Genomic DNA, 57,005 nt, shown 5'->3' with positions numbered 1-57,005 from the left:
ACCCCGGTCTATGAGGGGTTCGACCCTGGCGACGAGCCGTTGGACGAGATCATCGACGAGAAGACCGCGCGGGAGTCGAGCGAGGAGCAGGCGGTGCGGCTGCTCCGGGAGACCTTCGGCGCCGAGAAGATCAACGAAGTCGACGCCCGCTAGCCCCGCCCCCGGCTCGTCGATCTTGCAGTTTCGGTTGTCGGAATGGGCAGAATGCCCTCCTATGTCCGCGCAGAAAGTGCAAGATCGCGCAGGGGAGGGGGTTCGGCCAGGAGGACTCCGAGGCAGCAGGCCCAGAGGGGGAAGGGTAGGACGGCTATTCGTTCCATGCCGCCTACCCCGATTCCCAGGCCCTGCTGGGCGGCGAACAACGTCGTCCCGGCCAGTGCGACGAGCCCCGCGGTGAGGGTGAGCCGTCGGTACCGGCCGAGCGTCGTGCCGCCCGGGGCGAAGCCGGCGAGAACCAGACCGACGTTGCCCAGGCCCATGATCAGGAATGCGCCGAGGACGTGCAGGTTCTCGTCGACGTCGGCCGGGTAGCCGGCCGCGAGGGCGTAGCCGCCGGTGGCCAGCAACAGGAGGGTCTGGGCCGAGCGCACCACTGGGCCGCGGCCAAGGATCCGGCAGGTCAGCAGGAGCCCGACGGCGAGCAGTACGGCGGTGGCAAGGGTCGCGGTGTTCATCAGTGGGTGCCACGGCGAGCAGACGTAGCGGGGGCGGGTGGTGTCCCAGTTGCCGCAGTGGACGTTGCCGAGGTCGCTGATGTTGTGGGTGGCCCAGCTGTAGGTCGGCTCGCGCCAGCGCAGCCCGGTGACCAGACTGGCGACGAGAAAGACGGGCGCGGCCGCCAGCCAGCACAGCGCGCCGACCCGGCCGGTACGGGTGAGGTTCATACCCCGAGCAGACCAGTGCGACGGCTCTGGGTGCACTACCACCAGATGGCCGGTTCGGGGTAGGGGTAGCCGTACCCGCAGCGCCCGGCGTGGGCGGACGCTCCGGGCGGGGCGAGGTCGGTCCCAGCGGATAGGCTGAGCGGCGGTCGAGCAGACGAGTGCGAGAAGGAGCCATCCCGTGCGCCCAGGTGGACAGCCGAACATGCAGCAGATGCTGAAGCAGGCGCAGAAGATGCAGCAGCAGATCGCCGCCGCGCAGGCCGAGCTGGCCGAGGCCGAGCTGACCGGCACCGCCGGTGGCGGGTTGGTCACCGCGACCGTCTCCGGTTCCGGTGAGCTGAAGGCCATCAAGATCGACCCGAAGGCCGTCGACCCGGAGGACGTGGAGACGCTGGAGGATCTGGTCATCGCGGCCGTGCACAACGCCGCCGAGGCGGCCCGGGAGTTGACCGAGCGCAAGATGGGCCCGGTCGCCGGCGGCATGGGCGGCCTCGGCCTGCCCGGTTTCTGAGCCGGCAGATGTACGAAGGTGCCATCCAGGATCTGATCGACGAGCTGGGTCGGCTGCCGGGCGTGGGTCCGAAGAGCGCTCAGCGGATCGCGTTCCACGTTCTCTCGGCGGATCCGGCCGACGTCAACCGGCTGGCCGGCGCGCTGCGCAAGGTCAAGGAGCTGGTCCGGTTCTGCACCACCTGCTACAACGTGGCCGAGTCCGAGCAGTGCCGGATCTGCCGCGACCCGCGCCGCACCGACGAGGTGCTGTGCGTGGTGGAGGAGCCCAAGGACGTGGTGGCCATCGAGCGGACGGGTGAGTTCCGCGGTCGCTACCACGTGTTGGGCGGTGCGATCAATCCGCTGGAGGGGATCGGTCCGGACAATCTGCGCATCCGGGAGCTGATGATCCGACTCGGTGGCGGCGGGGTGCGGGAGCTGATCCTGGCCACGGACCCGAACACCGAGGGCGAGGCGACAGCGACCTACCTGGCGTTGATGGTGAAGCCGATGGGCGTCTCGGTGACCCGGCTGGCCAGCGGGTTGCCGGTCGGCGGCGATCTGGAGTACGCCGACGAGATCACCCTCGGTCGCGCCTTCGAGGGGCGTCGCGCGGTCTGACCCTGACGTACGACCGGTGGCCGGCACCCGGGTGGGTGCCGGCCACCGCTGTGTCCCTGCCCGGAAATGATCTGACACCTGTGCCCTCATCGGGGCTGTTCGACGTAACAGTTTGGCATCGCGGGTGCTGATTGATCGGTTTTGGCTGCCGTTTGCCTACGAATCGAATGTCAAGCGGCGGTTGAGGCACGATCCGATACCAACAGTCCACCCGGCGGTTTCCGGCTGGTCGTATCGGGAGCTATGGTCACCGCCATCGGTGACCCCTGTCACCACGTTGTCCGTACCCCCAAGGACGAGGTGAAGCACACATGCGTGCACCCAGGCCGAAGGTCGCGATCGCGGCCGTCGCGGTCGCGGCCCTCGCGGTAGCAGGCTGCGCCGAGAGCAACCGCGACGACAAATCCGGTGGAAGCAAGAAGGACACCCTCGTCTTCGGCGTCGCCGGAGACCCGAAGGTGCTCGACCCGAGCTTCGCCAGCGACGGTGAGTCGCTGCGTGTGGCGCGTCAGGTCTTCGAGACCCTGGTCCGACCGGAGGAGGGTGGCACGAAGGTCACCCCCGGCCTGGCCGAGTCCTGGACCCCGGACGCCGCCGGCACCACCTGGACCTTCAAGCTCCGCTCGGGCGTGAAGTTCCACGACGGCACCGACTTCAACGCCGAGGCCGTCTGCGTCAACTTCAACCGCTGGTACAACGCCAAGGGCCTCATGCAGAGCCCGGACGTCACCGCGTACTGGCAGGACGTCATGGGCGGCTTCGCCAACAACGAGAACGCGGACCTCCCGCCGAGCCTCTTCAAGTCGTGCACCGCCAAGGACGCGACCACTGTGGACCTCTCGTTCACCCGGGTCTCCAGCAAGATCCCGGCCGCGCTGATGCTCCCCTCGTTCTCCATCCACAGCCCGAAGGCGCTGCAGGAGTTCGACGCCAGCAACGTCGCGGGCACCGCCGAGGACATCAAGTACCCGGCGTACGCGACGGAGCACCCGACCGGCACCGGCCCGTTCAAGTTCAAGGCCTGGGACGTCGCCAACAAGACGCTGACCCTGGAGCGCAACGAGGACTACTCGGGCCCCAAGGCCAAGCTGAAGACCCTCATCTTCAAGACGATCTCGGACGAGAACGCCCGCAAGCAGGCGCTGCGCTCCGGCGACATCCAGGGCTACGACCTGGTCGGCCCGGCCGACGTCGAGCCGCTGAAGTCCGAGGGCTTCAACATGCTCACCCGCCCGGCGTTCAACGTGCTCTACCTGGCGATCAACCAGAAGGGCAACCCGAAGCTCGCCGACCTCCGGGTCCGGCAGGCCATCGCGTACGCCCTCAACCGGGAGCAGCTCGTCACCTCCAAGCTGCCGCCGGGCGCCAAGGTCGCCGACAACTTCATGCCGGACACCGTCGAGGGCTGGAACGGTGACGTCACGAAGTACACCTACGACCCGGCCAAGGCGAAGGCGCTGCTGGCCGAGGCCGGCGCGTCGAACCTGACGCTGAAGTTCCACTACCCGACCGAGGTCACCCGGCCGTACATGCCGAACCCGAAGGACATCTTCGAGTTGCTCTCGGCGGATCTGAAGGCCGTCGGCATCACCGTCGAGGCCATCCCGCTGAAGTGGAGCCCGGACTACCTGAACGCCACCACCTCGGGTAGCAAGCACGACATCCACTTCCTGGGCTGGACCGGTGACTACGGCGACGCCTACAACTTCATCGGCACCTTCTTCGACCGGCCGAAGGACGAGTGGGGCTTCAACAACAAGGCCCTGTTCGACCAGTTCAAGGACGCGGACACCACCGCCGACATCGCGGCCCGGACCGAGAAGTACAAGGCCCTGAACAAGTCCGTGATGGACTTCCTGCCCGGTGTGCCGATCTCGCACTCGCCGCCGGCGATCGTGTTCGGCAAGGACGTGACCGGCGTCAAGGCGAGCCCGCTCACCGACGAGCGGTTCTCCACCGCCGAGTTCAAGTAAGTCCTGATCTGACGCAGCAAGGAACGCGGGCGGGCGCTGTCGCACAGCGCCCGCCCGCAACCCTCCGCACCCCTTCGAGGCCGCCGTGTTCCGGTTCATCGTCAGGCGCCTGCTTCAGCTGATACCCACGCTGTTCGGGCTCTCCCTCCTGCTCTTCATCTGGCTCCGCCGTCTCCCCGGCGGCCCCGAGACCGCCATCCTCGGCGAGCGCGGCACCCCCGAGATGCGGGCCGCGATCCGTCGCAACATGGGGCTCGACGAGCCCATCCTGGTGCAGTACGGCCGTTTCGTACGGCGGATGATCAAGCTCGACCTGGGCACCTCGACCTCCACCAAGCGGGCGGTCACCACGGAGTTCATCGAGCGCTTCCCCGGCACCGTCGAGCTGACCATCACCGCGATGATCATCGCGATCGGTGTCGGCATCCCGCTGGGATACCTGGCCGCCCGTCGTCGTGGCCGCTTCCTGGACCACGCGTCAGTGGGCGGCTCGCTGATCGGCATCTGCATCCCGGTCTTCTTCCTGGGCTACGTGCTCAAAGCGATCTTCTCGGAGAACCTGCACTGGTTCCCGTCCAGCGGTCGGCAGGACCCGACGCTCGGGGCGACCCGGGTGACCAACTTCTTCGTCCTCGACGGGTTGATGACCCGGGAGTGGGACGCCGCAGCCGACGCCCTCTGGCATCTGGTGCTGCCCGCCATCGCGCTGGCCAGCATCCCGCTGGCGATCATCGTCCGGATCACTCGGGCGAGCGTGCTCGAGGTGCTCAACGAGGACTTCGTACGCACCGCCGAGGCGAAGGGCCTGACCGAGCAGACGGTCCGTCGCCGGCACGTCCTGCGCAACGCCATGCTGCCGGTGGCCACCTCGATCGGTCTGCTCGCCGGTGGCCTGCTCTCCGGCGCGGTGCTGACCGAGACCGTCTTCGCCTTCAGTGGCATCGGAGCGTTCGTCGCCGAGGCCATCGGCCAACGCGACTATCCGGTGCTGATGGGCTTCATCCTGATCATCGCGGTGGTGTACGTGCTGGTGAACCTCCTGGTTGATCTCTCCTACAGCTTCATCGACCCGAGGGTGAGGGTGCGATGACCCTCAGCCCGGGCAAGAAGCGCGAAAAGATCGACCGGCTCTCCGAACTGGCCGCCCGCGACGACGAGCGGGGTGTCAGCCTCTGGCAGGAGGCGTTCCGCCGACTCCGGAGCAACCCGGCGGCGATCGTCGGCGCGGTCATCCTGGCGATCTTCGTGTTGGTCGCGGTGCTCGGCCCGTTCCTCGTGCCGTACGCGCCGACGGACACGATCGGTATCCGGGAAGGGCTGATCAAGCCGGGTGTCATCCCCGGCCCCGACGGCGACCACTGGTTCGGCTACGACCACCAGGGCCGTGACGAGTTCAGCCGGATGATCGTGGGTGCCCGGCAGACCCTGCTGGTCGGCGTGGTCTCCACCCTGATCGGTCTGGCGATCGGCGCGCTGATCGGTGGCATCTCCGGCGCCGCGGCCGGTCTCGGTGGCCGGTGGGGGCGGTGGGTCGACACCACCCTGATGCGCTTCATCGACATGCTGCTGGCGATGCCGAGCCTGCTGCTGGCGGTGAGCATCGCCGCCCTGCTCGGGGCCAGCCTGACCACTGTGATGATCGCTGTCGGTGTGGTCTCGGTGCCGGTGTTCGCCCGGCTGCTGCGCGGCTCGATGATCTCGCAGGCCAACAGCGACTACGTGCTGGCGGCGACCTCGCTCGGCGTCAAGAAGTCGAAGATCGCGCTGACCCACGTGGTGCCCAACTCGCTCGCCCCGGTGATCGTGCAGGCCACCCTGACCCTGGCCACCGCGATCATCGAGGCTGCGGCGCTCTCCTTCCTCGGTCTGGGCAACCCGGACACCGCCGTACCGGAGTGGGGCGTCATGCTCGCCGACGCGCAGCAGTACCTCGGCATCCGGCCGTCGCTGGCGATCTACCCGGCGGTCGCGATCATCATCACCGCGCTCGGCTTCACCCTGCTCGGTGAGGCGATGCGTGAGGCCCTCGACCCGAAGCTGCGGAAGTAGGCCCGGTATGTGTGAAGCGCGAGGAGTGAGCTTGCGAGCCCCGCAGTCGCGAACGGAGGGCCGGTAATGGCACTGCTCGAAGTTGAAGATCTCTCCGTCACGTTCGCCCGCCGCGGTCAGCGGGCCGTGCACGCCGTCGACGGCGTGTCCTTCTCGGTCGACGCCGGTGAGGTGGTCGGCCTGGTCGGTGAGTCCGGCTGCGGCAAGAGCGTCACCTCGCTCGCGATCATGGGTCTGTTGCCCAAGCAGCCGGGCCTGCGGGTCGGAGGCAAGGCCGTCTTCGACGGCACCGACCTGCTCCAGCTCGACGACCGGTCGCGGCGGGACATCCGGGGTCGGGACATCGCGATGATCTTCCAGGATCCGCTCTCCTCGTTGAACCCGGTGATCCCGATCGGGTTGCAGGTGACCGAGGTGCTCACCCGGCACCGGGGGATGAAGGGCGAGACCGCGGCGAAGGAGGCGGCGGCGCTGCTCGACCGGGTCGGCATCCCCGACCCGAAGCGGCGGCTGAAGGAGTACCCGCACCAGCTCTCCGGTGGGATGCGCCAGCGTGCGCTCATCGCGATGGCGGTGGCCTGCCAGCCGCGGCTGCTGATCGCCGACGAGCCGACCACCGCGCTCGACGTCACCATCCAGGCCCAGATCCTGGAGCTGCTCAAGGAACTGGTCCGGGACTCCGGCACCGCGCTGTTGATGATCACGCACGATCTGGGCGTGGTGGCCGGTATGTGCGACACCGTCAACGTGCTCTACGGCGGCCGGGTGGTGGAGACGGCCCGCCGTCGTCCGCTGTTCCGTCAGCCGCGCCACCCGTACACGGTGGGTCTGCTCGGTTCGGTGCCGCGTCTGGACGCCGGGCGGGGCGAGAAGCTCAACCCGATCCCTGGTTCGGTCCGCGACCTGCTGCCCTGGCCGGACGGTTGCGCCTTCGCCCCGCGCTGCGCCCGCCGCACCGACGAGTGCGTGGGTGAGCCGCCGGAGCTGGTGCACGCGCACGACGGACGTAGCTACCGGTGCGTCAACCCGGAGCCGGTGCCGGGCACGGTGCCCGCCCCGCGCGAGGAGGAATCAGCGTGAGCGAGCGTAGCGAGCGAACCATCAGGCACAGCAGCGTGGCGTCTCGGGCCGGCGCGGAGCGAAGCGGAGTGCTGGCGTGAGCGAGCGTAGCGAGAACGACGTCCTCGTCGAGGTGCGCGACCTGAAGGTGCACTTCCCGATCAAGCGGGGAGTCCTCTTCGACCGGGTGGTCGGCCAGGTGAAGGCTGTCGACGGGGTCGACCTGAGCATCGCGCGGGGCAAGACGTACGGCCTGGTGGGTGAGTCCGGTTGCGGCAAGTCCACGTTGGGTCGGGCGCTGCTCCAGCTCACCCCGCCAACCGCCGGTGAGGTCAGCTTCGACGGTGTCGAATTGACCACGCTGCCGGCCGGCAAGCTGCGCGGCATGCGTCGCCGGATGCAGATGATCTTCCAGGATCCGATGTCCAGTCTCGACCCGCGGCAGAACGTCGAGTCGATCCTGACCGAGGGCCTGCAGACCCACGGGATCGGCACCGACCGCACCGACCGTCGACGGATCATCGGCGAGACGCTGGACGCGGTCGGGCTGCCACGCTGGGCGTTGTCCCGCTACCCGCACGAGTTCTCCGGCGGGCAGCGGCAGCGCATCGGCATCGCCCGCGCGCTGGTCCTCGGGCCGGAGCTGATCGTCGCCGACGAGCCGGTCTCGGCGCTCGACGTGTCGATCCAGGCCCAGGTGGTCAACCTGCTGGACGAACTCCAGGACAGCCTGGGGCTGACCTACCTGGTGATCGCGCACGACCTCGCCGTGGTCCGGCACATCTCCGACACGGTCGGCGTCATGTACCTGGGGGCGTTGGTCGAGGAGGCGCCGAGCGACCGGCTCTACAACGAGCCGCTGCACCCGTACACGCGGGCGCTGATGTCCGCGGTGCCGGTGCCGGACCCGGACGTGGAGGACCGCCGGGAGCGGATCCTGCTCGCCGGTGACCTGCCATCGCCGGCCAACCCGCCGTCCGGCTGCCGCTTCCACACGCGCTGCCCGTGGGCGCAGCCCACCCGCTGCGGCGACGAGCGACCGGTGTTGCGGGAGATCGGTGGCAGCCGGGTGGCGTGTCACTTCGCCGAGCAGATCGCCAGTGGCGAACTGCGCCCGCACGGGGTCAGCGCGCAGATCGTCCGGCCCGAGGGCGAGGGGGACGCGCCGGGCGTGGTCTCCGCGCCCACCGAGCCCGGTTCGTACGTCTGAGTCGCTGGACGCGGTGCCGGCGGTCGTCAGCCCTCGGGGCGGTTCAGCAGCCCCACCGCGACGCCGTGCACCGCGTCCAGCCCGGCCGGGTCGGCCAGTGTGACCGACGTGCCGGTCACCGCGTACCACTCGTCCGCGTCCTTGTACTGCACCCGCACTGTGACCTTGCCGTCCGCGTACTCGGTGCGCAGCGTCAGGTCACCGGTGACGACGCCGACCTCGTCGGTCATCACGCCGCCCGGGCCGGGCACGATGTCGGTGGTGCGGCTCTGCGGGCCGGCCGCGCCGCCGGAATCCGCGACCATGCCGGCACCTGGCACGGCGGCGGGAGTCTCGGCGGTGCCGTCGGCGGTCATGCCGGCGGCGGACGGGACGCCCTCCCCGGCGGCGGTCACGATTCGCTCCCCACTCAACAGCCCTCCAACATGTCGGTCAGTGCGGCCTTCTCGGCGGTGGTCACCGTCAGCCGCCAGTAGTGCTTGACCGTCACCCAGTCCTGGGCGTATTTGCACCAGTACGATCGGTTTGCCGGCTTCCACTGGGACGGGTCCTGGTCACCCTTTGCCCGGTTCGACGAGGCGGAAACCGCGAACAGTTGCGGACGGGTGGTGTCGTTGGCGAAGTCGCCGCGCTTCGCGTTGTCCCACTCGTCGGCACCCGAGCGCCACGCGTTGGCCAACGGCACCATGTGGTCGATGTCCACGTCGGAGGGATCCGAGAAGCTGCGACCGTCGTACACGCTCTCCCAGCGCCCACCGACCACGTTGCAGCCGGATAGCTTCACGTCCTTGCCGTCGCGCTGGAGGATGCTGTCCCGGATGTCGCAGTTCTTGCCGGTGTCCCGCCAGTGCGGGAAACGGTCCCGGCTGTAGCCCTTCATCGAGCCGGCGGTAGCGACGGTGAGCTCGCTCAACTGCTCCACGGCGTTGCCGCCGTCACTCGGCGGCGGTGTGGCCGGCTCATCCGGCGGGACGCAACCGGCCACGCCGAGCGCCAGCGCCGCGGCAAGCGCAGCCACCGCCGCTCGCGGTCCTGATCTGGTACGCACAGACGACACCTCTCCAGCTTGGGGGCTCCCGGCGATTGCGCACAGTACCCGGGAACGGTTTCGGCGTTTCGTGGCGTCTCCCACATGATGCAAGGCAGATTGGTGGGATGACCGCACCCGTGCCGGCGTCCGCCCTCCGGATGGGCACCACCGCCGGCCGGGGCACGCTGCTCGCCGCCGTACTCGCCTCTGGCATGGTCTTCCTCGACAGCACCGTCGTCAACGTGGCGCTGCCGAAGCTCGGGCAGGATCTCGGCGCGAACGTCGCCGATCTCCAGTGGACCATCAACGGCTATCTGCTGATGCTGGCGGCGTTCGTGCTGCTCGGCGGTGCGCTGGGGGACCGCTTCGGCCGGCGACGAATCTTCCTCATCGGCGTGGTCTGGTTCACCGCCGCCTCCGTGCTCTGCGGGCTCGCCCAGGACACCGGTTGGTTGATCGGAGCGCGGTTCCTCCAGGGTGCCGGCGGCGCGCTGCTCACGCCCGGGTCGCTGTCGGTGCTCCAGGCGAGCTTCCACCCCGACGACCGGGGCCGCGCGATCGGTGCCTGGGCCGGGCTGTCCGGCGTGTCCACCGCGCTGGGCCCGTTCATCGGCGGCTGGCTCATCGACGCGCTCTCCTGGCGCTGGATCTTCTTCCTCAACCTGCCGATCGCCGTGCTGGTGCTGCTGGCCGCACTGCGCTGGGTGCCGGAGAGCCGGGACGAGAGCGCCTCCCGGACCGAGGGACGGGACCAGACCCGACGTCGGTTCGACGTCGCCGGAGCCCTCCTCGGAGCGCTCGCGCTCGCCGGCGTCACCTACGCCCTGATCGACGCGCCAGCTCGCGGGTTCGACTCCGCAGAGGTGCTGATCGCGGCAGCGGTCGGTGTGCTCGCCGCGGTGGCCTTCGTGCTGCTGGAGCGGCGGCGTGGCGACGCCGCGATGCTGCCCACCGGGCTGTTCAGCAGCCGACTCTTCTCGGTGCTGAACCTCTTCACGGTGGTCGTCTACGCGGCGCTCGGCGGCTTCACCTTCTTCTTCGCCGTCTACCTGCAGAACGTGGTCGAGTGGTCGGCCTTCCGCACCGGCATCGCGTTGCTGCCGATGACGCTGCTGCTGTTGGTCGGGTCGGCGCGGGCCGGCGCGCTGTCGGCGCGGATCGGCCCGCGCCTGCCACTCGCCGTCGGACCGGTGATCGCCGCAGTCGGTCTACTGCTGCTGCGCGGCGTCGGACCGGGCGCGTCGTACTGGCGCGACGTGCTGCCCGGCGTGCTGCTCTTCGGCATCGGGCTGACCCTGGTGGTGGCACCGCTGACCGCGTCGGTGCTGGCCGCCGTGCAGGACCGGTTCTCCGGGGTCGCCAGCGGCTTCAACAACGCCGCGTCCCGTGCCGGCGGCCTGCTCGCGGTGGCGGCGCTGCCGCTGCTGGTCGGTCTCTCCGGCGGCGGCTACGAGCAGAAGGCCGACCTGACCGACGCGTACCGCGCGGCGTTGGCCTGGTGCGCGGGGCTGCTGCTGGCCGGCGCGGTGCTGGCCCTCGTGCTGGTCCACCGACCGCCCCGGGAAGCCCCGCCGTCGCAGCCCTGCCACTCGCTGCCCGCCGCCACGCCCCCGAGGTAGCGAACCACCTCGGGGACGCGACGCCTGGGATCAGCGACGTGCGCGGTTGACGGCGCTGGTGACCGCCTTGATCGACGCGGTGACGATGTTGGCGTCGGTGCCGACACCCCAGACCGTCTTCCCGTCCACCTCACACTCCACGTACGCGGCCGCCTGCGCGTCACCGCCGGAGGAGAGCGCGTGCTCGTGGTAGTCGAGCACCCGTACGCCCACGTCGACCGACTGCAGCGCGTTGACGTACGCGTCGATCGGGCCGTTGCCGACTGCGGCGAGGGACCGCTGCTCGCCGCCCACCCCGACCCGGGCCTCGATCTCGACCTTGCCGTCCGCCGTGCCGATCGTGTAGCCGGCCAGCCGGACCGCCGGGTCGGGCTGGTGGTCGAGCAGGTAGTGCGTCGCGAAGATCTCCCACATGGCGGCCGGGTCGACCTCGCCGCCGTCGTGATCGGTGACCTGCTGCACCACCCCGGAGAACTCGATCTGGAGCCGGCGCGGCAGGTCCAGCTGGTGCTCGCTCTTCATGATGTACGCGACGCCGCCCTTGCCGGACTGCGAGTTGACCCGGATCACCGCCTCGTAGGTGCGGCCCAGGTCCTTCGGGTCGATCGGCAGGTACGGCACCGCCCAGGTGTGCTCGTCCACCGGCACGCCGGCCGCCTTCGCGTCGGCGGCGAGGGCGTCGAAGCCCTTCTTGATGGCGTCCTGGTGGGAGCCGGAGAAGGCGGTGTAGACCAGGTCGCCCGCGTACGGGTGGCGCTCGTGCACCGGCAGCTGGTTGCAGTACTCGACCGCTCGCCGGATCTCGTCGATGTTCGAGAAGTCGATCATCGGGTCGATGCCCTGGGAGAAGATGTTCAGCCCCAGGGTCACCAGGTCGACGTTGCCGGTGCGCTCACCGTTGCCGAACAGGCAGCCCTCGATCCGGTCCGCGCCGGCCAACAGGCCCAGCTCGGCGGCGGCCACGCCGGTGCCCCGGTCGTTGTGCGGGTGCAGGCTCAGCACCACGCTGTCGCGGCGCGGCAGGTGCCGGTGCATCCACTCGATCGAGTCGGCGTACACGTTGGGGGTGGCCATCTCGACGGTCGCCGGCAGGTTGATGATCAGCGGCCGGTCGGGGGTCGGGTCGATCACGTCGATCACCCGGGAGCAGACCTCCAGCGCGTACTCCAGCTCGGTGCCCGTGTACGACTCCGGCGAGTACTCGTAGAAGATCTCGGTGTCCGGGGTGTGGATCTCCGCGTACTTCTGGCAGAGCCGCGCGCCGGTGGTGGCGATGTCGGCGATGCCGTCCTTGTCCAGGCCGAAGACCACCCGCCGTTGCAGGGTGGAGGTCGAGTTGTAGAAGTGCACGATGGCCCGCTTGGCGCCGCGCAGGGACTCGAACGTCCGGTCGATCAGGTGCTCCCGGCACTGGGTGAGCACCTGGATGGTGACGTCCTCGGGGATCATGTCCTGTTCGATGAGCTGCCGGACGAAGTCGAAGTCGGTCTGGCTGGCCGACGGGAAACCGACCTCGATCTCCTTGTAGCCCATTTGGACCAGCAGCTGGAACATCCGGCGCTTGCGCTCCGGCGACATCGGGTCGATCAGGGCCTGGTTGCCGTCCCGGAGATCTACCGCGCACCAGCGCGGCGCGGCCTCGACGGTTCGGGTGGGCCAGGTGCGGTCCGGCAGGTCGACCCGGAACTGCTCCTGGTAGGGCTGGTAGCGGTGGTACGGCATCCGGCTGGGGCGTTGCCGGGCGAACGGATCGGATTCGGCGTCGGTGACAGGTTGAGCCATCTCAGAGTGCTCCCTGGAACATGTGGCGTCAGCAGATCGGAAGGTGTCGGCGGATGCCGGGCGACGATGCGCGGCGGTGCCGAGAGGAAACTCAGATGTGCTGGACGGCGCGATGCGACTCCGCGACGAGGTGCCGGCCGGTCAGGCCTCGTCGCGGCGGCTAAGGAGGAGCAGCGCCTGCCACATGACCAGGTCACCCTACGTGATGGAACGGGGGGTGGAAAGGCCGGTCCGGACTATGGGACCGAGGTCATCGCCGGCTCCGGGGCCTGGGAACCCAGCCTCGGGGTCCGCCCGGCCCAGGCCACCACGGGTACGATCGCCAGCCCGACCAGCACGAAGATCGCTGCGGCCGGTAACCATCCCCACCCGCCGGTGGTCACCCCGAGCGCGGTCAGTCCCGCCGGAGCGATCAGATACTGCACCTGGGAGCCGAGCCGGAACGCCCCCACGTACGCGCCGCGCTGGTCGGCCGGCGGCAGGGTGGCGGTGAGCCCCCAGGCGCCCGCCGACTCGATCAGCTCGGCCAGGATCAGCAGCGTCGCGGCGGCCACCAGCACCACCACGGTGAGCATGCCCCGGGTGAGCCCGGAGATCGGCAGAACCAGGCAGAACAGGGCGATCAGCAAAGCGCCCCGGCGAGACGCCCGTGCCGCGCCCGCGGCGGTGTCGGCGCCCCGGCTGGCGCGTACCTGGAGCAGCACGATCAGGACCGTGTTGAGCAGCACCAGAGCGGCGATCACGGTCTTCGGAGCGTCGGTGTGGGTGAGGATCCAGAGCGGCATCACCGTCAGGTAGAGCGTCTGGTGCGCGGTGAGCAACCCGGAGAGCAGGGACACCGCCATGAACGGACGGTCCCGCAGCACGGCGAGCCGGCTCATCGGCTCCGCCGCTCGGGCGACCTGCGGCAGCCGGGGCAGTCGCCGCACGAACAGGGCCGTCACCAGGAAGACCGTCGCGATGAACCAGACCATTCCCCGGTACGCCTCGATCGTGTCCACCGCCAGCACCACGCCGCTGAGCACCGCGCCGAGCCCGAAGCCGACGTTCAACAACGAGCGCTGGTAGGCCATCGCCGTGACCCGTTCGGCCGGGGCGAGTGCGTTTATCGAGTAGACCTGTATGGCCACGCCGCTCGCGGCTTCCACGGCGGCCAGCGCCACCACCACGGCGAGGAATCCGGCGAAGCCGCCCACGAACGGGTACGTCGCGAAGAGCGCGGCGTTCAGCACCAGCCCGACCAGCCAGACCCGCTGCGGCCCGTACCGGTCGGTGAGCCCACCCAATGGCACGGTGCCCAGTAGCGACACCCCTGCCGCGATGGACAGCCCCAGTCCGACCTGGGCGGCGCTCAGCCCGAGTGCCCGGGTGAAGAACACGGCGCTGCCGGCGTGGAACAGGCCGCTGCCGATGGCGTAGACCATGGCCTGCACGGCCAGCGCTCGGGTCAGCCCGGCCGGCGGTACGACGTGGTGGACAACGGTGCGAATGGTGTCTCTGGCCCCCATGGCCGGTGAGTGAACCGTGCCCCCATGACGGTGGTCGAGTCTTTTAGGCTCAACCGAATCCTGCTCCCTGGGGGGTACGTGTCCGAGTTGCGGTTCAACGTGGCCGACGTGGCGGGAGTGCGGCTCGCCGTGTCGCCGGTCAACGAGACGGTCATGAGCATGTGGGCGCTGGCCAGCCCGGTTCACTACGCGGTGCACCTGCCCTGGATCGACCGTGCCCGGGTGACCCTGCGTCGTCCCGAGGTGGCCGCCCGGGTCCGACCGCTCGTGGAGCTGGCCCGGCCGCGTTGCTGGCTGCCCGACTTCCTCACCCCGGCGGCCCGGCCGAACGTGGAGATGGCTGAGCAACTCGAACAGATCGCCGCCACGCCGCCGGGCGTGGTGGTCCAGGACCTGCTGGCGACCACCCCGCGCCGGCCGCTGGGTACGTTCGGGCGGGCGCTGCTCGCCGACCCCGGTGGGCTGCTGCCGCAGCTCGTCGACGCGGTGCGGGTCTGGTACGACGAGGCGATCGCCCCGGACTGGTCACGGATGCAGGCCCTGCTCGACGCCGATGTGACGTACCGGGCCGCCCAGCTGGCCGAGAACGGCGCCGGCCGGTTCTTCGAGCAGCTGCACCCGAGCCTGCGCTGGCTCGGCGACCGGGTGGTCAGCGACGACCCGTTCGAGCGGGACTTCGACCTACGGGGTCGCGGGCTGGCGCTGAACCCGACGGTGTTCGGCGGGCGGAGGGTGCTGTGGAACCTGCTGGAGGATTCGCTGCCGGCCGGCGCGTATCCGGTCCGAGCGGTCGGGACGCTCTGGGAGGCGACCGCGCCGCCGCCGGGGGACCCGCTGGCGCGGGTGGTCGGCCCCGGCCGGGCCGTGCTGCTGCACCGGCTCGACACGGCGGCCACCACCACCGACCTGGCCCGACTCACCGGGATGTCCGCCGGGAACGTCTCCCAGCACCTGACCGCGCTGCACGCCGCCGGCCTGGTCAACCGGTCCCGACAGGGCCGGCACGTGCTCTATCGCAACACCGAGGCCGCAGCGGTCCTGCTGCGCGCCAGCCGCGGCGGGTAGCCGGCTGACCGGTCAGCTGAGCAGCAGGTCGGCCAACGGTCGGCGGCGGCGCAGGCCGGTCTCCTCGGCGACGAGGTCCGCCGGCAGGCTGAGCGGGTCGCCGAGCTGCCCGACGACGAGCACCGCGTACGGCCGCACGTCGGTGGGAAGGTGCAGGTCGGCGGAGAGCCCGCCGCGGTCCACTGTCAGCACCTGCCGGACGTGCAACCCCAGCGCGGTGGCCTGCACGGTGAGGTGGGCGACCGCCTGGCCCAGGTCGTACGCGATCCCGTCGGCCGGTGCGGCGTCCGGGTCGACGTGCGCGGCGAGCAGCAGCGCGGCGGCCCGGTGCGCCCAGCGCTGGTCGCGCTCGGTCAGGTTGACCAGGATGCGCTTCCAGGTGTCGTCGTTGCGGTAGCCCACGGTGAACCGCCAGGGCTGGCGGTTGCCCAGGGAGGGTGCCCAGCGGGCCGCCTCCAGCAGGGAGGACGCGTCGGCCGCGCTCAGCTCCGCGGTGGGGTGGAACGCCAGCGGACTCCAACGGTAGGCGAGTAGCGGGGTGAGATCGGCCATAAGACGGATCGTCCCGTATGGGTGATTCGTCGCTCTGGACGGGGTGGCGAAATGTGGGCAAGAGCACCCGTAACGGGACGAAGATCAGGGCGTTCCCGCGCTCGGGCTCTCCGACGGGTCCGGGGTCGGCGGCGCCGCGGTGTCGAGCGGCTCCCGGTCGACCACCACCGGGCCGGCCAGTTGCACGGTGGCCGGTGCCGGGGCAGGGGCAGCGGCCAGCCGCAGCGTCCCCGCACCGGTCCGGACGCCGGTCGGCGTGCCGTCCCGGTCGTAGCAGTAGATGCCCACGTCCAGCGGGGCGTTGAGCGACGCCGAGGTGGATTCCACCGAGTAGCAGGTACCGGTGACACCCTCGGGCGCGGTGGCCGGGGCGACCGCCAGCGGGGCACGTCGGTCGGTGAGCACATCCAGCCAGTCGGTGAGCGGGTGCTGCACCCGGGGGTCCAGCCGGCGCGGCACCGCGTCGTCGCGGTCACCCAGACGTACGCAACTCGCCGACTCGGCGTGACCGGCCGACGGCAGCGCGCACTGGAACAGTCCGTCGGCCGTGCTGGCCATCGAGACATCGGCGGTACCGCCCAACGCGCCCCCCGGCACGTCGACTCGCCAACTGCCGTCGTTCGCGCTGGTGAAGACGATGGTCCGGTCCGGTTGACCAGGCCGGCTGTACACGTACTGCGCCACCAGGTGGCGGTCCTGAGCCGCCGCGGCCAGCGCGGCCAACTCGTCCCACGCGGCGTCCACCTGGACCGGCGCGGCATCGGCGGGTGGTGGAGCCGGTGGCTGCTCACTGGTGCAGGCGGCCAGGAGCGTCGGTAGGGAGAGGACGAGCGGCCCGAGCACGCGGCCGGCCGAGCGGAGGAGGACGGGCACCGGCCCATTCTGGTGGGTGCGGGCGATCGGTGGGCGCCGACGCGTACCACGCTCGTCCCGGCGTGTCGGGTGGGCCGTTCCCGCGTACCGCCCGACCTGGTGGGACCGGCCCGGCCGGCGGCCGGCGGGCCGGATGGTGGGATCACCTGACCCGGCGTCGTTACCCGCCGGATACCCTCAAGGGGTCTGACACGCGCCGCCGGCCCCGGTTCCGGCGGCGTCGGCACGCTCAGGGTCGCTGGGAGGGAGTGCACCGTCGTGGCACTCGTGGTGCAGAAGTACGGCGGGTCCTCCGTCGCCAACGCCGAGCGGATCAAGCGGGTGGCTGAGCGCATCGTCGCCGCCCGCAAGGCCGGCGACGACGTGGTGGTGGTGGTCTCCGCGATGGGTGACACCACCGACGAGCTGCTCGACCTGGCCAACCAGGTCAGTCCGCTGCCGCCGGGCCGCGAACTGGACATGTTGCTCACCGCCGGGGAGCGGATCTCCATGGCCCTGCTGGCCATGGCCATCCACAACCTGGGGTACGAAGCCCGCTCGTTCACCGGTTCGCAGGCCGGCGTGATCACCACCTCGGTGCACGGCCGCGCCCGGATCATCGACGTCACCCCGGGGCGGCTCAAGGGCGCGCTCGACGAGGGTTCGGTGGTCATCGTGGCCGGCTTCCAGGGCGTCTCGCAGGACACCAAGGACGTCACCACGCTGGGTCGGGGCGGTTCGGACACCACCGCCGTGGCGCTCGCCGCCGCCCTGCACGCCGACGTCTGCGAGATCTACACCGACGTGGACGGCATCTTCACCGCCGACCCGCGGATCGTGCCCAACGCCCGGCACATCAAGGACATCACCTACGAGGAGATGCTCGAGCTGGCCGCGTGCGGCGCGAAGGTGCTGCACCTGCGTAGCGTGGAGTACGCCCGCCGGGCGGGGTTGCCGATCCACGTCCGTTCGTCATACTCGACCAACACCGGCACGATGGTCACCGGATCGATGGAGGACCTTTCCGTGGAGCAGGCACTGATCACCGGGGTCGCACACGACCGCAGCGAGGCCAAGATCACGATCGTCGGGGTGCCCGACGAGCCCGGTGCCGCCGCGCGGATCTTCGACACCGTCGCCGGTGCCGAGATCAACATCGACATGATCGTGCAGAACGTCTCCACCGAGGGCACCGGCCGGACGGACATCTCGTTCACCCTGCCCAAGGCCGACGGCCCGACCGCGATGGCCGCGCTCAGCAAGATCCAGGAGCCGGTCAAGTTCAAGGGCCTGCTCTACGACGACCACGTCGGCAAGGTCTCGCTGATCGGCGCCGGCATGCGCTCGCACCCCGGTGTGGCAGCCGGCTTCTTCGCCGCGCTCGGCGCGGCCGGAGTCAACATCGAGATGATCTCCACCTCCGAGATCCGGGTCTCCGTCGTCTGCCGGGACACCGACCTCGACGCCGCCGTCCGCGCCATCCACGACGCGTTCGAGCTGGGCGGCGACACCGAAGCCGTGGTCTACGCGGGGACGGGTAGGTAGCGCCGATGACGGCGCTGCCCACCCTCGCCGTGGTCGGAGCGACAGGTGCCGTCGGCACCGTGATGTGTGAGCTGCTCACCGGGCGGCGCAACGTCTGGGGTGAGATCCGCCTGCTCGCCTCCGAGCGCTCCGTCGGGCGTCGGGTGCGCTGCCGGGGCGAGGAACTCGTCGTCCAGGCCTTGACCCCCGAAGCGTTCGACGGGGTCGACGTGGCCATGTTCGACGTGCCCGACGAGGTCTCCGCCGAGTGGGCGCCGATCGCCGTCGCCCGGGGCGCGATCGCCGTCGACAACTCCGGCGCGTTCCGCATGGACCGTGACGTCCCGCTCGTCGTTCCCGAGATCAACCCCGAGCAGGTCCGCAACCGGCCCCGGGGCATCATCGCCAACGCCAACTGCACGACCCTCGCGATGATCGTCGCGGTCGCGCCACTGCACCGCGAGTACGGCCTGCGAGAGCTGGTGCTCGCCTCCTACCAGGCGGTCTCCGGAGCCGGTCAGTCCGGCGTCGACATCCTGCACGACCAGCTCACCAAGGTCGCCGGCGACCGGACGCTCGGCTCGCGTACCGGCGACGTACGCCAGGCGGTCGGTGACGACCTGGGCCCGTTCCCGGCACCCATGGCGCTCAACGTGGTCCCCTGGGCCGGCTCCCCGGCGGACAGCGGCTGGTCGTCGGAAGAGGTGAAGATCCGCAACGAGTCGCGGAAGATCCTCGGCCTGCCCGACCTCAAGGTCTCCGCCACCTGTGTCCGGGTGCCGGTGGTCACCGCGCACTCGGTGGCCGTGCACGCGGTCTTCGCCAGCGAGGTGGACGCCGAGGGCGCCCGCGAGGCGCTGCGCAACGCTCCCGGGGTGATCCTGGTCGACGATCCCGCAGCCGGGGAGTTCCCGATGCCGATCGACGCCGTCGGCACCGACCCGTCCTGGGTCGGGCGGATCCGCCGCGCCCTGGACGACCCGCGCGCCCTCGACTTCTTCGTCACCGGCGACAACCTCCGCAAGGGCGCGGCCCTCAACACCGCCCAGATCGCCGAACTCCTCGCCAAGGAACTCCGCACCCCCTGAGACCCCCCTGCCCGACCTGGCCGCGTTCGGCCCGCCCGACCCTGGCCTGGCCTGGCCTGGCCTGGCCGACCCGACCCGACCCGACCCGGCCCGGCTGCGCTCGGCGATCGTGCACATTGGGGCTTGTGTCCTTTTTCACCATGGCGACCAGGTGACTGAAGGTTCCCGTTCTGTAGATCTTGGACAGTTTCCGTCAGGACGGAACGGAAACTGTCCAAGATCTCCCCTGAAAGGTCCCGCGACCCCTGGGCTCGGGTCTCTGGGGTGGTCGGCCTGGCTGGCACCGGCGCTCTGACCGACCGTTTCTCCCGCAGGCTCGGACAGAGCGGACGTGCGCGGCGGCCGATCAGGCGGCGGACAGGCTCACGCCGTCCCGGCCCTGGCGTTTCACCGCGTAGAGGGCCTGGTCGGCTCTTCTCAGGGTGCGCTCGGGAGTTTCGCCGGGGCGGGGGAGGGCGACACCCACGCTGATCGTGCGGCCGATCCGTCGGGCGGCCTCGGTCAGCCGTTCGGCGATCCGGACCGCCTCCTCCGGGCGGCTCACCTCGATCACCGCGACGAACTCGTCGCCGCCGATCCGGTACAACTCGTCGCCGTGCCGCAGAGCCGCCTCCAACGCCCGGGCCAACCCGACCAGCACCCGGTCGCCGGCCTGGTGGCCGTACGTGTCGTTCACGGTCTTGAAGCCGTCCACGTCGATCGCCAGCAGGGCCGTACGGCCGGGGGTGGCCGCCGCGATCCGCTGCCCGAACGGGCCGGTGTGCCGCAACCCCGTCAGCGGGTCGGAACTGGCCTGCTCCCGCAACCGGGCCAGCGTGCGCAGCCGGTCCACGCTCGTCCAGGCCTGCCCGGCGAGCAATTCCATCAGGCTGACGGTGGTCGGGTCCGGGCGCAGCGCGCGTTCGTCGGCGACCAGCAGCACCCCACCGGCGTCCGCCGGCCCGACCGGCACGGCGACCAGCGTGCGTACCCCCGCCCGGGTCAGCGGGCGGTAGTCCTCGGTCGGCGGATGCCCGGCCTCGCCCAGCGTGTACCCGGCGCCGTACCGGTGAGCCCGGTCGACCATCCGGTCCAGGGCAACCGGACCCGCCCCGGCCAACTCGGCACGGATCCGGGTCTCCAGGTCGCTCGGCGTCGCCGGGGACGGGCCGAGCTGACCGCCGATCAGCAGCAGCGCGGTGGAGAGCGTGGAGACCTCCCGGGCGGCGCGGGCCGCCGCCCCCATCACCTCCCCCTCGGTCGGGGCGGAGGAAAGCGCGGCGGCGTGCCGGAGCAACGTCTCGCTGCGGCTCTCCTCCGGTGGGCCGCCGAGGGCGGCGATCCGCGCGCCGAGCCCGTCGGCCAGCCGCTGCGCGGTCCCCCGCCACGGCTCCAGGTCGATCGGCTCACTCCACTGCAGGTCGAGTACGCCGATCGCCCGGCCCGTCGGGTCCAGCACCGGTACGCACAACTCGGTGGTCACGTCCGGGCGCACCGGTAGGTAGTCCGGGTCGACGCTGACGTCCGGGACGACGGCGGGGACGCCTGTCGCGTACACCCGGCCGACGATGCCGGTGCGCGCCGGCACGGTGGCGAAGACCTGCCACGCCCCGGTCGCCGCGACGCAGCGCAGCCGGTCGTGGACCGCGAGCAGCACGGAGATGGTCGCCGGGGTGTGGCGGGACAGCTCGGTGACCGTCCATCGACACGCCTCCGGCGTGCTCGACGCCATCGGCAGGCGGACGGTGACGTCACGGATGACTCGCTGATGATCCACTCGCACGTCGTTCCAGGTAGGGGAGGGGCCCGGCTGACGCCGAACCGCTCGATCAAGCGTACTCACGGCGGCGGGGACCAGCCCGTCTTCGTACACACGTGCTATCCACAGGCTGTGGACGCAGCCTGTGGACTCCCGCCCCCGCAGCTCCGTCGCCGGTAACCCGGTTCCCGGGATGTCGCGTCCGGCGATAGCGTGAGGCATCCGGCGCCGAGGAGGCGAGCCCATGCTCATCGCCCAGCTCAGTGATCCGCACCTGACCACCGGCCTGCTCGCCGCCGAACCGGCCGCCGGTCTGCACCGAGCGCTGGGCCGGGTGCTGGCGTTACGACCCCGCCCGGACTGCGTGGTAATCAGCGGCGACCTGGTCGACCACGGCCAGCCCGACGAGTACGCGGCGCTGCGCGAGGTCATCGGCCGGTTCCCGCTGCCGGTGCACCTGACCACCGGCAACCATGACGACCGGGAGTCCCTGCTCGACGCGTTCGGCGGCACCCAGTGGCTCGGCGGCGGCTTCTCGGCCTACTACCACGTCGACCACGCGGCGGCGACCGTCGTGGTGCTCGACTCGCTCGTCCCCGGCAGTGACGGTGGCCAACTCGGCGAGGAACAGCTCGGCTGGCTCGACGGAGTGCTGGCCGGGCGGCCCGAGGCGCCGGCCGTGATCTTCCTGCACCACCCGCCCGTCGCTGTCGGCATCCCGGTGGCGGACGCCATCCGGCTCGCCGACGGTGACGCGCTCGCCGAGGTGATCGGCAGGCACCGGCACGTCGTACGGGTCGCCGCCGGCCACCTGCACCGACCGGTCACCACGGCGTACGCGGGCACGGTCCTCACCGTGGCACCCAGCACCTGGAAGCAGAGCACGCTCACCATGAGCGCCGACGAGCAGATCGGTTGGGTCCACGAGCCCACCGCCTTCCTGCTGCACTCCGTGGAGGCCGGCGGCTGCGTGACCCACACCGTGCAGGTGAGCCACTCCGCCGGGCAGACCTGCGGCTTCTGAGGCGTCGTCGTGCTGGTCTGGTACGTCTCGTACGGCTCGAACATGCACGCCGCCCGGTTGGGCTGGTACATCGGTGGCGGCTGCCCACCCGGCGGAAAGCGGACGTACCCCGGCTGCCGCGACCGGCGTCCACCGAGCCGGTCGGCGGCCGTGTCGCTGCCCGGCGGCATCTACTTCGCCGGCGAGTCGGGTGCCTGGACCGGCGGCATGGCCTTCTACGACCCACACCTGCCGGGCGAGGCCGCGGCCCGCGCCTACCTGGTCACCCTGGAGCAGTTCACCGACATCGCCGCGCAGGAGATGTACCGCCCGCCGGGCGACCCGACCGACCTGATTCCGGCGACCGGCGCGGCCGTTGACGCCGCCGTCGCCAGCGGACGGGCCACCCTCGGCCCGGGGCGGTACGAAACGCTCGTCTGCCCGGGCCGCCGCGACGGGGTTCCGCTGCTCACCTTCACCGCGCCTGAGGGGGCGTCAGCCGCGCGGTGCCGGCCACCAGCGCCGATCTATCTCAGCATGATCGCCAAAGGACTACGCGAGTCGCACGGCTGGCCGGCCGAGCGGATCGTCACGTACCTGTCGGCCCGGCCCGGCGTCGCGGGCACCTGGCCACCGGACGCCGTGGCGGCACTGGTCGACGAGGCACTGGTCGACGGCTGACCCGCCGGGCTCTGGCCAGGTGGCCCGCCGGGCATGTCCCGCCGGTGCGCTGGTCGGACGGTGCCCCGGCCGGCGGTGCGCTGGTCCGTCGGTGGGGCTGGCCGGCGGTGTGCTGGCCGGGCGGCGCGCCGGTGTCGTCAGCCGAGCAGGAACTCGCGCAGCACCGGGGCCAAGGTCGCCGGCGGCACGTCGTGGTAGCCGCCGTCGAGGCTCACCGACCGGCCGCCCGGCACTGCCTCGGCCGCCGCCCGACTCGCGTCCCGCAACCACTCTGGACTGCCAGTGCTGTCCAGGGCGAGGGTCGGCGCGGTGATGGCCGCCAGCCGTTCGGCAGGGAGTCGCCCGCCGGCGGTGACGATCGCGTCGTACACCAGGGTGTGCGCGAGCGCCGTCAGCCCCGCCCACATCGGCTGCGACCGCATCGCGGTGATCTGCTCGGCCGGCAGCCCCACCGCGGCGCTGAGGAAGGTCGTCACCGCGCCGTCCCGGTCGTCGGCGGCTATCAGCTCGATGAGCTGCGGGGTGATGTCCTTGCTGACGCCCACGTGCGATCCAACCTGAAACGGTGGCTCGAACAGGATCAGCCTGCTCACCGGCAGGCCCTGTGCGGTGCCGAGGGCGGCCAGGACGGCGCCGGAGGAGATGCCGTAGAGGGCGGCGGAACCACCTGCCGCGGCGATCACGGCAGCGAGGTCGTCGATCTCACGACCGACCTCGTACGGTGCGGTGTCGCCGCTGTAGCCGCGACCCCGACGGTCATAGCTGAAGGCGGTGAAATCCGTCGTCAACGCCGCAGCCAGGTCGCGGGTCGCCTGACGATCGGCGAACGCGCCGCCGACCAGGATGACCGCCGGCCCGGCACCGGACCGCTCGAACGCGATGGGCGTGCCGTCGGCCGATCGCACCTGCTCCGCCACCGGTGTCGTTCCGCTCACGATGCCTCCTGCCCGCGATGACCGTCCCGTCCTTTCTAGACCCTGGCTCCGACACTGTCCGGCAGACCGCGGTAAACGGTGATCGATTCTGGGCCCGGCGTACGCGCTGCTCCGATGTGCTGCCCGGGTCGACCGGTCGGCGTGCGGATGAGAGGCTGTCGGGGCGGGGGCCATGCTCAACCGCCGCCCATCCGCGACCCTTCCGACGGCGTCCGTCGGCGGCCCGGTCGACCCAGAGGCCGGGCACCGTCCGTGCCGATTCTCACGAGGAGATCCATGTTCATACCCGGGATGCGTCGGGCCGCTGTCGGCCTGACCGCGCTCGCGGTGGCCGCTTTCGGCGCGGTCGCCACCAGCCCTGAGCAAGCCGACGCGCGGCCGAAGCCGGTCGACGTCACCCTGCTGGCCCTCAACGACTTCCACGGCAACCTCGAACCGCCGAGCGGGTCCAGCGGCACCATCGCCGGGCAGACCGCGGGTGGCGTCGAGTTTCTGGCCACCCACCTGGCCGAGCTGCGCGCCGCAGCCAAGAAGAAGAACACCATCACGGTCGCCGCCGGTGACCTGATCGGCGCGTCCCCGCTGCTCTCGGCCGCGTTCCACGACGAGCCGACCATCGAGGCGCTGAGCATGGCCGGCCTGGACTACGCCAGCGTCGGCAACCACGAGTTCGACGAGGGCGCCGCCGAGCTGCTGCGGATCCAGAACGGCGGCTGCCACCCGGTGGACGGCTGCGTCGACGGCACCCCGTACCGGGGGGCCGGTTTCCAGTACCTGTCCGCGAACGCCTTCAAGACCGCCACCGGCAAGCCGCTGATGGCCCCGTACGCGATCCACAAGGTGCAGGGCGTCAAGGTCGGCTTCATCGGCATGACCCTGGAGGGCACCCCGCAGATCGTCAGCCAGCAGGGCGTCGCCGGCCTCAGCTTCGCCGACGAGGCGGACACCGCCAACCGGTACGCTCGCGAGCTGCGCCGTAAGGGCGTGGAGGCGATCGTCGTGCTGCTGCACGAGGGTGGCACCCAGGCGGCGACCGGCGGGATCAACGACTGTGTCGGGATGACCGGCCCCATCGTGGACATCACCAACCGGATGGACCCGTCGATCGACGTGGTGGTCAGCGGGCACACCCACCAGGCGTACAACTGCGACATCAACGGCAAGCTGGTCACCAGCGCCAGCTCGTTCGGTCGCCTGGTCACCGACATCGATCTCAAGATCGACCGGCACAGCGGCGACGTGGTCTCCGCCGCCGCGAACAACGTCGTGGTCACCCGTGACGTCGCCAAGGACCCGCGGCAGACCGCGCTGATCAACAGGTACAAGACGGTGCTCGGCCCGGTCGCCGGACGCCAGGTCGGCGTGACCAGCCAGGCGATCACCCGGAGCCAGGAAACCCTCTTCGGTACCAGCCTGGGCGAGTCCCCACTGGGCAACCTGATCGCCGACGCGCAGCTCGCCGCCACCGACGACGAGCAGAACGCGGTCGCCGCCTTCATGAACCCGGGCGGGGTCCGGGCCGACCTGGACGCCGGTCCGGTCACCTACGAGGAGGCGTTCACGGTGCAGCCGTTCGCCAACAACCTGGTGACGCTGGACCTGACCGGCGCGCAGCTCTACTGCGTCCTGGAGCAACAGTTCGTCACCGGTCGGACCCTGTACCCGTCGGCCACCGTGGGCTACGTGGTCGACCCGAACGGCACCACCGGTACGGTCGCCGACCCGTGCGCCGGCACCCGCGTGGTCCGGGGCAGCCTCACCCTCGGCGGCACCGCCGTCGACACCGCCGCCACCTACCGGGTGACGGTGAACAACTTCCTGGCCGGCGGCGGCGACGGGTTCAGCGCCCTCACCGCCGGGACGAACCTGGTCACCGGCCAGATCGACCTGGACGCGTTCGTGGACTACCTGACCGCCCAGTCGCCGGTCTCCGCACCGACGCTGGACCGGATCCGCACCACCGCCGAAGTCCCCGCCGCCTGACGGCCGACCCGCGAGATCGGGCCCCGGAGCACCAGCTCCGGGGCCCGACCCGCGCAGGGATGTTCGAGGTCAGGCGGGGGTGGGCGCGGCCGTGCGGGACGCCGGGGCGGTCGTCGCTACGCCGTCCTGCTCGGCGGTGAGCAGGCGGCGCAGGGAGAGGGCGACCAGCGAGGCGATCAGGCAACCGCCGACCACCGTCGCCACCCAGACGCTGCCGTGGGCGGCGCCGAGGAGCGGACCGGCGGTCACCGGTCCGATCACCCCGCTGATCCCGAAGATCATCGAACTCATGGCGTTGTACCGGCCGCGCAGCGCGTCGGTGGCCAGCGCGTTCGTCAGCGCGGGCATCACCGGCGACAGCATCGTCTCGCCGAAGCCGAAGATCGCCGAGCAGGCCACCACGCACAGCGCGGCAAAGACGGCGTTCTCGGCGCTGACCAGGCCGCCGGCACCGAGGACCAGCCAGGCGCCGGCGAACACCGCCCCGACCACGGCGAGTGCACCGGTACGGCTACGCCCCTCGATCCGGCGGAGCACCAGGAGTTGGGCCAGCACGATCATTACCGTGTTGGCCGCGAGCGCCCAGGCGACCACCTGGGGCGTCACCTCGACGACCCGCACCGCGTACGCGGCGAAGCCCACCTCGATCTGGGCGTACCCGCAGGTGGTGAGGATGAGACCGAAGATCACCAGTCGGCGGAACGGGCGGTCGCGGAGCACTGTCAGGTAGCCACCGGCGGACGGCTCGCCGCCGGTGCTGGGGCGGACGAGTCGGTGACCGACCCCCGGCAGGGTCAGCAGGATCAGCGCCGGCATCAGGTAGCTGACCGCGTCGAGCACGTAGATGATCTGGAACGTGCCCGGGCGGGCGGTGTCGACGATCGCGCCGGACGTCATGCCACCAACGCCGATACCGAGGTTGAGCAGGGCGAAATTCAACCCGAAGACCCGTTGCCGTTCGTCGTCGCCGGTCAGCGAGGCGAGGATCGTGTTCTGCCCGGACCAGATCGCCGAGCTGCCGACGGCGATCACCGTCATCACCAGCACCGCCGAGCCGGTCGAGTTCACCAGCGCCAGCGAGCCGGTGCCGATGGCCTCGATCAGCAGGCAGGGCACCACCACCCGGCGGGCGCCGAACCGGTCGATGAGCGTCCCGCCCAGCGGTGACAGTGCCAGGGTGACCGCGCCGTACCAGCCGATCACCAGACCCGCCCGGGTGTCGGTGAGTCCGCGTACGTCGGTGAAGTAGATGAACAGGAACGGCAGGGTCAGACCGCGCCCGATCGCCGACAACAGCGTGCCGATCAGGAGTCGGCGAGCTTCGAAACGGCGGGGTAGGGCACGACGCAGCATGTCCGGCATTCTGTTCGCCGGGTGCGACACCGCGCGAACACTTTTGGACGTCGCCCCGCTGGGCGCGGGCGTCCGGGTGACCAATCCCACGATGATCCACTCGGCTGACGACGGTCCGGCGTTGTCCGCCGGGTCTGCGATGCTGACCCGATGACCGGCACCTGGCGACACCTGCCCGCTACCGCCCGCGCCATCGCGGTCACGGCCACGACGGCCGTCGCCGCCGCCCAGGCACGCGACGGTGAGGCGTACGACGAGGCAGTCGACGGTCTCGCCGCGGACGAGCGGTCCGGGCTGGTTCTCGGCGCGGTGGTCCGACTGCTGCTGGAGGAGAGCCATCCGGACGGGTTGACCGGCGACGACATCCGCCAGGTGCTGAGCCGCTGCGTGCAGCAGTCGACGCGGTGGCGTTCCGATGTCGACCCGCACGTGGTGCTCGTCCTGCTGGCCGGCGCGCTCGGGGTGTACGACCCCGACGGCGACGAGTCACCGCCGGACGCGTCGGCGCTGGCCCGGCACGCCCCGCTACTGGTGGCCGACCTGTTGGCGACGACCGGCGTGCCGTTGGGCGACTACCTGGCCGCCGCGTTCGCGGAGATCGAACGCACCGAACGACAGGACTGACAGCCACGCGAACGCCGCTGAGAAGGCACCTAACCCGCTGCGTACGAGAAACGGCCCGGTCGCTCCGACCGGGCCGATCCTCGTGCTCACTCCTGGTTGCCGGCAGAGCCCGCCCGGGCCCGGGATGCGGGCCCGTCGTCTCCGTCGCTCAGGCCCGACCCACCTGGACCTTCGGTGACGCCGCCGTCGTGGCTGCGGGCCGCTGCGGTACGACCACCAGCCCGTAGTTGTAGTTGGCCATCAGCAGGTCCTTCAGGCCGTCGTTGTTGATGTCGGCCACCGCGAGGCCACGCGGGGTGAAGGAGCTGGCGGGCGGCAACTGGGAGACCCGGAACTCGTTGCCCAGCCAACCGTCCGGCCGCTGCAACAGGACACTCGCCGCGCTCCAACCGCCGTGGGTGATGGCGACGTCGTCCCGACCGTCGTTGTTGACGTCCGCGATAGCGATGGCGTCCGGCATCTCGTACACCGGGTAGCGGATCCACCGTCCCAGCACACCGGCGCTGTCGTGCGTGAGCACCTGCACCTGGGCGTTCGGCGCGTTGCCGGACACGGTGACGACGACGTCCTTCCTGCCGTCGCCGGTCACGTCGCCGACCGCCATGGAAGCCACCGTCTGCAGGTGCCCGGCGGGCGCCTGATACCCCACGGGGGCGGCGAACGACCGGGGCTGCACCTGCGCGCTGATCTGGATCAGCTGCCCGAGCTGCACCACCAGGTCTGACCGGCCGTCCCCGGTCATGTCGACCACGTCCAGAACGAAGCCGCGGTGCGCGGAGACGAGAGCCGCGGGCGCGAAGCTGCCGTTGGCGTCGCCGTACCGCACCAGGACGCCGTTGTCGCTCACCGCGACGATGTCCGTCCGGCCGTCACCATCGAGGTCGCGGAGCCTGAGGTCGATGAGGTCGTCGGCGAACGACAGGTGCTCCGCCGCCGAGAGCCCCGATCCGGTACGGCGGAACACGTCGACACCGTCGCCGGTGGCGACGACCAGCTCGTTCGCGCCGTCACCGTCCAGGTCGCCGATCACCGGATACATACTGCCGCCGGTGGAGGTGGACATCGCCACCTGCTGCTTCATCACGAGCTGGTTGTCCGCCTCCTGCACGAACAGGAAAGCGGAATGGTCGTTGGCGTCGTCGGAGTACTCGGTCGTCGTGATCACCACGTCGGAGCGGCCGTCGCCGGTCAGGTCCCCGGCGGCGACCGCCTCCTCCCAGGAACCGAGCTTCAGCCACGAGGGGCCGTTGAAGGCCACCGCGCCGTAGGGCTGGGTGACCACGGGCACCGCGTCGCCGGACACGCTCGCCCCGGCCGCCGGCCAGTCGTAGCCCTGGAACTGGGCGTAGACCGAGGTCGGAGTCCAGCCGGCGCCGTTGACCATGGCGATCGCCGTGCCGTCGGTGCCGTTGACATTGGCGAACGCGACAGCTCCGGCCGCGGACATGAACGCGACCTCACCACCGGGAATCCGGCCGTCGGCGTACCGCACGTTCGCGATGAGCAGGATGCGCTGTCCCTGCTCCACCGAGCCTGGTGACACAGTGACCGTCGTCGTGGTGGCAGGTCCGGTGTAGACCCGCACGGCGTCGGACGTGGCCGTGGCGCCGCCCGTGGCGACCGCACGGATCCAGTAGACGTAGCGGGTGGCGACAGTGAGGCCGGTGTCCACGTACTCGGTCGACGTCGTGGTGCCGACGACCGTCTCCACCGGGGCATCGTTACTCAGGCGGACGATCTCGTAACGCGCGGTGCCGGCCACGGCCTTCCACCGCAGGGTCATGCTCGTCTCCGCCGCGGTCGCCCGTACGTTCACGGGCTTCGCCAGCGAGGTCTGCACCGACACCTCGGACGAGTCACCCGACGCCCGCTTGCCGGATCGGGACCGCACCACGTAGTAGTACGTGGTCTCGGCGACCACTGTTTCGTCCAGGTACGACGTCCCGGTGACGGTTCCCACCGTCGTGTACGGGCCACCCGAGACGGTCCCACGCCGTACCTCGTAGCTGCTGGCACCCACCGCCGGCCAGCTCACCTCGACCTGGGTCTCGGACACCAATGTCGCGCTGACCGGAGCGGGTGGCGGCAGGGCCGCCGCGATCGCCGGTGTGCCGGACGCCGCCAACACCAGCAGGGCCGTCAGTAAGGCCAGCACGCCACGATTCAGCAACCGCAGTTGCGACAACATACGCATCTCCAGATCCCCCGAGGGCTTGTACGGGCAGCCGCTCGTACAGCGCCGGCACATTCGGGATCGTCACGCGGGACGAGACGGCGGACAGATCGACGAACGTGCCCCGGCCCAGGGTTCAGGCGAACTGTCGAGGCGACGGAGGCGCAACTGCGGCCAGCGGGCGACCCGGACCGAGGGAAGAGCCGGGAGGGAGATCGTTCGTTTGGTTGGACTGACCCGGCTTTCGGCTTCTGGGACAGCGCGGTCGCTGGTCATTCGCTAGCTTCCGTAGGTCCTGCTCACCCGCCTGTACGGCCATCGACTCTTTCAGGCAACCCGAAGGAACAGTTCAAGCAACGAAGTGCCGCGGTGACACGGTTCGGCTTGGCCTCCCTTATGGCCATGTGCGTTCCGCTGGCTGTCGCAGCCCCGGCCAGAGCCGACGTCGAGGGGGCCTTCGTGAGGATCGAGACCTATGGCAAATCGCCGTTGACGCTGACGGGCCCGACGGGCGCGACGTGCACCGGAGACGTCCAGATGCTCTGCTACCTCCCCGAGGCGATCACCCCGGGGCAGACGTCCGAGACGTGGGGGGCCAGCAACCCATTCCGGGTCACGGCACCGCCGACGGCCAAAGCGGGGACCTACCTGGTCGGTCTCTACTACATGCCCGCGAACACGTCCTACCGCAATCTGGGCCGCAACAGTGATGGCAGCTGGAAGATCACCCCGACCGTGCCCATCACCCAGTGGGTCTGGTCCGGTGACCACACGCACGAGGACCAGTCGCTCGACGTCACCGTGACGGCTGGAGCGACACCGACTCCGAGCCCGTCGGCCGCCCAACCCACGCCGACGCCCACGCCCACCCGACAGTCCCCGGATGGTGATGGCACGGTCCAGCCCACCGGCACCTCTTCCCCCGGTGGCGGTGCCGGTGGGGGCAGCGAATCCAGTGGAGGGCTTCCGGTGACCGGCACCCCGGTGACCGCTCTGACTGTTGGTGGCCTGCTGCTGCTCGTCGTTGGCGCCACTGTCCTGGGGCTTGCCCGACGCCGACGGACCAGGATCGTGGTCGAGTGACCAGACATCCCGTACCCGGCGCAGACCTGCCTCACGTGAAGCGGAAGACGGACTAACGGCGTACCCGATGTGGCCCGGTCGTTCGGACCGGGCCACATCCTCGCGTCTAATCCTGGTTCCAGGCGTCCGTCTCCGGTGTGCCCTGCCCACCCTCGTCAGACACCTTCGCGCTGGCGAGTGTCCGGCCGGAGCCGTCGAGCGCCGTCACGACGAGACCTGCGGTGGGTCGGGGCACTGTCAACGCCGCCCCGGAACCGCTGGCCGGAGCCCTCGCCACCTCCTGTCCGTCCCGCAGGACGCGCACCGTGGTGGCCGCAGCCGGCGTCACCACCAGCAGGAACTGCTGGTCCCCGCCAGCGACCGCGGCACCGTTGATCGGCACGGCCAGCACGCTTGCGGGATCGGTCGGATCCGTCGACACGGTGAACGAGGTGCCGGTGCTGATGACGCTGTCGGACCGTGGTTGATCGGGCTCGATCGTCACCTCGCCGACCCAGCTGCCGTCGACTGCGGGAGCAGCCAGGACGGTCACCTGGCCGTTCGTCACCGGCGGCTCACCGGCGGTCGGCGATCCGCCGGTCGGGACGCCAGCAACGTGCCCGCCCCACACCACGCTCGGCAGGGCGGTCAGGCGGTAGCCCGCCGACTGGGCCGACTGGTACACCAGCTCTCGGGCACGCTGCGCCTTGACATCCCCCCGTACCCGGGACATCGCGGTCGCGAGCTGTGTGTCGGTGATCGGCTCGGCTGCCAGCGAGCCCGGTCCGGGAGTTATCTTGCGCGTCACCTCGCCGCAGTTGACCCTCCACCACTCGGGTCGCTGGGTCTGCGGCGTGCGGATGAGGTAGGAACCGGTCGGCTCCGAGGCCCACTGGAACGCGTTGCCGTTGAGCGCCGGTGCGGTGAGGAAGACGCAGCCGGCGGGTGCGATCGCCACGTGTATCGCCTTTCCCGGACCGGACGGGTCGTCCACGGAGAGGCTCTCGTACGGTTCCAGAGCGTCGCTCGTGCCCCGAACAGAGCCGGTGCTGGCCAGCTTCTCGGCGCTGGCGCCCTTTTCGGCGACGAGCCACACTGCGGCGCTGGGCCAGCCGGTGACCGGATCGGGCCGGTCACGGACGAAGGCGGCGAGCGCGATCCGTTGATCGTCGACATCGTCGATGAAGAGGACCTTCACCGCGTTCACCGGCACCGTCAGGTTGGGAAAGTCTCCCCGACGCTGGGCGTCCAACAGCAGGTCGGAAAGCTGGCGGACATAGCCGGTGTCCCTGGCGACGGCACCGCGTGGCGGTGACTGCAGCAGTTTGTCCGACCAGGCCATCACGGGTGCGATGGACTCGTTCGGGTTCGCTGGTGGTGGCTGCGTGGTCCGTGCCGGGCCGGCCACGGCGAAGGCTGTGCCACCCACCGAGACCACGAGGGCCAGGACCAGCCCGCCGAGGCGTCGCTGCCGCATCCGTCGATAACGCGTCCTGACTCGACCGTACGGATCCGGCTGCGGGGTCAGCGTGCTGCTCAGCTCGGCCAGGGCCCGGCCCAGCTCCTCGTCGGCCCTCATGACGTTGCCCCCGTCATCCTCGTTGTCCCGTCCGGTGCCGGATGAGTTGCCGCTGATGTCGATGTCGACGGCGGCGCGTCCGCTGCCAGTGCCAGCCGCAGGCGGGCCAGGCCCCTCGACGCACGGCTCTTGACCGACCCGACCGAGCAGCGCAGGGTGGCGGCGACCTCCGCCTCCGGCAGATCGACCACGTACCGCAGCACGATCACGGCCCGGGTGCGGGGCGTCAGTGCCCGCATCGCCGCGTACAGGGCGTGCCGCTCTGCCACCGCATCCGTCATGTCCCGGGTGGACCGCTCCGGCAGAATCGCCGTCACCAACTCGTGCACCCGGTATCGGCGCCAACTGCTGATGTGGTGATTGATCATGACGCGCCGCAGGTAGGCCATCGGATCTTCGACCCGCCGCCACCGACGCATCACCTTCACCAGCGCCGCCTGCACCAGATCCTCCGCATCCTGTGCCGACCCGGTGAGGTGGTACGCCACGCGCAAGAGATCCATGTAGCGCGTGTCGACGAACTCTCGGAAATGCTCGTCGTCAGCTGCCATAAGCCCCCGCCTCGATTGGTTACCTGTCACGACCCCGCCGAGGGTCAAAAGGTTGAAGGCGGCGGCGGGCGGGTTCAACGTGCCCCGGATGGCCGTGGCTGGGCAGCATCGCCACAGTGCTGGGCCGTGTGCATGGTCAAGAAACGCCAGAGGGCACATCCGTGATCGGATGTGCCCTCTTACCTCTGGTCGGGGTGGCCGGATTCGAACCGACGACCTCTTCGTCCCGAACGAAGCGCGCTACCAAGCTGCGCCACACCCCGAGGCGTGCCGACAAATAGTAGCCCACCCGCCCCGATGGTCAAACTCGGTACCCCTGCCGACCGGGCCGCCAGCGCGATCGCCGGCCGGGCTGGTTCCTTGATCGACTCGGGTTCCAGGAAGCCGGGCTGTCGACGTGACCGGGACACCCCAACTTTCAGGAAGCCGAGTCGATCAACGACCGCCGCCTGGTCCCGCCGCGACGGCTGGCGCGAGAGGGGTCAGCGGGGGATGAGGGTGAGGATGCTCGCCTCCGGGGGGCAGGCGAAGCGGACCGGGGCGGTCGGGTGGGTGCCGAGGCCGGCGGAGACGTGCAGCCAGGAGTCCGAGCCGGGCCACCGGTGCAGCCCCTGCGCCATCGAGCGCGGCAGGCCGCAGTTGGTCACCAGGGCCCCGAAGCCCGGTACGCAGACCTGACCACCGTGGGTGTGCCCGGCCAGCAGCAGCCCGAAGCCGTCCGCCGCCATCTGGTCGAGCACCCGCGGCTCGGGTGAGTGGGTCAGCGCGATGGAGAGGTCCGCCGAGGAGGACACCGCGCCGGCCACGGCCGGGTAGTCGTCCCGGTCGATGTGTGGGTCGTCGACGCCGACCAGGTCGAGCTGTCGGCCGCCGGCCTTCAGCGTGGTCCGTGCGTTGTTGAGGTCGGCCCACCCGGCGCCGGTGAAGACCTGACGCAGCTCCTCGTAGGGAAGCTCCACGCCCTCGGTGTACTCCCGATCGGGCAGGAAGTAGGTGAAGGGGTTCTTCAACACCGGCCCGGTGTAGTCGTTGGAGCCGAACACGAACGCGCCCGGGTAGTCCAGCAGAGGTTGCAGGGCCCGCAGCACCCCGGGCACCGCACCCGGGTGCGCCATGTTGTCGCCGGTCACCACCACCAGGTCGGGGTCGAGGGCGGCCAGCGACGCCACCCAGCGCTGCTTGCGCGCCTGGTCGGGCATCATGTGCAGGTCCGACAGGTGCAGCACACGCAGCGGCTCCGCGTCGGTCGGGAGCACCGGCACGTCGTACCGCCGCAGGGTGAACATGTTGCGCTCGATGAGCGACGCGTACGCCAGGGTGGCCGCGCCGATCGTGGCGGTTCCGGCGGCGAGCCGGAATAGTGTGCGCTTTCGCATGGCGTTCAGGGTAGTTTGACCGTCCATGAGCACGCTGAAGGACCGCCTCACCGCCGACATGCGTTCCGCGCTCAAGGCGCGCGACGAGCTGACCACCTCCACGCTGCGGATGGCCCTGGCCGCCGTCGGCACCGCCGAGGTCGCTGGCAAGGCCAAGCGCGAGCTCACCGATGACGAGGTGCTCGCGGTGTTGACCAAGGAAGCCAAGAAGCGTCGGGAGGCGGCCACCGCCTTCGCCGACGCCGGCCGCGCCGAGCAGGCCGCGAAGGAGAGCGCCGAGGGTGAGGTGTTGGACCGCTACCTGCCCAAGCAGCTCTCGGACGCCGAGTTGACCGAGCTGGTCTCGGGGGCGCTCGCGGCGGGTGGCTTCACCGGCAAGGCCCAGATGGGCCCGGCGATGAAGGCGGCCCAGGCCGCGGTGGCGGGCCAGGCCGAAGGTGGCCGGGTGGCCGCCGAGGTACGCCGACAGCTCGGTCTCTGACTCACCGGGGTCGGTGGCCCCGGCACGACGGTCGTAGCCGCCAGCTGGTCCGGGCAGACGAAACGGGCGGGCACCCGAGGAGGGTGCCCGCCCGTCGTGTCCTACCCGTCGGCTCAGCCGTTGGGGCGGCCGTTGCCGGGTCTACCTGGCTGGTTGCCGGGCGGGTTGCCCGGCGTGCCGTCGGTGTTGCCCGGCGTGCCGCCGCCGCTGCTGACCTGGATGGTGACCACACCACCCTTGATCGTGCGTCGGTCCGGGCTGGTGCCGGCCGCGTCGCCCGCCTTGCAGGAGGACGGCACCTTGGCGCTGGAGACGACCGGCTCGAAGCCGGCGCCCTTGAGCCGGGACTTCGCCTGCTCCACCGACACGCACTTCACGTCGGGGATGCTGCGCTGGTCACCCTCGGAGATCTTCTGGCCCGGCTCTTCGAACTTGATCCGCGGTTTGCCCTTCATGGCATCGCGCAGGGTCTCGTAGACCGGTGGGTTGATGCCGTCCTTCTCCTTGTGCTTCATCTTGACGTTCGTCTGCGGCCAGTCCGGGTCGGCCATGATGCCGGCCACCGAGTACTGCTTGGTCATGGCGACCAGGGCGGCCGTCTTCTCCGAGTCGGTGGTGCCGGACTTACCGGCCACCGGCGCGTCCACGATGCCCTTCACGACGGCGGCCGTACGGCTGCCCCCGCACTTGCTGGTGCTGGAGTTGTCGCCGACCGGGCAGCGGGCGGCGTCCACGGCGGCCCGGGCCACCTCGGTGCTGAACCGCTTCTCGCAGCGAGGGTTGGCGATGTCCAGCTTGTTGCCCTCCGGGTCGCGGATTTCCTGCACCGGGATCGGCTCGCAGTACTTCCCGTCCGCCGCGAGGGTGGCGTACGCGTTGGCCAGGTCGAGGGGCGTGGTGGAGGAGACACCGAGGGTGAACGCGCCCCACTGGTGGGCGGCGTCCTTGGTCGCGGCGAACTTGGCGTCGTTGCTGGCCCGGAACTGGATGCCGGCCCGCCGGGCGGCGTCGACCACGTTCTCCGCACCGACCTGCTGTTGCAGTGGGACGAAGTAGGTGTTGATCGACGCGCTGAAGGCGCTCCACATGTTCTGCACGCCGCCGGCCTTCAGGCCGGAGTTGGTCGGGCAGTAGAAGTGGGTGCCCTTGCAGGCGGCCGGGCTGCTGCTGTCGATGATGTATTCCGACTTGAACTGCTGGGGCGCGTTGATCGTGTAGCTGAGCGGGATGCCCTTCTCCAGCGCGGCGAGGATGCTGAAGATCTTGAAGGTCGAGCCGGCCTGGTAACCGGTGATGCCGTTGCCGCCGGTGAGTAGCGGGTTCACTGTCGCCGGGTAGTTGCCCCGGATGCCCTTCTTGCTCTTGGCCGGGTCGCTGGAGAGCTTGTTCTTCGGGTTCTTCGGGTCGTCGAGCTTGAACTGCCGGTTGACCGCGAGGGCCCGCACCCGGCCGGTGCCCGGCTCGACCACCGCGACCATTGCCGCTTCCTTGCTGTTCACGCTCTTGGCCTTACGGACGGCCTTGTCCGCACCGCGCTGCGCCTGGACGTCGAGCGAGGTCACGACGGTGTAGCCGCCGCTCTTGAGCCGACGTTCCCGGTCGTACGTGGTCGAGCCGAACGTCTCCTGATCCATCCACCAGCGGTAGAAGTAGTCGCAGAAGAAGCCCCACTCGTTGACGTTGGCGGCGACGCACCCGTTCGGGGTGCGCTTGTCCTTCACCTTCAGCTCGACGGCCTTGGCGGCGTCCGCCTCCTGCTGGGTGATGGCCTTGATGTCGACCATGTTCTGGATGACGTAGTTACGCCGCTCCAGTGCGAGCGGGTAGCCGGCCTCGGTGGTCGGGTCGTTCGTCGTCGGCGCCTTGACCATGCCGGCCAGCAGAGCCGCTTCCTCGATCTTCAGCTTGCTCGGCGGCTTGCCGAAGTAGACCTGGCTGGCGGCGTAGATGCCGTACGCGCCGTTGCCGAACGAGGCGAGGTTGAGGTAGCGGGTGAGGATCTCGTCCTTGGAGAATTCCTTGTCGACCTGGAGGGCCAGCCGCATCTCGCGGAGCTTCCGGGCGCTGGTGTCCTCGGTCGCCGCGACGACGTCCGCCGGGTGGGTGGCCGAGTAGGCGATGGCCAGTCGGACGTACTGCATGGTCAGCGTCGAGGCGCCCTGCCGACCGGCGCCCTCGCTCTGGTTGTTCACGAACGCGCGGGCGACACCGTTGATGTCGACGCCGTTGTGCTTGTAGAAGTCGTGGTCCTCGGCCGCGATGATGGCCTTCTGCATTGCCGGCGAGATGTCTTGGAGCTTCACGTCGCGCCGGTTCTCGTCGTACATCGTCGCGAGCGGGGTCTTGCCGTCCGAGGCCATCAGGTAGCTGATCTGTGGCGCGCGGGCCACCGTCAACTCCGTGGGCAGGGCACCGAATGTCTCGGCGCCGGCCTTCGCGGCCAGGCCGGACATCGCTACCGCGGGGAAGGCCGCCGCGGCGACCACCACGCCGGCCAGCAGGCCACACACGAGTAGCGATGCGGCGTTGGTCAGCACATTGTGGTCACGTTTCCGCATCCAGGTCACCTCGACAGGGTACGCGAGTAGGGAACGAGGGGCGCTGGGGCGTTCTTTCCCCATTTCCTGCGCGCGCTGCCCTCGTTGTGCTAAACGCACGACCCCCGGTGCTTGGTTGCGTGTGACCTGGCGTGAGTCTCCTCCGATTCAGTGAGGCGGCGCAGCGTTATCGCTGACCTCGGCGGGGTAACCGGCGGTCGAAGGCCCGGGAAGCCGGGAGTGTCCGGAATGATGGATTTCGTCGACAACGTTGCGTAATCGGTCGACTACAGAGCATGATGGGGGCGGCGACAGCGCCACATGTCGTCCGCGCCGCCTTGGGGAAGGCGGGCCGGGCGATCGGGGGGAATTGCCGGCTGACGTGCATCGACGAGGTCGGTAGGTACTGCAAGGGGGGACGTGTACACATGGGCATGATCACTGACTGGCCGTCGCTGGCGGCATGTCAGAACGGGGACCCGGACGCGTTGTTCGTACAGGGCGCCGAACAGAACGTGGCGAAGCGGATCTGCCGGAGCTGCCCAGTTCGGTACGAGTGCCTGGCCGACGCGTTGGACAACCGGATCGAGTTCGGTGTGTGGGGCGGCATGACCGAACGCGAACGGCGGGCGCTGCTGCGTCGTCACCCGCAGGTGACGAGCTGGCGCAAGATGTTCGAGGCCGCGATGAAGAAGAACAGCAAGGACAAGGCCGGCAAGGACAAGATTCTCGTCAGCGCGGCCAACTGACGCCGGTCACGGCCGGCTGATCGCCGCGCCGATCGTCCGTAGCCCGTCGACGTCGTGCACGTCGGCGGGCTGCGCCGTAACCGAAACCGCCGGCACGGCCGGGAACGCCTCGGTGAAGCGTGCAGCGACCTGCTGCTCGCGTACCGCCTGGCGCGCCAGCGCCGCGTGCGCCCGCAGCACGTCGGCGGTGGCCTCGTGCCCACCCAGCTCGGTCAGCCGCTCGGCGGCGACCCGGCTCTGCTCGGCGTCCAGCTCCGGGACCGCCGGGCGGTGCACCCGGTTGAGCACCAGGCCGGCCAGTGGCATCTGCTCCTCGCGCAGCCGGCCCGCGAAGTAGGCGGCCTCTCGGACCGCGTCCGGCTCCGGGGTCGCGACCAGGAGAAAGGCCGTCTCCCGCGCCTGCAGGATGCGGTACGTCTGCTCGGCGCGTTGCCGGAAACCGCCGAACATCGAATCCAGCGCCGCCACGAAGCCGGACAGGTCGGTGAGCAGCTGAGCCCCGAGCACCTTCTGCACCACCTTCGAGAACATCCCGAACGAGGCGGTGACCAGGCTGAACATGCTCCGACCGCCGCTGCGCGCCGGGGCCAGCAGCAGTCGCAGCATCCGGCCGTCGAGGAAACGGGAGAGTCGAGCCGGCGCGTCCAGGAAGTCAAGAGCCGAGCGGGACGGTGGCGTGTCCACCACGATCAGGTCCCATTCGCCCCGGGCGTGCAGCTGACCCAGCTTCTCCATCGCCATGTATTCCTGGGTGCCGGCGAAGGTCGAGCTCATCGCCTGGTAGAACGGGTTCGCGAAGATCTCCGCGGCCTTCGCCGGGTCGGTGTGCTGCAACACCACGTCGTCGAAGGTGCGCTTCATGTCCAGCATCATGGCGTGCAACTCGCCGCCGCTGCCCTCGACGTCGATCCCCTTGACCTGGCGAGGGGTGTTGTCCAGCTCGGTCAGGCCCAGCGACTGGGCCAGCCGGCGGGCCGGGTCGATGGTGAGCACCACAGTGCGCCGGCCGTGGTGTTCGGCGGCCCGCAGCGCCAGCGCCGCGGCCGTGGTCGTCTTTCCCACTCCGCCGGCACCGCAGCACACGACGATCCGCACGCCCGGATCGGCGAGGATCTGGTCGACGTCCAGCTGCGGCGCCGCGTCTTCGGAAGGCACCAATCGAGCGTATCGGGCCGGTGGGTCCGCGCGCCCGTGCTGCGCTCAGGTGTGAGTCATTCGGCGCGGACGAGCGCCTGGGCCAGCGTCGCCAGCCCCGCCCGGTCCACCCCGTCGGGCAGCAACGGCAGCTCGATCATCGGCAGCCCCAACTCCACCAGGTCGGCGCGGAGCGAATCCTCCAGTTCGCGCCGGATGACCTGGTCACGTGCCTCGTCGTGCAGCCCGGCCACGATGTCCCGATCGGCCGGCAGCCCGGCGGCGACCAGCCCGCGCCTCAACTCCGCGGCGGTGACCGCCTGCCCGGCGGGCAGCGGGGGTCGGACGCCGTTCACGAGCACCTTCCCGACGCCGAAGCCGAGCGCGGTCAGGTCGGCGACCGCGTCGACGGTCTCCTGGATCGGCATCTCCTCCAACAGCGTGACCACGTGCACAGCGGTCATCGGGGAGCGCAGCAACGCGGCCACCCCCTCGCTCTGGGTCTTGATCGGGCCCACCTTGGCCAGCCGGGCGGTCTCCGCCGTCACGTTGAGGAACCGGCCGATCCGCCCGGTCGGCGGGGCGTCCAGCACCACCGCGTCGTACGCGCGCCGCTGCCCGTTGGTGCGGGTGGTGGCTTCCTTCACCTTGCCGGTGAGCAGGACGTCGCGCAGGCCGGGCGCGATGGTGGTAGCGAAGTCGATGGCACCGAGCTTGCGCAGTGCCCGGCCGGCCGCGCCCAGCTTGTAGAACATGTCCAGGTACTCGAGCAGCGCCTCCTCGGCGTCCACCGCGAGCGCCCGCACCTCACCGCCGTCCGGCGCGTCGGCGAGGTGCCGCTCCTCGTAGGGCAGCGGGTCGATGCCGAACAGTTGCGCGATGCCCTGCCGTCCCTCGACCTCGACGAGCAGGGTGCGCCGACCACCGGCGGCGAGCGCGAGGGCCAGGGCCGCCGCCACGCTGGTCTTACCGGTGCCGCCCTTGCCGGTCACCACGTGGAGACGGGCAGGCCATCCGGCACCGGCCGGGTCGATCGGGCGCTCAGCTGCACACACCCGTCGAGCCTATCCAGGCATCGGGGTCACGCGACCTCGCAGACCCACCAACCCGTCTTCTGCACCACAGTGAAGCGCAGCTCCTGGTCGGCCACCTTCTCGTCGGCGGTGGTCATGGTGAGCCGGGTGGAGACGGTGGCCCGTTCCCCGGTCTGGTTGTCCACCTTCGGGGTGGTCCACCGGAATCGCGGGTTCTGGTAGGCGGAGGCGTACTTGTCCACCTCGGCGACCTTCGCGGCGATCTTGTCATCGTCGCGGGCCGCGGCGCAGACGTGACTGGCGGCCTTCGTCGCGTCGCGGTCCTTGTAGATCGCGGTGAGGAACTCGTCGACGGCGACCGCCGGCTCCTTGGCGCCCTCGCCGGTCTCGGCATTGCGCAGGGTCAGGAAGGCCACCACGCCGCCGCCCACGCACAGCACCATGATCACAACGAGTGCGATGGCCGCGATCAGCAGGCCGCGCTTCTTCTTCGGCTCGGCCGTGCCCTGGTAGGGCGGGTAGGCCGGCGGGGCCGGGGGGAACGACGAGGGGTTCGGGGTGCCCGACGTCGGCGCGGCGGCCGAGGTGGGTGCGGCGGGCAGCGCCGCCCGGGCAGGGGGCGCGGGGAGAGGGGGCTGCCCCGCCGGCGGGGTGGGGGTGGACTGGCTGGGGACACCCGGCGCGCCGGACTGACTGGCGGGATCCGGTTGCGCCGGCGGGTGGACGGGTGGGCCGGCCTGGTCGCCGCTGGGCGGGTGGGTCATGTCTTTCCCCCAGGGGTGCGGCGCCCGCCGCCACCCCTGGCGCCGAGCGTGATCGAGCGGGCGTCCGGGCGCTGCGCGACCGTCCGACCGGAAGGGTAGCGGTCGATGACCCCCTCGGTGTCGCCCCTGCCTGCCCGGGAGGTCCAGCGATCCGGTGAGCGGTACCCGCGTCGGTTCCGGTGTCGGGCCCCCGACCTGCGGTGTGTCGCATATGTGACTGTTGGTGACCTCTTGTGCGCGTCCTGTTGGCGGGACTGGGGCCACAGACCTACCTTCGTCCCGGTGCGGGGGCGGAACGGACGAATGGGTCCGGGCCGGAAGCATGGTCCGAGAGGTACGACCGGAGGCAGTGCATGCGCGACGCGGACAACGTTCCTCGTACCCACTTCCCGACGAACGACCGGCCGCGCCGGCCGGGGACCGTGGTCGAGGCCGGCGGGCAGGTCACCAACCAGCCGATCAACGAACGGTCGTACCGCCGGACGCCGGAGCAGGCGGAGACGGCCCGGGTGCCGAGCCAGCCCGTCGAGCGGGTCCGCGACGACGACGAGCCGGGCTTCGTCATCCACCTGCCGATCCGGGTGCCGAACCTGGCGGCGGCGACGGTGCTGGCCGGCCGGGTCGCGGTGTCCCTGGGGTTCCTGCCCGAGCTGGACGCCGGCGAGACCACCGTGTCCAATGCCGACGACCAGAACAACCGGCACCGGGTCTTCTGCGACCTGCTGTTGCCCGACCGGTCCCGCTGCCCCCAGGGGTACGAGCACGAAGGGCGCTGCGGGGAACTGCCGACCACGTCGGAGCAGCGTCCCGTACCTCGTCCCGCCAGCGGACCGTAGGCTGTCCCTCGAACAATTCCGCACCGAGAGGGAGCCCTTCAGCGATGCAGAAGTGGGAATACTCCACGGTCCCGCTGCTGGTCCACGCGACCAAGCAGATCCTCGACAACTGGGGCGAGGACGGGTGGGAGCTCGTCGCCGTGATCCCCGGCCCGAACCCGGACCAGCTGGTCGCCTACATGAAGCGGCCTAAGGCGTGAGCGCGAGGAGTGCAGCGCAGCGGAGCCCCGCAGTCGCGAACGAAGGGGTAGCCCAGTGAGCGCGAGGAGTGCAGCGCAGCGGAGCCCCGCAGTCGCGAACAGCGAGGTAGCCCAGTGAGCAACGGTCCGCACGCGAAGCTCGCCGAGCTCGGCCTCGAACTGCCCGAGGTCGTGCCGCCGGTGGCCAGCTACGTCCCGGCCGTGCAGTCCGGGCAGCACGTGTACGTTTCCGGCCAGTTGCCGATGGCCGAGGGCAAGCTGCTCGGGACCGGCAAGGTCGGCGCCGGGATCTCCGCCGAGCAGGCGAAGGATCTGGCCCAGCGGTGCGCGCTCAACGCGCTGGCCGCTGTCGACTCGCTGGTCGGCCTGGAGAACGTGGTCAAGGTGGTGAAGGTGACCGGGTTCGTGGCCTCCGCGCCCGGCTTCACCGGTCAGCCCGCCGTGGTCAACGGTGCCTCCGACCTCCTCGGCACCGTCTTCGGGGAGGCCGGCCGCCACGCGCGTAGTGCGGTGGGTGTGGCCGAGCTGCCCCTCGACGCCCCGGTGGAGATCGAACTGATCGTCGAGGTCGCCTGACGCGTCCCCATCGCCCCGCGATCTTGCACTCTCTGCTCGGATGAAAGCCCTGAACAGGGATGAATCAGGGGCCGCCAGTGCAAGATCGTGGGGTGTGGCGGGCGGGGTCGTACGATCGCAGCCATGAGCGGGCACGTGACGGGGGCGGTGGCGGCGCTTGCCGACGAGTTGCCCCGCTGGGTTTCGCTGCTGCGTGCCCCCAACCCGGGGCCGATGACCCTCGACGGCACCAACACCTGGGTGCTGCGCGCCCCGACGGCGGAGCACGCCATCGTGGTCGACCCAGGGCCGGCGGACGAGGGGCACCTGAACCGGATCGCCGCGCACGGCCCAATCGGGCTGATCCTGATCACCCACGGGCACCCGGACCACACCGAAGGCGCGGCACGGCTCAGCGCGCTGCTCGGCGGGGTGCACGTCCTCGCCGTCGACCCGGCGCACACCATCGGCGGCACGCCGCTGACCGAGCCCGGCGAGCAGCTCGGCGGCTTCGGCCTGGAGATCCGCCTGCTGAACACCCCTGGGCACACCGCCGACTCGGTCTGCTTTCTGGTCGAGCACGACGACGAGCGGGTGGTGCTCACCGGCGACACCATCCTCGGCCGGGGCACCACCGTGGTCGCCCACCCGGACGGGCACCTCGGTGACTACCTGACCAGCCTGGAGCTGCTGTCGGCGTACCGGGGGATTCCGGCGTTGCCCGGACACGGCCCGGCGCTGGCCGACTGCGCCGCCGCCGCCGATTTCTACCTCGCCCACCGTCGGGCCCGGCTCGACCAGGTCCGGGCGGCGGTCGCCGCCGGTGCCCACACTCCCGCCGACGTGGTGGCGACGGTCTACGCGGACGTGGACCGCTCGCTCTGGTGGGCGGCCGAATGGTCGGTCCGTGCCCAGCTGGAGTATCTGGGCGTCGACACCGGGGAATCCCCGCCCGGGGTCAGTGGGTTGGAGCACATGTGACCTGCCCCGTGTGTGGAACCGTTGCCGTTCCCGGTGCGCGGTTCTGCCACAACTGTGGTGCCGCGCTGCCGGCCGCCGCCACGTTGCCGGCGGCCGAGCGTCGGGTGGTCACCGTGCTCTTCGGCGACCTTTCCGAGTTCACCTCCTGGTCGGAGGACCTCGACCCGGAACGCGTCGGCGCGGTCACCGACCGGGTGCTCGCCGCCCTCGCGGGTGCGGTGAAGACCTTCGGCGGGCACGTCGACAAGCTGACCGGTGACGGCATCATGGCGGTCTTCGGCGCCCCGGTGGCGCACGAGGACGACGCCGAACGCGCCGTGCGGGCCGCCCTGTCCATGCAGCGGGCCGTCCGCAGGGTGCTCGACGACGAGCGGGGCGGCGGCGCGCCGCTCGGGCTGCGGGTCGGTCTGAACACCGGCGACGTCATCGCGGGCATCCAGGCTGCCATCGAGTACACGGTCATCGGGGACACGGTGAACACCGCGGCCCGGCTCGCCGACGCCGCCGCGGTCGGAGCCGTCTACGCCGGTGGGCGGACCGCCGCGGCGACCAGGCACGTCTCCTCCTGGCGGGCGTTGCGCCCGCTGCGGCTCAAGGGCAAGCGTGAACCGGTCGAGGCGTACGAACTGCTGGGTCTGCTGGACGCGCCGGGCACCCGCTCGGGGCTCGGCGACGAGGCGCCGTACGTCGGCCGGGAGACGGAGATCGGTCGGGTCGCCGGCCGGCTGGCCGAGGTGATCGACCAGGGTGACCCACGGGTGCTGCTGATGACCGCCGAGGCGGGTATCGGCAAGTCCCGGTTCGCCGCCGAGGTGGAGCGCCTCGCCGCCGGGTACGACGTCGGTCCCGGCCGGTACGCGGCGCACACCGGCGCCCGGGTGCTCTCGGTGCGCTGTGCCGCGTTCGGCGAGCGGCGCCGGCTCGCGCCCCTCGCCGACCTGGTGCGGGCCGCTGTCGGCCTGCCCAGCGACGCGTCAACGGCACTGACCCGCCCGGCGGTGGAGGAGCGGCTGCGTCGGCTCGGGCAGCGGCTCGGCCGATCCGGTGCGGAGACCGCGCCGATCGCCACTGAGCAGTTGCTCGCCCTGCTCGGCTATGCCGAACTCCCGGCGCACGGCGGCACCGACAGCGGCGAGTGGGGCGGGTCGGGCACCCCGGCCGCGGATGCCGACGTGGTGCCGAACGCAGTCGCCGACCTGCTCAGCGGACTCGCCTCGGAGGCCCCGCTGGTGATCGTGGTGGACGACCTGCACGATGCCACCGCAGAGACGATCAGCGCCCTCGGGTTGACCCTGTCCAGGCTCACCGGCCCGGTGCTGGTGTTGCTGCTCGGCCGCCCGGAGCTGGTGCGTACCGCTGGAGCGCTGACCCGGGTCGCGGACGCCGAGGTGCACTCGTTGCCGCCGCTGCGCGGCGCCGACGCGGCCCGGCTGCTCACGAGCTACCTCGGCGGCGGCAAGCTGCCCCAGGCCGACGCCGACCGGTTGCTCGCCACCGCCCAGGGCAACCCGTTCTACCTGGCCGAACTGGTCACCCTGCTGATCGAGCGGGGTGCGCTCACCACCGAATCGGTGCGCGGTGCCGGTGCCGCGTCCGTCCGCGGTGTCGCCGGGGAGCGGTCCGGTTCCGGCGATCGGGAGCCGAGCGGGTCGGCCAGTTGGCGGTTGGTGCCGGGTTCGCTGGGCAGCCGGCTACTCTCCCGTGACCTCGCCGCCGTGCTGGCGGCCCGGATCGACGCGCTGCCGCCGGACGCCCGGTCGGTGCTGCGCGACGCGGCGGTCACCGGTGACACGGTGCCGACCGGCGCGCTGGAGGCGATGCGCGAGCAGCGGGCCGGGCGAGATGGCCGTCCGTCGGCTGTGGTCGCCGTCGAACTCGACCGGGCCATCGAGGAGTTGCTGCAACGCCGGATGCTGCACCGCTCGCGTGCCGGCTACTCGTTCGCGACGCCGCTCATGCGGGAGGCCGCGTACGCCGGGGTGAGCAAGGCCGAGTTGGCCGAGCGGCACGCCGCGCTGGCCCGCTGGGCGGCACCGGTGGACGAGGCCACGCCGAGCACGGTGGGCGGGTTCACCGACGAGGCCCGGGACGACTTCGTGGCGATGCACGTCGAGCGGGCCGCCAGGCTCGCCGACGCGGTGAAGCTGCGTCCGGACGCGCCGGCCCGGGCGGTGGTTCCGCTCGGCGTCGCCGCGCTCGGCCGGGCCGCCCGCCGGTCGCTGTCCGCCGGTGAGCCGGCAATGGCCGTCGAGTACGCCGAGCGCGCCACCGAACTGGCCCGCGACGGGGTGCCGGCCGCCGACCAGGTGGTGCACGCCCGGGCGTTGCTCCAGGTCGGCCGGGTCTCCGACGCGTTGGCGTACGCCGAGAAGATCGCCGCGAACGCGCGGGACGAGGCCACCCGGGTCAGCGCCCTGCTGCTGGCGGGGCAGGCTCAGGAGACCCTCGGGGACCAGGGCCGGGCGGTGACCGCCTGGCAGGAGGCGTTGCAGGTGGCCACGGAGGGGCAGCTGCCCACCCAGCGCGCCACGGCCATGCGCCGGCTCGGCATGGCCGACTTCGTGGCCGGGCGGTTGAGTCAGGCGAGCAGCCGGTTGGCGGCCGCGTACCAGGTGAGCCTGGGTGTCCAGGACCGGCGCGGGCAGGCGTGGTCCCTGCAGAACCTGGCCTGGGTGACCACCACCCGGGGTGACTTCGCCGGCACCGACGCGGTGCTCGGCCGGGCGGCCCGGCTCTTCGCCGAGCTGAAGGATCCGTACGGGCGGGCCTGGTTGCGCGGCACCACGGCGTTCGCCCGGCTGCTCGCCGGTCGACTGCGCGAGGCGTGTCGGATGGCGCAGGTGTTCCTGCCGTTCGGTGAGCGGGTCGGCGAGGCGTGGGCGGTGGGGACGCTGCGCGCGGTGGCGGCGTTCGCCACCGCCGAGCTGGGCGACCTGGCCGAGGCGGACCGGGAGGCCCGGCGGGCGTACCGGGAGTTCGCTGCCGCCTCCGACGACTGGGGCCGGGGTTTCGCCCTGGTAGTGCGGGCGGTCGTGGCGCGCGGGTTGGGCGAGCCGGAGCACGCGGCCGACCTGCTCACCGACGCCCTGGCGTACGCGGAGCGCACCTCGCACCCGCTGCTCACCGGGATGGCCGGGACACTGCGTGGGTTCGTCGCGTTGGACATGGGCGACTGCGAGACGGCCGAGCAGGTGGCCCGGGCGGTGCTGACCGCCGTGGAGCCGCACAACCCGCAGGCCCCGGCGCAGGTGGCGCCCCGGGTGCTGCTGGCGACGGCCCGGCTCGCCGCCGGTGACTCGGCGACCGCGGTGGGACTGCTCGCTCCGGTGGCCACGGCCGCCGCCAACGCACCTTCGCTGCTCTTCTCCCGCCGCCAGACGATGGCCCAGTACGCTGCGGCGCTGCTCGCGCACGGTCAGCGGGAACAGGCGTTGGACTGGGCCCGCCGCGCGGTCGGCGCACCCGCCGAGGACGTGCGCAGCCAGGTGATCGCGGCGAGTGTGCTGGCCGAGGCGTTGGCCGCCTGCGGACGTCCCGCGGAGGCGCTGTCCTCTGCGCAGGAGGCGGTCCGCCTGGCGTACGCGACCGAGCAGCGCAGCGAGCGGGCCGCGGCGGACGCCCTCCACGCCCGGCTGGCCGCCCTGGTCTGAACCGCCCCGGGGAGGGTGCAGGTTCTGCCGGTTCTGGGGATGTGGTGGTCGGGGTGAGCGGCTAGCGTGTCACCACCGCGTACGGGTCCACAGTGGTGACCGTCGCCGTGCCTGGGGAGGCCCTTCATGAAGCTGCCGCGATCCATCGCGGGCTGGACCATCGCGGTCTTCGGCGTGCTGGCGCTGGTGATGGGCGCGATCGGGCTGCTCTGGCCGGAGGCGCAGCTGCGCATGCTCGGGTTCGAGGTGCCGGCGACGCGGGCCGTCGGTGACCACACCGGGACGTTCCTGCTGGCGTCCTCGATGGCGGCGTTCAACATGGGCGTCTACTACCTGCTCGCCACGGTGACCGAGTGGCGGGCGTTCTTCCGCTTCACAGTGGTCTTCCGGCTGGTCACGTTCACCGTGTTCACCATCGCGGTGCTGGCCGACATCGCTCCGGACCGGTTCTTCGGGGTGGCGGCGTGGGAGGGGCTGGGAGCGGTGGCAACCGCCATCGGTCTGCGTCTGGATGCCCGACGGGGCATCCCGGCCGGCGGGTCCGGATCGTCCGACGGTGCCGGGACGGCCGCGGTCGCCGAGGAGGGTACCGGTCCCACCGGTGCGGCTCCGGCGGACGCGGCCCGCTGAGCCATCGGTCGGGTTGGGTATTTTCGAGCGGTGACCGACTCCCCGACCGGCGGCCTGCGCGTGCCGATCGTGCCCGGCCTGACTGATTTGCGGGTTTTTGCCCGGGGCGGGTACGCGACCGTCTACCAAGCCACCCAGATCTCCGTGGATCGCGAGGTCGCCGTCAAGGTCGAGAACCGGACGCTCGACAGCGAGCGGGACCAGGCCCGTTTCCTGCGCGAGGCGCGGGCCGCCGGCCGGATGTCGTCACACCCGCACGTGGTGGACCTCTTCGACGTGGGGGTCACCATCGATCAGCATCCCTACCTGATCATGGAGCTCTGCGACGGCTCGTACGCCGAACGGATGCGCACCTCGCCGCTGGGCCCGGTGGAGGCCCGCGACCTGGGCATCAAGATCGCGGACGCGCTGGCCCACTCGCACGCCGCCGGGGTGCTGCACCGGGACGTGAAACCGGCCAACATCCTCTACTCGGGCTTCAACTCGGCGGTGCTCGCCGACTTCGGGCTCGCCGTCCTCGCCGAGCACCGGGACGCCTCGGTCACCCTCGAGGTGCTCACCCCGGCGTACGCGCCGCCGGAGATGTTCAGCCACAGCCCGCCATCGCCGGCCGTCGACGTGTACGCGCTCTGCGCCACCCTCTACGCGGTCATGCACGGCCGGCCGCCGCGCTGGCAGTCCGAGCGCAACCCGAGCCTGGTCACCGTGCTGGAGATGTTCAACCAGCCGGTCCCCGCCCTGCCCGGGGTGCCGGACGAGCTGATCGACGTGCTGCGCGCGGGCATGGCCAACGACCCGGGCGAGCGCCCCTCCGCCCTGGAGTTGCACGACCTGCTCAGCAACCTGCCGCTCGGCTCGCCGTCGGCACCGGTCAGCGGCGCTCCGATCAGCGGTGGCGCGACGCTGTCCGGCCCGTACGCGGCCAGCCAGCCGGTGCCCCGCCCACCCGTCGAGGACACCCAGCCGACCCTCTCCACCGGCCGGCGTTGGCGGCGTTGGCTCCTCGGCGGCATCGGGGTGCTCGCCCTGGCCGCCTCCGCGACCGCCGGGGCCTGGGTCGCGGACCGGGCGCCACCACCCACCCCGTACCCGTCCGCCACCCAGATCGCCGCGCCGGCGACCGGACCGTTGCCCGGCTGTGCGACCGGCACCGGTGCGCCCACCGCCCTGCCCGAGGGCGCCCGGTGCCTGCCCGAGCTGGAGTGCTTCGGCCCGGTGCGGATCCGCGGCAGTCGCGCCGAGGCGGCCCGGCTGTCCTGCGCCGGCCGACACACCTGGGAGACGTACGCCGAGGGCATCCTGCCGGTGTCGCTGGTCGGCGCCGCCTACGACGAGGTGGCCGCCGCTGAACCGGTGCGGCAGGTGTGCAGCGCCACCACGTTCCGCCTGACCACCGGGATCGCCGAGGTGACCGGCTGGCACCTGGAGGTGCTACCGCCGGTCGACGGCAGCATCGACCGGACCTACCGGTGTCTGGCGGGGCGCGGCGTGGACGCGCTCACCGCGCCCACGCTCACCGGCCGCTGAGCCCGTTCGACCCGCGTCGGCGATCACGCACCGCACGCAACGCGTCCCGACTGTCCAACGCGTCGAGGGTGTCCGCGTCGATGCCGTACGGCATCAGCTCGGGCGGCCCGACGGCTGCCGACCGGTCCACCGGCTCCGGATCGTCGACCTGACGAGCGGCGGAGACGGCCACCCCGGCGACCATGGTCATCAGCACGCAGAGCAGCGCGAGAACCACGCCGAGCAGATCCTGTCGGCGCCACACGACCAGCATGACCAGCGGCGCAAGGGCTCCGAGCGCCGCGAGCACCGCCACTGTGCGCGCATCGGGTCTGGGCAATCGGCTCACCCGTCCAGCATGTCGTGACGAGGCCGGCTGTCAACCGCAGAGCCGACTGTCGTGCCGATCGGCGTCGATCCCGGGCGACCCGGCCGACATGGCCCACGGCACCCACACGGACTGGACAAGAACCGCTACTCTCAGTGTCCCGCAGGCTCTTCCGGCAGCGAGGTCGCCCATGAGCTCAGGCAGTTCGCAATCCCGGCTCCGCTCGATCGCGTCGACGCTGGCGGTAGCCCTCACTCTCGTGCTCGCCGCCGCGGCAGGTTGCGACAGCCGGGAGAAACCGGAGCTGCAATCCGTGCAGGAGAAGATGCGCGAGACGCACGTCTACGGCCAGTCGAAGCTGCGGATCGGTGTCGCCACGAACGAGCCGCTCATGGGCGAATTGCGGAACGGCCAGCACGTCGGGTTCGACGTCGAGATCGCCCGGTACGTCGCGGCCTCCCTCGGCTACGAGGGGGAGCAGCGGCTGGAGTTCGTGTCGGTCGCCACCGAGGACCGCATCCCGTCGCTCCAGGGCGGCACCGTCGACCTGGTGGTGTCCAGCTTCTCCATGACCGAGGACCGTAAGAAGCTGGTCAGCTTCGCCGGGCCGTACTTCGTCACCACGCAGGAGGTGATGGTGCCGGTCCGACTCAAGGACAAGATCCGCACCATCGAGGACCTGCGCGACCCGGCCTACAAGGTCTGCACCAGCGGCGGCTCCACCACCGAGGCAGAGTTGGAGAAGCACCAGGTCAAGACGTTCGTGGTCAAGGACGTCGGCGACTGCGTCGACGGCATCCGGAAGGGGCGCTACGACGCGGTCAGCTCCGACGAGTCGATCCTCGCCGGTTTCCTGGCCAGCTTCCCCAAGGAGTTCGAGATCGTCGACATGCCGTTCGGCACCAGCGAGTTGCTGGGCATCGGCGTGCCGATCGGTGATCCAGCGCTGCGCGACCTGGTCGCGTACTTCCTGCAGAAGAGCTACGAGCAGGGTCGCGACGGGGATGCCAGCCCCTGGCAGACCGCGTACAACCGGACCCTCGGCCCGTGGCTGAAGGCCGAGAAGCGCCAGCCGCAGCCGCTGGAGGTGCCGAAGCTCGTCGACTTCGACGACAAGGCGCCCGCGAAGTGAGCGCCGCACCGACCGCCACCGGCGGCGACGGGCCGGTGCCGCCGCCCCGCAGCTCCGTGCCCGGCGGTGCTGCCGAGGCGCCGAGAGTCGACGGTACGGCCACCGCGGCACCGGTCGTCGACCCTCCACCGGCCGGCCCGGACGGTGAGGTTGCCTGGCCGGCCGCCGTGCCGGTCGCCGAACCGGCCGAACCGGTCGTCGCCGAGGTGCAGCCCGGGCGGGTCCGCTGGGATCCGGCGGAGCGGCGGGCCCGTGCCAGCCAGTCGTTCTGGACCGCCGTGGTGGGCGTACCCGCGATCTTCTCGGTGCTCCGCCTCGGCGTGGAGGCCGGCGGCGAGCTTCAGACCACGCTGCTGCTGGTGGCCAACGTCGGGCCGGTCAACCTGCTCGCCGGCTTCCTGACCACGGCGGCCCGGCTGCTCTCCACCGGCCTGGTCGCGGTGTTCGCGCTCGGCGCGGTGCTGGCCGTCAGCGCGGACCGACTCCCGCCGGGCACCCGGCGCCGCCCGCTCTTCGCCCGCTGGGCCGACATCACGCCGGCCTGGGTGGTGCTGGCCAGCTTCCTGCTCGCCCTGATCACCTGGCCGTTGCTCTACCTTCCGCTGCTGTTGCCGGCGTTCGTGGCCGCGTTCCAGCTGCGCCCCGGGCGGCTGCACGAGCGGGTCGTGCCCCGGCTGCTGCTGATCGGCGCGCTGCTCGCCGGTTACGGCTGGCTGATGCTCCCGACCCTGCGCGACGCGATGCGGCAGGGTGACGAGTTGCTGGTGATCGCGCTCATCGTGGTGCCTCCGCTGCTGGCCCTGTTCATCGCGGGGCCATTGCCGGGCATGGTGATCCGGCCGCTGGCTTCGGTGACCGAGGTGGCGGTGCTCGCCACCCTGGTCTGGGCAGCGGTGCCGGTGATCAGCACACCGGTGTTGCCGCTGACCGTCACCACTGTGGGCCCGGAGAGTGGGCCCACCGAGGACGTCCGCGGGCACGTGGTCACCACCGACGACGTCAACATGGTGATCCTTCAGGAACGGGGTGGGGTCCGGTACGTCCCTGTCGATCTGGTGCGCGCCCAGGTGCTGTGCCCGAGCGAGGAGGAGTTGCCCCGCCACCAACTGCGCATCCACGACTTCCACGTCGAGGATTCACTGTTGGAGGGCATGGGTCGTCGGGTCCGCCCGGTTCACCGCATCGACGCGGCCTGCCGTACGCCGGCCTGATCGACTCGGCTTTCAGGAAGTCGGGGCGTTGTTGACGCCTGGACACCCCAAATTCAAGAAAACCGAGTCGATCACACCCGCTCGCCTGGGGCTTCAGTACGACTTGTCCTGGCCGAGGACGTGTTGGGCCACGAAGTTGAGGATCATCTCGCGGCTGACCGGGGCGATCCGGCCGGCCCGGACCGCGCCGAGCAGGGTCGCCACCCCGTACTCGGTGGTCATGCCGGCCCCGCCGAGCACCTGGACGGCGGTGTCCACGGCGAGCGCGGCAGCCTCCCCGGCCGCGTACTTGGCCATGTTGCCGGACACCCCGGCCTCCAGGTCGCGGCCGGCGTCGTACAGCGTGGCCGCCTTCTGAATCATGAGCCGGGCCAGCTCCACCTGCACCGCCGCGTGGGCCAGCGGATGCGACACACCCTGGTGGGTGCCGATGGTCCGACCACCCCAGACCTTGCGGGTGGCGGTGTACTCGCTGGCCCGCTCGATGGCGTACCGGCCGGTGCCGGCGCCCATCGCGGCCACCGTGATGCGCTCCGGGTTGAGCCCGGCGAAGAGCGCCGGCAGCCCCGCGTCCAGCGACTCACCGAGCAGCGCGTCGGCGGGCACCCGCACGTCGTCCAGGTAGAGCAGGAACTGGTTCTCCGGAGACACGATCTCCATGTCCAGCTTGGACCGAGTCAGCCCGGCCGCGTCGGTCGGCACCAGGAACAGCGCCGGCTTGAGCCTCTGCGGAGGCGTATCCCCTGAGCCGGCTGGGCCGTCATCGACGGCGACGCGGGCCACCACCAGCACATGACCGGCCTCGTCGACCCCGGAGATGTAGCACTTGCGACCGTTGAGCACCCAGTCGTCGCCGTCGCGCCGGGCCACGGTGCCGAGCCGGTGGAAGTTGGAACCGGCCTCCGGCTCGGTGATCGCGAAGACGATCTTCTGGGAGCCGTCGGCCAGGCCCGGCAGGTGCCGCTTGCGCTGCTCCTCGGTGCCGTGCCGGTTGATCACGGTCGCCGCGATGGCCGGCGACACCACCAGCAGCAGCAACGGGCAACCGGCCGCCGCCAACTCCTCGCAGACGATGGCCAGTTCGGTGATGCCCCCGCCCCCGCCGCCGTACTCGGTGGGGATGTTGACCCCCAGGTAGCCGAGCCGTCCCGCCTCGGCCCACAACTCGGTGGTGTGCTCACCGGCCTTCGCCTTCTCGACGAAGTAGCCGTGGCCGTAGCGGCGGCCCAGGGCCCGCACGGCGTCGCGCAACTGGTCCTGCTCGGGGGTGAGGTCGAAGGTCATCGGGGGTCCTCCTCGGGATTCGACGGCTCCAGATCGGCGGGTGCGGGGGAGCTGTCGATGACGGCCAGCACAGCGCCCGCCTGCACCTGACCACCGGTCGGCACCGGCAACTCGGCGACCACACCGTCGATCGGGGCGAGCACGGGATGTTCCAGCTTCATCGCTTCCAACGTGAGCAGCGGGTCGCCGGCAGTGACCCGCTGACCGACCTGGACGTGCACCCGGGTCACCGCGCCGGGCAGCGGCGCGAGCAACGACCCCGCGCCCACCTCCGTCGTGGGCAGGGGAAGGCGCGGCAACTCGGTCAGGCTCGCCGCCCCGTCCGGGCCGTCCACGAAAACCGCCGACCCCACCCGGTGTACGCGGTACCCGCGCCGAACCCCGTCGACGTCGAGCACCACCCGGTCCGGTGTGGCCTCCACCAGCGCCACTGCGGGCGTGCCCGCTGACGCAGCGGCGTCGGAGTCCGGCGCTGTGCTGCCCCAGTCCGCGAGCCGGCCGGTCCGGTCCAGGCGGTAACTGATCTCGATCTCGTGGCCGTCCGACTGCACGAGTCGGGTGACCTGCGGGACGGCGGGCACGTTGCGCCACCCGGAGGGGAGCCCGGACAGTACCGGTGCGGTCGCCCGACGGTGCGCCGCGCCCGCCAGCGCGGCGGCGAGGGCGGTGAGTGGCACCTGGTCGGTGGGGAGCAGCGGGTCGAAGACCTGCGGGTGCCGGTCCAGGAAACCCGTGTCGATCTCCACGGCGGCGAACGCGGGGCTGCGCAGCACCCGGACCAGCAGGTCCCGGTTGGTGGTCACCCCGTGCAGCTCTGCCCGGGCCAGCGCGCCGGCCAGCAGCCGGGTCGCCTCTGCCCGGGTACGACCCCAGGCGATCAGCTTCGCGAGCATCGAGTCGTAGTGCACCCCGACCACCGAGCCGGCCACCACACCCGAGTCGAGCCGCAGACCCGGCCGGGCCAGCCCACCGAACTCGGTCACCACCGCGCCGACGTTGAACCGGTGCAGCGTTCCGGTAGCCGGCCGCCACCCCGCCGCCGCGTCCTCGGCGCACAGGCGCACCTCGATCGCGTGCCCGGTGCTCCCCGGAAGGTCCGCCGGCAGCGGCGCACCCTCGGCGACGAGCAGTTGCAACCCCACCAGGTCCAGGCCGGTGCACAGCTCGGTGACCGGGTGCTCCACCTGGAGGCGGGTGTTCATCTCCAGGAAGAAGAAGTCGCCACCCGGGGCGAGCAGGAACTCCACAGTGCCCGCGCCCAGATAGTCCACCGCCTGGCCGGCTGCCACCGCCGCCTCGTGCAACGCCGTCCGCACCCGCTCCGGTACGACCGCCGGCGCCTCCTCGACGATCTTCTGGTGTCGCCGCTGGATCGAGCACTCCCGGTCGCCGAGCGCCACCACCCGACCGTGGGCGTCGCCGAAGATCTGCACCTCGACGTGCCGGCCGCGCTCGACGTACCGCTCGATGAAGACCGTGCCGTCGCCGAACGCGGCAGCCGCCTCACGGCGCGCGGAGGCGACCGCCTCGGCCAGTCCGTCGGCGGTCCGGACGATCCGCATACCCCGGCCGCCACCGCCGGCCGACGCCTTCACCAGCACCGGGAAGTCCGTGACCTCGTCCCGGTCGGTCCAACTGGGCAGCATCGGCACACCCGCCTCGGCGAGCAGCGCCTTCGCCGCCAGCTTGTCGCCCATCGCGGCGATCACCTTGGCCGGCGGCCCGACCCAGGTCAGGCCGGCGTCGGTCACCGCCGCCGCGAACTCGGCGTTCTCGGCGAGAAACCCGTAACCGGGGTGGACCGCGTCCGCGCCGGTGCGCCGGGCCGCGTCCAGGATCAGATCCACCCGCAGGTACGTCTCGGCCGGCGTGTTCCCGGGCAGCCGGACCGCCTGGTCGGCCTCGGCGACGAACGGCGCGTCGGCGTCGGCGTCCGAGTGCACGGCGACGGTCTGCACGCCCATCGCACGGCAGGTGGCGAAGATCCGACGGGCGATCTCGCCCCGGTTGGCCACGAGCAGTCGCTCGATCATCAGAACGCCCCTCACATCCGGAAGACGCCGAAACCGTCGGCGCCCTTCACCGGTCCGTTGTGGATCGCCGAGAGGCAGAGCCCGAGGACGGTCCGGGTGTCCCGAGGATCGATCACCCCGTCGTCGTAGAGCCGGCCGGAGAGGAAGAGCGCCCCGGACTGCGACTCGATCTGCTGCTCGACCATCATCCGCATCGCCGCGTCGGACTCCTCGTCGTAGTCGCGCCCCCGGGCGGCAGCCGCCTGCCGGGCCACTATGGACAGCACCCCCGCGAGCTGCGCCGGGCCCATCACCGCCGACTTCGCGTTCGGCCAGGTGAACAGGAACCTCGGCTCGTACGCCCGGCCGCACATGCCGTAGTTGCCGGCCCCGTACGAGGCACCCAGGTTCACCGTCAGGTGCGGCACCGTCGAGTTCGACACCGCGTTGATCATCAGGGCGCCGTGCTTGATGATGCCGCGCTGCTCGTACTCGGTGCCGACCATGTAGCCGGTGGTGTTCTGCAAGAAGATCAACGGGATGTCCGAGGCGTTCGCGAGCTGGATGAACTGGGCCGCCTTCTGCGCCTCCGCGCTGAACAGCACCCCTCGGGCATTCGCCAGCACCCCCACCGGGTACCCGTGCAGCTCGCCCCAACCGGTGACCAGCGCGTCCCCGTACGCCGGCTTGAACTCGTCGAAGTCGCTGCCATCGAGGATCCGCGCCAGCACCTCCCGGGGGTCGAACGGCACCTTCAGGTCGGCGCTGGTGATGCCGAGCAACTCCTCCGGGTCGTACTTCGGCGGCTGCGGCGCCACCGTACGCGGCGACGGGCCCTGCTTACGCCAGTTCAGTCGGCGGACACACTGCCGGGCCAGCCGGATGCCGTCCCGCTCGTCGGCGGCGAGGTAGTCGGCGAGCCCGGATGTGCCGGCGTGCATCGCCGCGCCACCCAACGACTCGTCGTCGGTGACCTCGCCGGTCGCCATCTTCACCAACGGCGGACCGGCCAGGTAGACCTGCGACCGGTCCCGAATCATGATCACGTGGTCGGACATCCCCGGCACGTACGCGCCACCGGCCGTCGCGTTGCCGAAGACCACGCTGACAGTGGGGATGCCCGCCGCCGAAAGCCGGGTGAGGTCACGGAACACCCGACCACCGGGGATGAAGATCTCCGCCTGGGTGGGCAGATCCGCCCCGGCCGACTCGACCAGGTTGACCATGGGCAGCCGGTTGGCCAGCGCGATCTCGCCGGCCCGCCGGGTCTTCGCCAGCGACCACGGATTGACAGCGCCTCCGCGTACCGTCGGATCGTTCGCGACGATCAGGCACTCCACACCCTCGACCACCCCGATACCGGTGACCACGCTGGCCCCGACCGGGAAGTCCGAGCCGTACGCGGCGACCGGCGACAACTCCAGGAAAGGGCTGTCGGCGTCCACCAGCAGCTCGATCCGCTCCCGGGGGAGCAGCTTGCCGCGGGCGTGGTGCCGGGTCACGTACTTCTCGCCGCCACCGGCCCGCGCCTGGTCCAGCGCGGCGTCCAACTCGGCCAGCCGCTCCAGCAGCGCCGCCCGGTTCGCCAGATACGAGGGCGCGGATGGGTCAACCG

At 71.1% G+C, this 57,005-nt stretch carries 50 protein-coding genes and 1 tRNA gene (2 of these 51 only partly in view); 28 read left to right on the top strand and 23 right to left on the bottom strand.

The features are described from left to right. On the top strand, positions 1 to 153 hold the 3' portion of the coding sequence (locus QSK15_RS28375; protein WP_285797106.1) for a DNA polymerase III subunit gamma and tau. Its footprint begins 2,850 nt before the window's first position; the window shows 153 of its 3,003 coding nt (coding positions 2,851-3,003); its start codon lies off the left edge, out of view; its stop codon occupies positions 151 to 153. Positions 154 to 212: 59 nt separating this feature from the next. Here QSK15_RS28375 and QSK15_RS28370 read toward each other — a convergent pair whose 3' ends face one another. Next, a complete protein-coding gene (locus tag QSK15_RS28370) occupies positions 213 to 884 on the bottom strand; it encodes a DUF998 domain-containing protein (RefSeq protein ID WP_285797105.1) in 672 nt (223 codons plus the stop codon). Between the two features lie 202 nt (positions 885 to 1,086). Here QSK15_RS28370 and QSK15_RS28365 point away from each other — a divergent pair, with 202 nt between their 5' ends. The 7 genes from QSK15_RS28365 (at position 1,087) to QSK15_RS28335 (ending at position 8,288) form a co-directional block, all read left to right on the top strand. After that, positions 1,087 to 1,395 carry a YbaB/EbfC family nucleoid-associated protein gene (locus tag QSK15_RS28365; protein ID WP_030328137.1) on the top strand — a complete coding sequence of 103 codons (309 nt, stop codon included), beginning with the start codon at positions 1,087 to 1,089 and terminating at the stop codon, positions 1,393 to 1,395. Positions 1,396 to 1,403: 8 nt separating this feature from the next. Beyond that, positions 1,404 to 1,997 (top strand): recombination mediator RecR, encoded by a 594-nt coding sequence (gene recR / locus QSK15_RS28360; protein ID WP_285797104.1) that lies wholly within the window; start codon positions 1,404 to 1,406, stop codon positions 1,995 to 1,997. A 311-nt stretch (positions 1,998 to 2,308) separates the two neighbouring features. Continuing rightward, positions 2,309 to 3,970 carry an ABC transporter substrate-binding protein gene (locus QSK15_RS28355; protein ID WP_285797103.1) on the top strand — a complete coding sequence of 554 codons (1,662 nt, stop codon included), beginning with the start codon at positions 2,309 to 2,311 and terminating at the stop codon, positions 3,968 to 3,970. Positions 3,971 to 4,055: 85 nt separating this feature from the next. Next, on the top strand, positions 4,056 to 5,060 hold the full coding sequence (locus tag QSK15_RS28350) for an ABC transporter permease (RefSeq protein ID WP_030328131.1): 1,005 nt from the start codon (positions 4,056 to 4,058) through the stop codon (positions 5,058 to 5,060). Then, positions 5,057 to 6,019, top strand: a complete 963-nt coding sequence (locus QSK15_RS28345) for an ABC transporter permease (protein ID WP_088987229.1) — start codon at positions 5,057 to 5,059, stop codon at positions 6,017 to 6,019. The genes QSK15_RS28350 and QSK15_RS28345 overlap by 4 nt, the downstream gene beginning before the upstream one ends. A gap of 66 nt (positions 6,020 to 6,085) precedes the next feature. Then, the gene (locus QSK15_RS28340) at positions 6,086 to 7,099 is read left to right on the top strand and encodes an ABC transporter ATP-binding protein (RefSeq protein ID WP_279515343.1); all 1,014 of its coding nucleotides are present in this window, start codon (positions 6,086 to 6,088) and stop codon (positions 7,097 to 7,099) included. 76 nt (positions 7,100 to 7,175) lie between these two features. Next, on the top strand, positions 7,176 to 8,288 hold the full coding sequence (locus tag QSK15_RS28335) for an ABC transporter ATP-binding protein (protein WP_285797102.1): 1,113 nt from the start codon (positions 7,176 to 7,178) through the stop codon (positions 8,286 to 8,288). 26 nt (positions 8,289 to 8,314) lie between these two features. Here the strand turns inward: QSK15_RS28335 and QSK15_RS28330 are convergent, their stop codons facing one another. Together QSK15_RS28330 and QSK15_RS28325 are read right to left on the bottom strand one after the other, a co-directional pair. Continuing rightward, entirely contained in the window at positions 8,315 to 8,704 is a 390-nt protein-coding gene (locus QSK15_RS28330; protein WP_210859008.1) for a hypothetical protein, read from the bottom strand. Then, the gene (locus tag QSK15_RS28325; protein WP_285797101.1) at positions 8,698 to 9,336 is read right to left on the bottom strand and encodes an HNH endonuclease family protein; all 639 of its coding nucleotides are present in this window, start codon (positions 9,334 to 9,336) and stop codon (positions 8,698 to 8,700) included. Before QSK15_RS28325 ends, QSK15_RS28330 begins: the two co-directional genes overlap by 7 nt. 107 nt (positions 9,337 to 9,443) lie before the next feature. On the opposite strand from QSK15_RS28325, the gene QSK15_RS28320 reads away from it, so the two are divergent. Next, complete coding sequence (locus QSK15_RS28320; RefSeq protein ID WP_285797100.1) at positions 9,444 to 10,937, top strand: MFS transporter; 1,494 nt, start codon at positions 9,444 to 9,446, stop codon at positions 10,935 to 10,937. A 30-nt stretch (positions 10,938 to 10,967) separates the two neighbouring features. Here QSK15_RS28320 and leuA read toward each other — a convergent pair whose 3' ends face one another. Continuing rightward, complete coding sequence (gene leuA, locus QSK15_RS28315) at positions 10,968 to 12,719, bottom strand: 2-isopropylmalate synthase (RefSeq protein ID WP_285797099.1); 1,752 nt, start codon at positions 12,717 to 12,719, stop codon at positions 10,968 to 10,970. A gap of 236 nt (positions 12,720 to 12,955) precedes the next feature. Beyond that, on the bottom strand, positions 12,956 to 14,227 hold the full coding sequence (locus QSK15_RS28310) for an MFS transporter (protein ID WP_285797098.1): 1,272 nt from the start codon (positions 14,225 to 14,227) through the stop codon (positions 12,956 to 12,958). A 24-nt stretch (positions 14,228 to 14,251) separates the two neighbouring features. Between QSK15_RS28310 and QSK15_RS28305 the strand changes: the two genes are divergently transcribed. Continuing rightward, on the top strand, positions 14,252 to 15,292 hold the full coding sequence (locus tag QSK15_RS28305) for an ArsR/SmtB family transcription factor (protein WP_285797097.1): 1,041 nt from the start codon (positions 14,252 to 14,254) through the stop codon (positions 15,290 to 15,292). 12 nt (positions 15,293 to 15,304) lie between these two features. Here QSK15_RS28305 and QSK15_RS28300 read toward each other — a convergent pair whose 3' ends face one another. Both QSK15_RS28300 and QSK15_RS28295 read right to left on the bottom strand, forming a co-directional pair. Next, positions 15,305 to 15,844, bottom strand: a complete 540-nt coding sequence (locus tag QSK15_RS28300) for a nitroreductase family protein (RefSeq protein ID WP_285797096.1) — start codon at positions 15,842 to 15,844, stop codon at positions 15,305 to 15,307. Between the two features lie 84 nt (positions 15,845 to 15,928). Further along, positions 15,929 to 16,717: a hypothetical protein gene (locus QSK15_RS28295; protein WP_285797095.1), complete on the bottom strand. Its 789-nt coding sequence runs from the start codon at positions 16,715 to 16,717 to the stop codon at positions 15,929 to 15,931. 258 nt (positions 16,718 to 16,975) lie between these two features. On the opposite strand from QSK15_RS28295, the gene QSK15_RS28290 reads away from it, so the two are divergent. Both QSK15_RS28290 and QSK15_RS28285 read left to right on the top strand, forming a co-directional pair. Further along, entirely contained in the window at positions 16,976 to 18,241 is a 1,266-nt protein-coding gene (locus tag QSK15_RS28290) for an aspartate kinase (RefSeq protein ID WP_279515351.1), read from the top strand. 5 nt (positions 18,242 to 18,246) lie between these two features. After that, the gene (locus QSK15_RS28285; protein ID WP_285797094.1) at positions 18,247 to 19,308 is read left to right on the top strand and encodes an aspartate-semialdehyde dehydrogenase; all 1,062 of its coding nucleotides are present in this window, start codon (positions 18,247 to 18,249) and stop codon (positions 19,306 to 19,308) included. A 346-nt stretch (positions 19,309 to 19,654) separates the two neighbouring features. Here the strand turns inward: QSK15_RS28285 and QSK15_RS28280 are convergent, their stop codons facing one another. Next, positions 19,655 to 21,064, bottom strand: coding sequence for a sensor domain-containing diguanylate cyclase (locus QSK15_RS28280; protein ID WP_285797093.1), 1,410 nt, complete (start codon positions 21,062 to 21,064; stop codon positions 19,655 to 19,657). 226 nt (positions 21,065 to 21,290) lie between these two features. Here QSK15_RS28280 and QSK15_RS28275 point away from each other — a divergent pair, with 226 nt between their 5' ends. Both QSK15_RS28275 and QSK15_RS28270 read left to right on the top strand, forming a co-directional pair. Then, the gene (locus QSK15_RS28275) at positions 21,291 to 22,070 is read left to right on the top strand and encodes a phosphodiesterase (protein WP_285797092.1); all 780 of its coding nucleotides are present in this window, start codon (positions 21,291 to 21,293) and stop codon (positions 22,068 to 22,070) included. 9 nt (positions 22,071 to 22,079) lie between these two features. After that, on the top strand, positions 22,080 to 22,730 hold the full coding sequence (locus QSK15_RS28270; protein ID WP_285797091.1) for a histone deacetylase: 651 nt from the start codon (positions 22,080 to 22,082) through the stop codon (positions 22,728 to 22,730). A 137-nt stretch (positions 22,731 to 22,867) separates the two neighbouring features. Here QSK15_RS28270 and QSK15_RS28265 read toward each other — a convergent pair whose 3' ends face one another. Next, positions 22,868 to 23,665 carry an alpha/beta fold hydrolase gene (locus QSK15_RS28265; protein WP_285797090.1) on the bottom strand — a complete coding sequence of 266 codons (798 nt, stop codon included), beginning with the start codon at positions 23,663 to 23,665 and terminating at the stop codon, positions 22,868 to 22,870. Positions 23,666 to 23,941: 276 nt separating this feature from the next. Here QSK15_RS28265 and QSK15_RS28260 point away from each other — a divergent pair, with 276 nt between their 5' ends. Beyond that, entirely contained in the window at positions 23,942 to 25,648 is a 1,707-nt protein-coding gene (locus QSK15_RS28260; RefSeq protein ID WP_285797089.1) for a bifunctional metallophosphatase/5'-nucleotidase, read from the top strand. 69 nt (positions 25,649 to 25,717) lie between these two features. Here QSK15_RS28260 and QSK15_RS28255 read toward each other — a convergent pair whose 3' ends face one another. Further along, on the bottom strand, positions 25,718 to 27,001 hold the full coding sequence (locus QSK15_RS28255; protein ID WP_285797088.1) for an MFS transporter: 1,284 nt from the start codon (positions 26,999 to 27,001) through the stop codon (positions 25,718 to 25,720). Between the two features lie 150 nt (positions 27,002 to 27,151). Between QSK15_RS28255 and QSK15_RS28250 the strand changes: the two genes are divergently transcribed. After that, positions 27,152 to 27,625, top strand: a complete 474-nt coding sequence (locus QSK15_RS28250) for a hypothetical protein (RefSeq protein ID WP_285797087.1) — start codon at positions 27,152 to 27,154, stop codon at positions 27,623 to 27,625. A gap of 148 nt (positions 27,626 to 27,773) precedes the next feature. Here the strand turns inward: QSK15_RS28250 and QSK15_RS28245 are convergent, their stop codons facing one another. Further along, positions 27,774 to 29,819 (bottom strand): FG-GAP-like repeat-containing protein, encoded by a 2,046-nt coding sequence (locus tag QSK15_RS28245; protein ID WP_285797086.1) that lies wholly within the window; start codon positions 29,817 to 29,819, stop codon positions 27,774 to 27,776. Between the two features lie 438 nt (positions 29,820 to 30,257). Between QSK15_RS28245 and QSK15_RS28240 the strand changes: the two genes are divergently transcribed. Beyond that, positions 30,258 to 30,881, top strand: a complete 624-nt coding sequence (locus QSK15_RS28240) for an LPXTG cell wall anchor domain-containing protein (RefSeq protein WP_285797085.1) — start codon at positions 30,258 to 30,260, stop codon at positions 30,879 to 30,881. 106 nt (positions 30,882 to 30,987) lie between these two features. Here the strand turns inward: QSK15_RS28240 and QSK15_RS28235 are convergent, their stop codons facing one another. The 4 genes from QSK15_RS28235 to QSK15_RS28220 all read right to left on the bottom strand — a co-directional run bounded on the left by QSK15_RS28235 (position 30,988) and on the right by QSK15_RS28220 (position 34,366). Beyond that, positions 30,988 to 32,439, bottom strand: coding sequence for a hypothetical protein (locus QSK15_RS28235; RefSeq protein WP_285797084.1), 1,452 nt, complete (start codon positions 32,437 to 32,439; stop codon positions 30,988 to 30,990). After that, positions 32,436 to 33,068, bottom strand: coding sequence for a SigE family RNA polymerase sigma factor (locus QSK15_RS28230; protein WP_285797083.1), 633 nt, complete (start codon positions 33,066 to 33,068; stop codon positions 32,436 to 32,438). The genes QSK15_RS28235 and QSK15_RS28230 overlap by 4 nt, the downstream gene beginning before the upstream one ends. 108 nt (positions 33,069 to 33,176) lie before the next feature. After that, positions 33,177 to 33,253, bottom strand: a tRNA-Pro gene (locus QSK15_RS28225). A 219-nt stretch (positions 33,254 to 33,472) separates the two neighbouring features. Next, positions 33,473 to 34,366, bottom strand: a complete 894-nt coding sequence (locus tag QSK15_RS28220) for a metallophosphoesterase (protein WP_285797082.1) — start codon at positions 34,364 to 34,366, stop codon at positions 33,473 to 33,475. A 25-nt stretch (positions 34,367 to 34,391) separates the two neighbouring features. Between QSK15_RS28220 and QSK15_RS28215 the strand changes: the two genes are divergently transcribed. Beyond that, positions 34,392 to 34,847, top strand: a complete 456-nt coding sequence (locus tag QSK15_RS28215; protein WP_030328082.1) for a GatB/YqeY domain-containing protein — start codon at positions 34,392 to 34,394, stop codon at positions 34,845 to 34,847. 113 nt (positions 34,848 to 34,960) lie between these two features. Here the strand turns inward: QSK15_RS28215 and QSK15_RS28210 are convergent, their stop codons facing one another. Continuing rightward, positions 34,961 to 37,405, bottom strand: a complete 2,445-nt coding sequence (locus tag QSK15_RS28210) for a transglycosylase domain-containing protein (protein ID WP_285797081.1) — start codon at positions 37,403 to 37,405, stop codon at positions 34,961 to 34,963. Positions 37,406 to 37,812: 407 nt separating this feature from the next. Here QSK15_RS28210 and QSK15_RS28205 point away from each other — a divergent pair, with 407 nt between their 5' ends. After that, positions 37,813 to 38,133 carry a WhiB family transcriptional regulator gene (locus tag QSK15_RS28205; protein ID WP_030328078.1) on the top strand — a complete coding sequence of 107 codons (321 nt, stop codon included), beginning with the start codon at positions 37,813 to 37,815 and terminating at the stop codon, positions 38,131 to 38,133. 6 nt (positions 38,134 to 38,139) lie between these two features. Here QSK15_RS28205 and bagB read toward each other — a convergent pair whose 3' ends face one another. The 3 genes from bagB to QSK15_RS28190 are packed head-to-tail and all read right to left on the bottom strand — an operon-like array spanning position 38,140 to position 41,065. After that, the gene (gene bagB / locus QSK15_RS28200) at positions 38,140 to 39,291 is read right to left on the bottom strand and encodes an ArsA family ATPase (RefSeq protein ID WP_030328076.1); all 1,152 of its coding nucleotides are present in this window, start codon (positions 39,289 to 39,291) and stop codon (positions 38,140 to 38,142) included. A gap of 53 nt (positions 39,292 to 39,344) precedes the next feature. Further along, the gene (gene bagA / locus QSK15_RS28195; RefSeq protein ID WP_285797080.1) at positions 39,345 to 40,322 is read right to left on the bottom strand and encodes an ATPase BagA; all 978 of its coding nucleotides are present in this window, start codon (positions 40,320 to 40,322) and stop codon (positions 39,345 to 39,347) included. 26 nt (positions 40,323 to 40,348) lie between these two features. Further along, complete coding sequence (locus QSK15_RS28190) at positions 40,349 to 41,065, bottom strand: Rv0361 family membrane protein (RefSeq protein ID WP_285797079.1); 717 nt, start codon at positions 41,063 to 41,065, stop codon at positions 40,349 to 40,351. 353 nt (positions 41,066 to 41,418) lie between these two features. On the opposite strand from QSK15_RS28190, the gene QSK15_RS28185 reads away from it, so the two are divergent. From QSK15_RS28185 to QSK15_RS28155, 7 genes are all read left to right on the top strand, one after another. Further along, the gene (locus QSK15_RS28185; protein ID WP_285797078.1) at positions 41,419 to 41,901 is read left to right on the top strand and encodes a hypothetical protein; all 483 of its coding nucleotides are present in this window, start codon (positions 41,419 to 41,421) and stop codon (positions 41,899 to 41,901) included. 44 nt (positions 41,902 to 41,945) lie between these two features. After that, the gene (sp36, locus tag QSK15_RS28180; protein ID WP_285797077.1) at positions 41,946 to 42,101 is read left to right on the top strand and encodes a Sp36 family protein; all 156 of its coding nucleotides are present in this window, start codon (positions 41,946 to 41,948) and stop codon (positions 42,099 to 42,101) included. Positions 42,102 to 42,215: 114 nt separating this feature from the next. Continuing rightward, entirely contained in the window at positions 42,216 to 42,677 is a 462-nt protein-coding gene (locus QSK15_RS28175; RefSeq protein ID WP_030328068.1) for a RidA family protein, read from the top strand. Between the two features lie 123 nt (positions 42,678 to 42,800). Next, complete coding sequence (locus tag QSK15_RS28170) at positions 42,801 to 43,637, top strand: MBL fold metallo-hydrolase (protein ID WP_285797076.1); 837 nt, start codon at positions 42,801 to 42,803, stop codon at positions 43,635 to 43,637. After that, the gene (locus tag QSK15_RS28165; protein ID WP_285797075.1) at positions 43,634 to 47,287 is read left to right on the top strand and encodes an adenylate/guanylate cyclase domain-containing protein; all 3,654 of its coding nucleotides are present in this window, start codon (positions 43,634 to 43,636) and stop codon (positions 47,285 to 47,287) included. Before QSK15_RS28170 ends, QSK15_RS28165 begins: the two co-directional genes overlap by 4 nt. Before the next feature lie 126 nt (positions 47,288 to 47,413). Then, positions 47,414 to 47,917 carry a hypothetical protein gene (locus QSK15_RS28160; RefSeq protein ID WP_285797074.1) on the top strand — a complete coding sequence of 168 codons (504 nt, stop codon included), beginning with the start codon at positions 47,414 to 47,416 and terminating at the stop codon, positions 47,915 to 47,917. A gap of 30 nt (positions 47,918 to 47,947) precedes the next feature. Continuing rightward, on the top strand, positions 47,948 to 49,444 hold the full coding sequence (locus QSK15_RS28155) for a serine/threonine-protein kinase (protein ID WP_285797073.1): 1,497 nt from the start codon (positions 47,948 to 47,950) through the stop codon (positions 49,442 to 49,444). On the opposite strand, the gene QSK15_RS28150 is transcribed toward QSK15_RS28155, so the two are convergent. Beyond that, entirely contained in the window at positions 49,431 to 49,763 is a 333-nt protein-coding gene (locus QSK15_RS28150; protein ID WP_285797072.1) for a hypothetical protein, read from the bottom strand. The genes QSK15_RS28155 and QSK15_RS28150 overlap by 14 nt on opposite strands. A 178-nt stretch (positions 49,764 to 49,941) precedes the next feature. Between QSK15_RS28150 and QSK15_RS28145 the strand changes: the two genes are divergently transcribed. Further along, positions 49,942 to 50,883, top strand: coding sequence for a transporter substrate-binding domain-containing protein (locus QSK15_RS28145; protein WP_285797071.1), 942 nt, complete (start codon positions 49,942 to 49,944; stop codon positions 50,881 to 50,883). Further along, positions 50,880 to 52,094, top strand: a complete 1,215-nt coding sequence (locus QSK15_RS28140) for a hypothetical protein (protein WP_285797070.1) — start codon at positions 50,880 to 50,882, stop codon at positions 52,092 to 52,094. Before QSK15_RS28145 ends, QSK15_RS28140 begins: the two co-directional genes overlap by 4 nt. Positions 52,095 to 52,187: 93 nt before the next feature. Here QSK15_RS28140 and QSK15_RS28135 read toward each other — a convergent pair whose 3' ends face one another. The 3 genes in view from QSK15_RS28135 to QSK15_RS28125 are tightly spaced (at most 11 nt apart) and all read right to left on the bottom strand, a layout consistent with a single transcriptional unit that may run on beyond the window. Beyond that, entirely contained in the window at positions 52,188 to 53,378 is a 1,191-nt protein-coding gene (locus QSK15_RS28135) for an acyl-CoA dehydrogenase family protein (protein WP_285797069.1), read from the bottom strand. Further along, positions 53,375 to 55,411, bottom strand: a complete 2,037-nt coding sequence (locus QSK15_RS28130; protein ID WP_285797068.1) for an acetyl/propionyl/methylcrotonyl-CoA carboxylase subunit alpha — start codon at positions 55,409 to 55,411, stop codon at positions 53,375 to 53,377. Before QSK15_RS28130 ends, QSK15_RS28135 begins: the two co-directional genes overlap by 4 nt. Positions 55,412 to 55,422: 11 nt before the next feature. Continuing rightward, positions 55,423 to 57,005, bottom strand: the 3' portion of a protein-coding gene (locus QSK15_RS28125) for an acyl-CoA carboxylase subunit beta (RefSeq protein WP_285797067.1). 19 nt of this gene lie beyond the right edge of the window; 1,583 of the gene's 1,602 nt are visible here — the last part of the coding sequence; its start codon lies off the right edge, out of view; its stop codon occupies positions 55,423 to 55,425.

The organism is Micromonospora sp. NBRC 107095 (assembly GCF_030269705.1).
Classification (GTDB): domain Bacteria; phylum Actinomycetota; class Actinomycetes; order Mycobacteriales; family Micromonosporaceae; genus Micromonospora; species Micromonospora parva.
The sequence above is the reverse complement of the archived record's forward strand: the minus strand, read 5'-3'. Positions and strand labels throughout refer to the sequence as shown.

What these genes read in the sequence shown, in the direction of transcription:
- QSK15_RS28370 (WP_285797105.1), bottom strand. Translation starts at nt 884, where the DNA reads ATGAACCTCACCCGTACCGGCCGGGTCGGCGCGCTGTGCTGGCTGGCG.
- QSK15_RS28365 (WP_030328137.1), top strand. Translation starts at nt 1,087, where the DNA reads ATGCAGCAGATGCTGAAGCAGGCGCAGAAGATGCAGCAGCAGATCGCC.
- recR (WP_285797104.1), top strand. Translation starts at nt 1,404, where the DNA reads ATGTACGAAGGTGCCATCCAGGATCTGATCGACGAGCTGGGTCGGCTG.
- QSK15_RS28355 (WP_285797103.1), top strand. Translation starts at nt 2,309, where the DNA reads ATGCGTGCACCCAGGCCGAAGGTCGCGATCGCGGCCGTCGCGGTCGCG.
- QSK15_RS28345 (WP_088987229.1), top strand. Translation starts at nt 5,057, where the DNA reads ATGACCCTCAGCCCGGGCAAGAAGCGCGAAAAGATCGACCGGCTCTCC.
- QSK15_RS28340 (WP_279515343.1), top strand. Translation starts at nt 6,086, where the DNA reads ATGGCACTGCTCGAAGTTGAAGATCTCTCCGTCACGTTCGCCCGCCGC.
- QSK15_RS28320 (WP_285797100.1), top strand. Translation starts at nt 9,444, where the DNA reads ATGACCGCACCCGTGCCGGCGTCCGCCCTCCGGATGGGCACCACCGCC.
- leuA (WP_285797099.1), bottom strand. Translation starts at nt 12,719, where the DNA reads ATGGCTCAACCTGTCACCGACGCCGAATCCGATCCGTTCGCCCGGCAA.
- QSK15_RS28310 (WP_285797098.1), bottom strand. Translation starts at nt 14,227, where the DNA reads ATGGGGGCCAGAGACACCATTCGCACCGTTGTCCACCACGTCGTACCG.
- QSK15_RS28305 (WP_285797097.1), top strand. Translation starts at nt 14,252, where the DNA reads ATGACGGTGGTCGAGTCTTTTAGGCTCAACCGAATCCTGCTCCCTGGG.
- QSK15_RS28300 (WP_285797096.1), bottom strand. Translation starts at nt 15,844, where the DNA reads ATGGCCGATCTCACCCCGCTACTCGCCTACCGTTGGAGTCCGCTGGCG.
- QSK15_RS28285 (WP_285797094.1), top strand. Translation starts at nt 18,247, where the DNA reads ATGACGGCGCTGCCCACCCTCGCCGTGGTCGGAGCGACAGGTGCCGTC.
- QSK15_RS28275 (WP_285797092.1), top strand. Translation starts at nt 21,291, where the DNA reads ATGCTCATCGCCCAGCTCAGTGATCCGCACCTGACCACCGGCCTGCTC.
- QSK15_RS28260 (WP_285797089.1), top strand. Translation starts at nt 23,942, where the DNA reads ATGTTCATACCCGGGATGCGTCGGGCCGCTGTCGGCCTGACCGCGCTC.
- QSK15_RS28255 (WP_285797088.1), bottom strand. Translation starts at nt 27,001, where the DNA reads ATGCTGCGTCGTGCCCTACCCCGCCGTTTCGAAGCTCGCCGACTCCTG.
- QSK15_RS28250 (WP_285797087.1), top strand. Translation starts at nt 27,152, where the DNA reads ATGACCGGCACCTGGCGACACCTGCCCGCTACCGCCCGCGCCATCGCG.
- QSK15_RS28245 (WP_285797086.1), bottom strand. Translation starts at nt 29,819, where the DNA reads ATGCGTATGTTGTCGCAACTGCGGTTGCTGAATCGTGGCGTGCTGGCC.
- QSK15_RS28235 (WP_285797084.1), bottom strand. Translation starts at nt 32,439, where the DNA reads ATGAGGGCCGACGAGGAGCTGGGCCGGGCCCTGGCCGAGCTGAGCAGC.
- QSK15_RS28220 (WP_285797082.1), bottom strand. Translation starts at nt 34,366, where the DNA reads ATGCGAAAGCGCACACTATTCCGGCTCGCCGCCGGAACCGCCACGATC.
- QSK15_RS28215 (WP_030328082.1), top strand. Translation starts at nt 34,392, where the DNA reads ATGAGCACGCTGAAGGACCGCCTCACCGCCGACATGCGTTCCGCGCTC.
- QSK15_RS28210 (WP_285797081.1), bottom strand. Translation starts at nt 37,405, where the DNA reads ATGCGGAAACGTGACCACAATGTGCTGACCAACGCCGCATCGCTACTC.
- QSK15_RS28205 (WP_030328078.1), top strand. Translation starts at nt 37,813, where the DNA reads ATGGGCATGATCACTGACTGGCCGTCGCTGGCGGCATGTCAGAACGGG.
- QSK15_RS28190 (WP_285797079.1), bottom strand. Translation starts at nt 41,065, where the DNA reads ATGACCCACCCGCCCAGCGGCGACCAGGCCGGCCCACCCGTCCACCCG.
- QSK15_RS28185 (WP_285797078.1), top strand. Translation starts at nt 41,419, where the DNA reads ATGCGCGACGCGGACAACGTTCCTCGTACCCACTTCCCGACGAACGAC.
- sp36 (WP_285797077.1), top strand. Translation starts at nt 41,946, where the DNA reads ATGCAGAAGTGGGAATACTCCACGGTCCCGCTGCTGGTCCACGCGACC.
- QSK15_RS28170 (WP_285797076.1), top strand. Translation starts at nt 42,801, where the DNA reads ATGAGCGGGCACGTGACGGGGGCGGTGGCGGCGCTTGCCGACGAGTTG.
- QSK15_RS28160 (WP_285797074.1), top strand. Translation starts at nt 47,414, where the DNA reads ATGAAGCTGCCGCGATCCATCGCGGGCTGGACCATCGCGGTCTTCGGC.
- QSK15_RS28145 (WP_285797071.1), top strand. Translation starts at nt 49,942, where the DNA reads ATGAGCTCAGGCAGTTCGCAATCCCGGCTCCGCTCGATCGCGTCGACG.
- QSK15_RS28135 (WP_285797069.1), bottom strand. Translation starts at nt 53,378, where the DNA reads ATGACCTTCGACCTCACCCCCGAGCAGGACCAGTTGCGCGACGCCGTG.
- QSK15_RS28130 (WP_285797068.1), bottom strand. Translation starts at nt 55,411, where the DNA reads ATGATCGAGCGACTGCTCGTGGCCAACCGGGGCGAGATCGCCCGTCGG.